The 55,498-nt window shown below is 69.2% G+C and carries 56 protein-coding genes (1 of these 56 only partly in view); 30 read left to right on the top strand and 26 right to left on the bottom strand.

Going from position 1 to position 55,498, the window contains the following annotated elements; genetic code table 11:
* On the top strand, positions 1-552 hold the 3' portion of the coding sequence (locus PKE84_RS10090; RefSeq protein WP_271177092.1) for a copper homeostasis protein CutC. The gene continues 255 nt to the left of window position 1, outside the view; 552 of the gene's 807 nt are visible here — the last part of the coding sequence; its start codon lies beyond the left edge, outside the window; it ends in the stop codon at positions 550-552.
* Entirely contained in the window at positions 549-1,541 is a 993-nt protein-coding gene (locus PKE84_RS10085; RefSeq protein WP_271177091.1) for an ROK family protein, read from the top strand. Before PKE84_RS10090 ends, PKE84_RS10085 begins: the two co-directional genes overlap by 4 nt.
* On the opposite strand, the gene PKE84_RS10080 is transcribed toward PKE84_RS10085, so the two are convergent.
* On the bottom strand, positions 1,525-1,932 hold the full coding sequence (locus PKE84_RS10080; RefSeq protein WP_271177090.1) for a YciI family protein: 408 nt from the start codon (positions 1,930-1,932) through the stop codon (positions 1,525-1,527). The genes PKE84_RS10085 and PKE84_RS10080 overlap by 17 nt on opposite strands.
* Positions 1,933-2,070: 138 nt before the next feature.
* On the opposite strand from PKE84_RS10080, the gene PKE84_RS10075 reads away from it, so the two are divergent.
* On the top strand, positions 2,071-3,003 hold the full coding sequence (locus PKE84_RS10075) for an NAD-dependent epimerase/dehydratase family protein (RefSeq protein ID WP_271177148.1): 933 nt from the start codon (positions 2,071-2,073) through the stop codon (positions 3,001-3,003).
* Positions 3,000-3,923 (top strand): RNA polymerase sigma-70 factor, encoded by a 924-nt coding sequence (locus PKE84_RS10070; RefSeq protein WP_271177089.1) that lies wholly within the window; start codon positions 3,000-3,002, stop codon positions 3,921-3,923. The genes PKE84_RS10075 and PKE84_RS10070 overlap by 4 nt, the downstream gene beginning before the upstream one ends.
* Before the next feature lie 23 nt (positions 3,924-3,946).
* On the opposite strand, the gene PKE84_RS10065 is transcribed toward PKE84_RS10070, so the two are convergent.
* From PKE84_RS10065 to PKE84_RS10055, 3 genes are all read right to left on the bottom strand, one after another.
* Positions 3,947-4,282, bottom strand: coding sequence for a DUF2200 domain-containing protein (locus tag PKE84_RS10065; protein WP_271177147.1), 336 nt, complete (start codon positions 4,280-4,282; stop codon positions 3,947-3,949).
* Between the two features lie 72 nt (positions 4,283-4,354).
* Positions 4,355-5,713, bottom strand: coding sequence for a 6-phospho-beta-glucosidase (locus PKE84_RS10060; RefSeq protein ID WP_271177088.1), 1,359 nt, complete (start codon positions 5,711-5,713; stop codon positions 4,355-4,357).
* Positions 5,710-6,486: a DeoR/GlpR family DNA-binding transcription regulator gene (locus tag PKE84_RS10055; RefSeq protein WP_271177087.1), complete on the bottom strand. Its 777-nt coding sequence runs from the start codon at positions 6,484-6,486 to the stop codon at positions 5,710-5,712. The genes PKE84_RS10060 and PKE84_RS10055 overlap by 4 nt, the downstream gene beginning before the upstream one ends.
* A 206-nt stretch (positions 6,487-6,692) precedes the next feature.
* Here PKE84_RS10055 and PKE84_RS10050 point away from each other — a divergent pair, with 206 nt between their 5' ends.
* The 4 genes from PKE84_RS10050 to PKE84_RS10035 are packed head-to-tail and all read left to right on the top strand — an operon-like array spanning position 6,693 to position 10,826.
* Positions 6,693-7,703, top strand: coding sequence for a carbohydrate kinase family protein (locus tag PKE84_RS10050; protein WP_271177086.1), 1,011 nt, complete (start codon positions 6,693-6,695; stop codon positions 7,701-7,703).
* Positions 7,700-9,064 (top strand): extracellular solute-binding protein, encoded by a 1,365-nt coding sequence (locus tag PKE84_RS10045; protein WP_271177085.1) that lies wholly within the window; start codon positions 7,700-7,702, stop codon positions 9,062-9,064. Before PKE84_RS10050 ends, PKE84_RS10045 begins: the two co-directional genes overlap by 4 nt.
* 2 nt (positions 9,065-9,066) lie before the next feature.
* Positions 9,067-10,005 carry a carbohydrate ABC transporter permease gene (locus tag PKE84_RS10040; RefSeq protein ID WP_271177084.1) on the top strand — a complete coding sequence of 313 codons (939 nt, stop codon included), beginning with the start codon at positions 9,067-9,069 and terminating at the stop codon, positions 10,003-10,005.
* Positions 10,002-10,826, top strand: coding sequence for a carbohydrate ABC transporter permease (locus PKE84_RS10035; protein WP_271177083.1), 825 nt, complete (start codon positions 10,002-10,004; stop codon positions 10,824-10,826). The genes PKE84_RS10040 and PKE84_RS10035 overlap by 4 nt, the downstream gene beginning before the upstream one ends.
* Positions 10,827-10,856: 30 nt before the next feature.
* Here PKE84_RS10035 and PKE84_RS10030 read toward each other — a convergent pair whose 3' ends face one another.
* A complete protein-coding gene (locus PKE84_RS10030; RefSeq protein WP_271177082.1) occupies positions 10,857-11,267 on the bottom strand; it encodes a PLD nuclease N-terminal domain-containing protein in 411 nt (136 codons plus the stop codon).
* Positions 11,268-11,445: 178 nt separating this feature from the next.
* Here PKE84_RS10030 and PKE84_RS10025 point away from each other — a divergent pair, with 178 nt between their 5' ends.
* Both PKE84_RS10025 and PKE84_RS10020 read left to right on the top strand, forming a co-directional pair.
* Complete coding sequence (locus PKE84_RS10025) at positions 11,446-11,895, top strand: Fur family transcriptional regulator (RefSeq protein ID WP_271177081.1); 450 nt, start codon at positions 11,446-11,448, stop codon at positions 11,893-11,895.
* 8 nt (positions 11,896-11,903) lie between these two features.
* Entirely contained in the window at positions 11,904-13,397 is a 1,494-nt protein-coding gene (locus tag PKE84_RS10020) for a catalase (RefSeq protein ID WP_271177080.1), read from the top strand.
* A 124-nt stretch (positions 13,398-13,521) separates the two neighbouring features.
* Here PKE84_RS10020 and PKE84_RS10015 read toward each other — a convergent pair whose 3' ends face one another.
* Both PKE84_RS10015 and PKE84_RS10010 read right to left on the bottom strand, forming a co-directional pair.
* Positions 13,522-14,436 carry a Vgb family protein gene (locus tag PKE84_RS10015; RefSeq protein ID WP_271177079.1) on the bottom strand — a complete coding sequence of 305 codons (915 nt, stop codon included), beginning with the start codon at positions 14,434-14,436 and terminating at the stop codon, positions 13,522-13,524.
* Entirely contained in the window at positions 14,433-15,134 is a 702-nt protein-coding gene (locus PKE84_RS10010; protein ID WP_271177078.1) for a PhzF family phenazine biosynthesis protein, read from the bottom strand. Before PKE84_RS10010 ends, PKE84_RS10015 begins: the two co-directional genes overlap by 4 nt.
* A 241-nt stretch (positions 15,135-15,375) precedes the next feature.
* Between PKE84_RS10010 and PKE84_RS10005 the strand changes: the two genes are divergently transcribed.
* The 8 genes from PKE84_RS10005 to PKE84_RS09970 all read left to right on the top strand — a co-directional run bounded on the left by PKE84_RS10005 (position 15,376) and on the right by PKE84_RS09970 (position 24,704).
* Positions 15,376-16,509 (top strand): LacI family DNA-binding transcriptional regulator, encoded by a 1,134-nt coding sequence (locus tag PKE84_RS10005; protein WP_271177077.1) that lies wholly within the window; start codon positions 15,376-15,378, stop codon positions 16,507-16,509.
* Between the two features lie 436 nt (positions 16,510-16,945).
* Complete coding sequence (locus PKE84_RS10000; RefSeq protein ID WP_271177076.1) at positions 16,946-18,574, top strand: ABC transporter substrate-binding protein; 1,629 nt, start codon at positions 16,946-16,948, stop codon at positions 18,572-18,574.
* A 4-nt stretch (positions 18,575-18,578) separates the two neighbouring features.
* Complete coding sequence (locus tag PKE84_RS09995; RefSeq protein ID WP_271177075.1) at positions 18,579-19,559, top strand: ABC transporter permease; 981 nt, start codon at positions 18,579-18,581, stop codon at positions 19,557-19,559.
* The gene (locus PKE84_RS09990; protein ID WP_271177074.1) at positions 19,556-20,506 is read left to right on the top strand and encodes an ABC transporter permease; all 951 of its coding nucleotides are present in this window, start codon (positions 19,556-19,558) and stop codon (positions 20,504-20,506) included. Before PKE84_RS09995 ends, PKE84_RS09990 begins: the two co-directional genes overlap by 4 nt.
* Complete coding sequence (locus PKE84_RS09985; RefSeq protein ID WP_271177073.1) at positions 20,503-22,248, top strand: ABC transporter ATP-binding protein; 1,746 nt, start codon at positions 20,503-20,505, stop codon at positions 22,246-22,248. The genes PKE84_RS09990 and PKE84_RS09985 overlap by 4 nt, the downstream gene beginning before the upstream one ends.
* On the top strand, positions 22,245-23,126 hold the full coding sequence (locus PKE84_RS09980; RefSeq protein ID WP_271177072.1) for an alpha/beta fold hydrolase: 882 nt from the start codon (positions 22,245-22,247) through the stop codon (positions 23,124-23,126). The genes PKE84_RS09985 and PKE84_RS09980 overlap by 4 nt, the downstream gene beginning before the upstream one ends.
* 28 nt (positions 23,127-23,154) lie before the next feature.
* A complete protein-coding gene (locus tag PKE84_RS09975; RefSeq protein ID WP_271177071.1) occupies positions 23,155-24,348 on the top strand; it encodes a glycoside hydrolase family 1 protein in 1,194 nt (397 codons plus the stop codon).
* A gap of 119 nt (positions 24,349-24,467) precedes the next feature.
* A complete protein-coding gene (locus tag PKE84_RS09970) occupies positions 24,468-24,704 on the top strand; it encodes a three-helix bundle dimerization domain-containing protein (protein WP_271177070.1) in 237 nt (78 codons plus the stop codon).
* Between the two features lie 77 nt (positions 24,705-24,781).
* Here the strand turns inward: PKE84_RS09970 and PKE84_RS09965 are convergent, their stop codons facing one another.
* Together PKE84_RS09965 and gabT are read right to left on the bottom strand one after the other, a co-directional pair.
* Positions 24,782-26,242, bottom strand: coding sequence for an NAD-dependent succinate-semialdehyde dehydrogenase (locus PKE84_RS09965; RefSeq protein ID WP_271177146.1), 1,461 nt, complete (start codon positions 26,240-26,242; stop codon positions 24,782-24,784).
* Positions 26,243-26,307: 65 nt separating this feature from the next.
* The gene (gene gabT / locus PKE84_RS09960) at positions 26,308-27,666 is read right to left on the bottom strand and encodes a 4-aminobutyrate--2-oxoglutarate transaminase (protein ID WP_271177069.1); all 1,359 of its coding nucleotides are present in this window, start codon (positions 27,664-27,666) and stop codon (positions 26,308-26,310) included.
* A gap of 93 nt (positions 27,667-27,759) precedes the next feature.
* Between gabT and PKE84_RS09955 the strand changes: the two genes are divergently transcribed.
* Positions 27,760-29,253, top strand: coding sequence for a PucR family transcriptional regulator (locus tag PKE84_RS09955; RefSeq protein WP_271177068.1), 1,494 nt, complete (start codon positions 27,760-27,762; stop codon positions 29,251-29,253).
* Positions 29,254-29,434: 181 nt separating this feature from the next.
* Here PKE84_RS09955 and PKE84_RS09950 read toward each other — a convergent pair whose 3' ends face one another.
* The 4 genes from PKE84_RS09950 to PKE84_RS09935 form a co-directional block, all read right to left on the bottom strand.
* Positions 29,435-30,283, bottom strand: coding sequence for a transglutaminase family protein (locus PKE84_RS09950; protein ID WP_271177067.1), 849 nt, complete (start codon positions 30,281-30,283; stop codon positions 29,435-29,437).
* Positions 30,280-31,206, bottom strand: coding sequence for an alpha-E domain-containing protein (locus PKE84_RS09945; RefSeq protein WP_271177066.1), 927 nt, complete (start codon positions 31,204-31,206; stop codon positions 30,280-30,282). The genes PKE84_RS09950 and PKE84_RS09945 overlap by 4 nt, the downstream gene beginning before the upstream one ends.
* Positions 31,200-32,918 carry a circularly permuted type 2 ATP-grasp protein gene (locus PKE84_RS09940; RefSeq protein WP_271177065.1) on the bottom strand — a complete coding sequence of 573 codons (1,719 nt, stop codon included), beginning with the start codon at positions 32,916-32,918 and terminating at the stop codon, positions 31,200-31,202. Before PKE84_RS09940 ends, PKE84_RS09945 begins: the two co-directional genes overlap by 7 nt.
* Before the next feature lie 257 nt (positions 32,919-33,175).
* Positions 33,176-33,859 (bottom strand): pyridoxal 5'-phosphate synthase, encoded by a 684-nt coding sequence (locus PKE84_RS09935; RefSeq protein WP_271177064.1) that lies wholly within the window; start codon positions 33,857-33,859, stop codon positions 33,176-33,178.
* Between the two features lie 166 nt (positions 33,860-34,025).
* On the opposite strand from PKE84_RS09935, the gene PKE84_RS09930 reads away from it, so the two are divergent.
* Positions 34,026-34,949: an aldose 1-epimerase family protein gene (locus tag PKE84_RS09930; protein WP_271177063.1), complete on the top strand. Its 924-nt coding sequence runs from the start codon at positions 34,026-34,028 to the stop codon at positions 34,947-34,949.
* Between the two features lie 147 nt (positions 34,950-35,096).
* On the opposite strand, the gene PKE84_RS09925 is transcribed toward PKE84_RS09930, so the two are convergent.
* The gene (locus PKE84_RS09925) at positions 35,097-35,702 is read right to left on the bottom strand and encodes a TetR/AcrR family transcriptional regulator (RefSeq protein ID WP_271177062.1); all 606 of its coding nucleotides are present in this window, start codon (positions 35,700-35,702) and stop codon (positions 35,097-35,099) included.
* Positions 35,703-35,778: 76 nt separating this feature from the next.
* Here PKE84_RS09925 and PKE84_RS09920 point away from each other — a divergent pair, with 76 nt between their 5' ends.
* Together PKE84_RS09920 and PKE84_RS09915 are read left to right on the top strand one after the other, a co-directional pair.
* Complete coding sequence (locus PKE84_RS09920) at positions 35,779-36,759, top strand: nitrilase-related carbon-nitrogen hydrolase (RefSeq protein ID WP_271177061.1); 981 nt, start codon at positions 35,779-35,781, stop codon at positions 36,757-36,759.
* Positions 36,756-37,775, top strand: a complete 1,020-nt coding sequence (locus PKE84_RS09915) for an agmatine deiminase family protein (protein WP_271177060.1) — start codon at positions 36,756-36,758, stop codon at positions 37,773-37,775. The genes PKE84_RS09920 and PKE84_RS09915 overlap by 4 nt, the downstream gene beginning before the upstream one ends.
* A gap of 170 nt (positions 37,776-37,945) precedes the next feature.
* Here PKE84_RS09915 and PKE84_RS09910 read toward each other — a convergent pair whose 3' ends face one another.
* Positions 37,946-39,298 (bottom strand): flavin monoamine oxidase family protein, encoded by a 1,353-nt coding sequence (locus PKE84_RS09910; protein ID WP_271177059.1) that lies wholly within the window; start codon positions 39,296-39,298, stop codon positions 37,946-37,948.
* A 226-nt stretch (positions 39,299-39,524) separates the two neighbouring features.
* On the opposite strand from PKE84_RS09910, the gene PKE84_RS09905 reads away from it, so the two are divergent.
* Positions 39,525-40,436, top strand: coding sequence for a glycerophosphodiester phosphodiesterase (locus PKE84_RS09905; protein WP_271177058.1), 912 nt, complete (start codon positions 39,525-39,527; stop codon positions 40,434-40,436).
* A gap of 41 nt (positions 40,437-40,477) precedes the next feature.
* Here the strand turns inward: PKE84_RS09905 and PKE84_RS09900 are convergent, their stop codons facing one another.
* From PKE84_RS09900 to PKE84_RS09890, 3 genes are all read right to left on the bottom strand, one after another.
* Positions 40,478-41,359, bottom strand: coding sequence for an NAD(P)H-binding protein (locus PKE84_RS09900; protein ID WP_271177057.1), 882 nt, complete (start codon positions 41,357-41,359; stop codon positions 40,478-40,480).
* Between the two features lie 64 nt (positions 41,360-41,423).
* Positions 41,424-41,969 (bottom strand): GNAT family N-acetyltransferase, encoded by a 546-nt coding sequence (locus PKE84_RS09895; protein WP_271177056.1) that lies wholly within the window; start codon positions 41,967-41,969, stop codon positions 41,424-41,426.
* A 38-nt stretch (positions 41,970-42,007) separates the two neighbouring features.
* A complete protein-coding gene (locus PKE84_RS09890; RefSeq protein ID WP_271177055.1) occupies positions 42,008-42,601 on the bottom strand; it encodes a GNAT family N-acetyltransferase in 594 nt (197 codons plus the stop codon).
* Positions 42,602-42,838: 237 nt separating this feature from the next.
* On the opposite strand from PKE84_RS09890, the gene PKE84_RS09885 reads away from it, so the two are divergent.
* From PKE84_RS09885 to PKE84_RS09855, 7 genes are all read left to right on the top strand, one after another.
* Positions 42,839-43,792, top strand: a complete 954-nt coding sequence (locus PKE84_RS09885) for a DUF389 domain-containing protein (RefSeq protein ID WP_271177054.1) — start codon at positions 42,839-42,841, stop codon at positions 43,790-43,792.
* A gap of 63 nt (positions 43,793-43,855) precedes the next feature.
* Positions 43,856-44,428, top strand: a complete 573-nt coding sequence (locus PKE84_RS09880) for a hypothetical protein (protein ID WP_271177053.1) — start codon at positions 43,856-43,858, stop codon at positions 44,426-44,428.
* A gap of 346 nt (positions 44,429-44,774) precedes the next feature.
* Positions 44,775-45,119, top strand: a complete 345-nt coding sequence (locus tag PKE84_RS09875) for an ArsR/SmtB family transcription factor (protein WP_271177052.1) — start codon at positions 44,775-44,777, stop codon at positions 45,117-45,119.
* Positions 45,116-45,802: a cation efflux transmembrane domain-containing protein gene (locus PKE84_RS09870; protein ID WP_271177051.1), complete on the top strand. Its 687-nt coding sequence runs from the start codon at positions 45,116-45,118 to the stop codon at positions 45,800-45,802. The genes PKE84_RS09875 and PKE84_RS09870 overlap by 4 nt, the downstream gene beginning before the upstream one ends.
* 75 nt (positions 45,803-45,877) lie before the next feature.
* Positions 45,878-46,768: a class I SAM-dependent methyltransferase gene (locus tag PKE84_RS09865; protein ID WP_271177050.1), complete on the top strand. Its 891-nt coding sequence runs from the start codon at positions 45,878-45,880 to the stop codon at positions 46,766-46,768.
* A 287-nt stretch (positions 46,769-47,055) separates the two neighbouring features.
* The gene (locus PKE84_RS09860; protein ID WP_271177049.1) at positions 47,056-47,301 is read left to right on the top strand and encodes a hypothetical protein; all 246 of its coding nucleotides are present in this window, start codon (positions 47,056-47,058) and stop codon (positions 47,299-47,301) included.
* Positions 47,302-47,322: 21 nt separating this feature from the next.
* Positions 47,323-47,613, top strand: a complete 291-nt coding sequence (locus PKE84_RS09855; protein WP_271177048.1) for a hypothetical protein — start codon at positions 47,323-47,325, stop codon at positions 47,611-47,613.
* Positions 47,614-47,903: 290 nt separating this feature from the next.
* On the opposite strand, the gene PKE84_RS09850 is transcribed toward PKE84_RS09855, so the two are convergent.
* The 8 genes from PKE84_RS09850 to PKE84_RS09815 all read right to left on the bottom strand — a co-directional run bounded on the left by PKE84_RS09850 (position 47,904) and on the right by PKE84_RS09815 (position 55,446).
* Entirely contained in the window at positions 47,904-48,206 is a 303-nt protein-coding gene (locus PKE84_RS09850; protein WP_271177047.1) for a hypothetical protein, read from the bottom strand.
* Positions 48,207-48,546: 340 nt separating this feature from the next.
* Entirely contained in the window at positions 48,547-49,182 is a 636-nt protein-coding gene (locus PKE84_RS09845; RefSeq protein WP_271177046.1) for a MurR/RpiR family transcriptional regulator, read from the bottom strand.
* 42 nt (positions 49,183-49,224) lie between these two features.
* Positions 49,225-50,040 (bottom strand): serine hydrolase, encoded by an 816-nt coding sequence (locus tag PKE84_RS09840; RefSeq protein WP_271177045.1) that lies wholly within the window; start codon positions 50,038-50,040, stop codon positions 49,225-49,227.
* Positions 50,037-50,876: a serine hydrolase gene (locus PKE84_RS09835; protein ID WP_271177044.1), complete on the bottom strand. Its 840-nt coding sequence runs from the start codon at positions 50,874-50,876 to the stop codon at positions 50,037-50,039. The genes PKE84_RS09840 and PKE84_RS09835 overlap by 4 nt, the downstream gene beginning before the upstream one ends.
* Complete coding sequence (locus tag PKE84_RS09830) at positions 50,876-51,847, bottom strand: S66 peptidase family protein (RefSeq protein WP_271177043.1); 972 nt, start codon at positions 51,845-51,847, stop codon at positions 50,876-50,878. The genes PKE84_RS09835 and PKE84_RS09830 overlap by 1 nt, the downstream gene beginning before the upstream one ends.
* A complete protein-coding gene (locus PKE84_RS09825; RefSeq protein ID WP_271177042.1) occupies positions 51,844-53,490 on the bottom strand; it encodes an ATP-binding cassette domain-containing protein in 1,647 nt (548 codons plus the stop codon). Before PKE84_RS09825 ends, PKE84_RS09830 begins: the two co-directional genes overlap by 4 nt.
* Position 53,491: 1 nt before the next feature.
* A complete protein-coding gene (locus PKE84_RS09820; protein ID WP_271177041.1) occupies positions 53,492-54,409 on the bottom strand; it encodes an ABC transporter permease in 918 nt (305 codons plus the stop codon).
* On the bottom strand, positions 54,406-55,446 hold the full coding sequence (locus PKE84_RS09815) for an ABC transporter permease (protein WP_271177040.1): 1,041 nt from the start codon (positions 55,444-55,446) through the stop codon (positions 54,406-54,408). Before PKE84_RS09815 ends, PKE84_RS09820 begins: the two co-directional genes overlap by 4 nt.
* Positions 55,447-55,498 lie beyond the last annotated feature (52 nt).

The raw sequence follows: 55,498 nt of genomic DNA, 5'->3' as shown, positions 1-55,498 counted from the left end.
CTGCCGAACCCCTCGCACGTACCCCTCGCCTTCGTGGTCGGCGCGCTGCGCCCCGACGGCACGATCGACACGGATGCCACGCGCCGGATGCTCGACGCGGCCGGCGACTCGTCCGTCACCTTCCACAAGGCGTTCGACCAGACGCCGGACCTCGACGCCTCCCTCGACGAGCTGATCGCGCTCGGCGTCGCGCGCGTGCTGACCTCGGGCGGAGCGGCCTCGGCGCTGGAGGGCGCAGAGACGCTGGCCGCACTCGTCGCGCGTGCGGACGGCCGCATCGCGATCCTCGCCGGCGGCGGGGTGCGCGCGGCGAATGCGGCCGAGGTCGTGCGCCGTACGGGCGTCGCCGAGGTGCACCTGCGTGCGGCGACGGCGATCCCGAGCGCGTCGCGTGCTGTGGGCACGGCGGCCTCGGTCTACGACTCGGGCGTGCGCATCGCGACGTCGGAGGCGATCGTGCGCGAGCTGCTGGATGCTCTCGGGCGCGGCGACGGACGCGAACTCGGCGACGGACGCGAACTCGGCGACGGCGGAGAAGGAGCGGCTGCATGAGCGGGGCGGAGGGCGCGCGGAGCCTGCTGCTGACGCACGAGCGGGGAGCCGGCACCGCGGTGCTCGCGGTCGACCTTGGCGGCACGGCGATGAAGGGCGCTGTCGTGTCGGACCGCGGGGAGACGCTGGTCGAGCTCACCAGACCGACCCCGGCATCCGAGGTCGTCGGGGCCCTGATCTCGCTGTTCCGCGACCTGGGCGAGAGCGCATCCGGCCTGGGCTGCCGCGTCGTCGGCGCCGGCGTCGCGACCCCGGGGATGATCGACGAGGAGCGCGGGATCGTGCGCTACGCGTCGAACCTGGACTGGCGGGATGTGCCGCTGCGGGATGCCCTGCGCGACGCGCTCGACGTGCCGGTCGCGCTCGGCCACGACGTGCGCGCGGCAGGCGTTGCCGAGCGGCTGATCGGCGCGGCCCGCGGAACCGGCGACTTCGTCCTCGTGCCGATCGGCACCGGCGTGGCCGCCGCCCTCGTGACCGCGGGCGGCACCGTCACGGGCGCCACCGGCGCGGCCGGAGAATTCGGGCACATCCCTGTCGTCATCGACGGCGAGCAGTGCACCTGCGGTCAACGCGGATGCCTCGAGGTCTACGTCTCCGGCGCCGGCCTCGCCCGACGCTACGCCGCAGCGGGCGGGCCCGCCCTGAGTTCGCGCGAGATCGTCGCGCGTCTCGGCTCCGACGCCGTCGCCGACCGCGTCTGGACGCGGGCGGTCGACGTGCTCGCTCAGGGCCTCAACATCCTGACCCTGCTGCTCGACCCCGAGGTGATCGTGCTCGGCGGAGGATTCTCCCGCGCCGGCGATGCGCTGATGATCCCGCTCACGGCCCGGATGTCCGCGGGGCTGGCCTGGCGCGAGCGGCCCCGCGTGGTCCGCAGCGAACTCGGCGGGGATGCCGGACGCACGGGCGCGGCGATCCTCGCCTTCCGCGCGGCCGGGCTCGAGGCGGTCGCCGACGAGTGGCGAGCCGTCATTCCCACACCATGAACGGCCGCAGTTCGAGCTGACCGTTGCGCGCCATCGGGTGCCGCGACGCGATCTCGATCGCCTCGTCCATGCTGTCGCACTCGAGGATGTCGAACCCGCAGATCCACTCCTTGGTCTCGGTGAACGGGCCGTCGGTGACGTAGCGCTTGCCGTCGCGCACGCGCACGACCTTCGAGTTGGCCGGCTTCTCGAGCACCTCGCCGATCACGCGTTTGCCGCTGGCGTCGAGCTCGTCGACCCACAGGTCGACATCCGACTCGTCGCTGGGGCTGTCGGGCGTGGGGTCGGTGACGACGAACATCATGTACTTCATGGGTGGTCCCTTCGGATCGGCCCTGTCGGGCGCGTCGGTGGTGCCGTACGTCTGCACGTCGAACGGCGGCCGTGCCATTCGACATCTCTCGACATTCTCGTCATTCTCGTCCTGCCGCCGCGCCCGCCGCCGGCGAGTGGGCGGGGGTGTCACAGGCGGGCGGGCTGTGTCGTCTAGGGGAATGGAGGATTCGACGAGAACGGAGAGGTGGAGCAGATGCGCGTGTTCGTGGCAGGAGGCGCAGGAGTGGTGGGGCGACGGCTGGTGCCGCAGCTGGTGGCCCGCGGCCATCAGGTGACGGCGACCACGACCAGCCCGGCGAAGCTGGAGCTGCTGCGGCGCCTCGGCGCGGAGGCGGTCGTCATGGACGGGCTGGATGGCGCCTCGGTCGGCGAGGCGGTCGCCGCCGCGCATCCGGATGTCATCGTGCACCAGATGACGGCGATCGGCGTCGATCACGCCGGAAAGCCCGACCTCAAACACATCGACCGCTGGTTCGCGCTCACCAACCGGCTGCGCACCGAGGGGACGGACCACCTGCTCGCCGCGGCAGAGGCAACCGGCGTGGACCACGTCGTCGCGCAGAGCTACGGTAGCTGGAACGGGATGCGGTCGGGGGGCTGGGTGAAGACCGAGGACGAGCCCCTCGACCCGGGAGAGGGGACGATCATGCACGCGCAGTCGGCGGCCATCCGGCACCTGGAGGACGCGGTGCTCAGAGCGGGCGGCGCGGCACTCCGGTACGGGTCACTTTACGGCCCCGGCGCGACCGACGATCAGGTCGAAATGGTTCGCAAGCGGCAGTACCCGCTCGTCGGCAACGGCGAGGGGCACAGCTCCTGGCTTCATCTGGATGACGCGGCCGGGGCTACGGTGCTGGCCGTCGAGCAGCGTGCAACGGGCGTCTTCAACATCGTCGACGACGAACCGGCCGCCGCCAACGACTGGCTGCCGTTCCTCGCGGCGAGTGCCGGGGGGAAGCCGCCCATGCGGGTGCCCGTCTGGCTGGCCGGGATGCTCGCCGGCGAGGCCGCGGTCATCATGATGACCGAGGGTCGCGCGTTCTCCAACACGAAGGCGAAACGCGACCTCGGCTGGCGACTGCACTACCCGTCGTGGCGCGATGGCTTCGCGAAGGGCCTCGCATGACGCGGCTCGAGGAGTTCGAGGACCTGCGACCGCTGCTCTTCTCGATCGCCTACCGGCTCCTCGGGACGGTGAGCGAGGCCGAGGACGCCGTGCAGGAGACCTGGCTGCGCTACTCGGGCGCGGCGACCACACCCACCTCGGCCAAGGCGTATCTGTCGGCGATCGTGACCCGCGTCTCGATCGACGTGCTCCGGTCGGCCAGGGTACGGCGCGAGGAGTACGTCGGCACCTGGTTCCCCGAGCCGCTGGCGTCCGATCCGTACGAGGATCCCGAGCGTGCAGCCGAACTTGCCGACTCGGTATCGATGGCGGCGTTGCTGCTGCTCGAGCAGCTCACCCCACTGGAGCGGGCCGTCTTCGTGCTGCGCGAGGTGTTCGCGTTCGACTTCCCCGAGATCGCGTCGGCCGTCGGACGTTCGGAGGCCGCGTGCCGCCAGCTCGCGGTGCGCGCACGACGCCACATGGATGAGGGACGCCCCCGGTTCGAGGCGGACCGGCGTGCGCGGGACGAGCTCGCGTCGCGGTTCCTGGAGGCCATCCGCGACGGCCAGGTCGAGGGGCTCACCGACCTGCTGGCCGCCGACGTGCAGATGCTCGGCGACGGCGGAGGCAAGGCACCTCAGTGGGCGAGGGCCGTGTCCGGCGCGGACAAGGTCTCGCGTGTGCTGGCCTCGATGATGCCGCTGTTCTTCCAGATCGGCGGAACACTCGAACCGCACAGCCTGAACGGCCAGCCGGGCGCGATCTTCCGCGACCGCAACAACGAGGTCGTGAACACCTGGACCCTCGATGTCGTCGACGGCCGCATCCAGACCATCCGGACCGTGATCAACCCGGACAAGCTCGGCCACCTGGGACCGGTCGCCGATGCGTGGGCCGTGGTGCGCGAGGCGAACGAGGCGCGGCGCCCGTCGCACTGAGTCTCAGGCGGTCGCACTGAGTCTCAGGCGGTCGAGCCTCGCAGGATGGACTCCATCTTCTTGCCACGCGCCAGCTCGTCGACCAGCTTGTCCATGTAGCGGATCTTCTGCATCAGCGGATCCTCGATCTCCTCCACGCGGACGCCGCAGATCACTCCCGTGATGAGCGACACGTGGGGGTTCATCGCCGGGGCCTCCGCGAAGAACGTCGCGAGGTCGGAGCCGTCGGCGATGACGTCGTCCAGACCCTGCTTCGTGTAGCCGGTGAGCCAGGTGACGACCCGGTCGAGGTCGTCCTGGCTCTTGCCCTTGCGCTCCACTTTTGTGACGTAGAGCGGGTAGATCCGCGCGAAGGGCATTGCGGAGAGTCGCGATTCGGTCACGCACACCAGGGTACCGCCGGTGGGCGCGCTGCGCTCGGCGCTCGGCGCTCAGCGCGTGAGCACCGCCGCGACCTCGGGGATGCGCTCGATGTACCCGGCCAGCAACCCGCGGGCGACCGTCACGCTGTCGACCAGCGGGTGCAGGGCGAACGCCTTGAGCGCCTCGTCCTTCGAGCCGGTGAGCGCCGCCGCGATGGTGTGCCGCTCGACGTCCTTCACCTGCGACATCAGACCGAGCTGGTGGAGGTCTGGCTGCGACGTCGAGAGGGGGTGGACACCGTTCGCGTCGACCATCGTCGGAACCTCGACGACGGCGTCGTCGGGCAGCCCCTTGATCGTGCCCTGGTTGCGCACGTTGAGGATCATCGTCTGGGGCTCGTTGCGGCTGATCGCGGCCATCACACCGAGCGCGACGCCGGCGTAGCCCTGGTGGGCCGGGTCCGCCTCGCGTTCGCGGGTGTGGGTCGGCTCGTCCTGCGTGCCGCCCTTCGCCTCGGCCATGTAGCTGGCGCTGCGGCGCTCGACCGTCTGGCGCCAGAGCTCGGCCACGCCGTCGCCGGCGGCCGCGGCGCGCGCGTAGAAGTCCGTCTGCGAACGTGCGAGGAAGTCGCCGCGGGTCGCGCCCGAGTCGATGATGGTGCGCACCGCATCCCGGTTGAAGTAGTAGTAGTACAGGTACTCGTTGGGGATGCTGCCGAGCGAGCGGATCCAGTCGAGGCCGAAGACGTGCCCCTCCTCCATCAGGCCCAGCTTCTCGTCGTCCGCGAGCAGTTCCGGCAGCAGGTCGCGGCCGTCGTACATGACGCGGCGCATCCAGCCCAGGTGGTTGAGCCCCACGTAGTCCATCTGCACGCGGGTGTGGTCGAGCCCCATCAGGCCCGCGACGCGACGGCCGAGGCCGGACGGGGTGTCGCAGATGCCGAGCACGCGGTCGCCGAGCACCGACTGCATGGCCTCGGTGATGATGCCGGCCGGGTTCGTGAAGTTCATCACGTACGCGTTCGGTGCGAGATCCCGGATGGCGCGAGCCGCCTCCACCATGACCGGCACGGTGCGGATGGCGTACGCGAGGCCGCCGGGACCGGTGGTCTCCTGGCCCAGCACGTTCAGGTCGAGGGCGACGTGCTCGTCGCAACGGCGACCCTCGAGCCCGCCGACCCGGAGCGCGGCGAACACGTAGTCGCTGCCCTCGACCGCCTCGTGGAGGCTGGTCGTCGGCTTCAGCACTGGAGCATCCGGGAAGTCGGCGGCGAGTTCGCGCAGGATCGCGACCATCGCGTGGAGCCTCACCTCGTCCACGTCGTAGAGCGCCACCTCCTCGACACGCGGCGAACCGGTGTCGCGCAGCAGGGCCTGGTACACGTACGGGGTGCGGAATCCGCCGCCTCCGAGAATGCAGAGCTTCATACGACTGTGACCTCTCCGCCGGCATTGCGGCATAGTGCGATCGTCTCTTCCGGCGCGCCGGAGGTGGTGACCAGCACGTCGACATCGGTGAGGGAGCACAGGCGCAGGGCGCCGGTGCCGGGGAACTTGGCTTCGCTGGCGAGCAGCACGACCTTGTCGGACGCCGCGATCATCGACTGCTTGATGGGGGCCTCGACGGCCATGTTGTCGACGACGTGCCCGTTGGCGCGCACGCCCGTGCAGCTCAGGAAGACCACGTCGGCGCTGATCTGGCTGAGCGCGAGTTCGGCGAGCGATCCGACGAGGCTGCGGTAGTTGCGGCGCACCACGCCGCCGAGCAGCACGACGCGCACCGCCTCGTCGTCGCGCAGTTCGTCGAATACGGCGAGGTTGGAGGTGATGACGGTGATGTCGCGACCACGCAGCCGGCGGGCGAGCAGGGGCGTCGTCGTGCCGATGTCGAGGATGATCACGCTGCCGTCCACGACCATCTCGGCCGCGGCGTCGGCGATCGCGGTCTTCAGGTGGACATCGGCGGTGCCGTCGAACTCGCCCTCCCAGGCCTGGCCGCCGTGCTCCTCGACGGTCGTGCCCGGTTTGAGCATCGCGCCGCCGTAGGTGCGGGTGAGCTCGCCGTTGCGGTCGAGGATCTCGAGATCGCGCCGGATGGTCGACTCGCTCACGTCGAGAGCGACAGCGAGTTCCCTGACCGAGGCAGCACCGTCGGCGCGGAGCGCGCTGATGATGCGGTTCTGCCGGTCTCTCAGGATCATGCTCGTCAGCCTAGCGGGAAATGAGCAGAGTTGAGCAAACTCCGTCAGAGAATTCTCACAGTCGCGCAGACTTAACAAAACTGCGTCATATGGGTAACGTGGACGAAACATCGGCTACCCAGGCTGGGCTACGACATCACGCTGACCCGCGGAAGATGAGCAAACCTGAGCAGCCGCCCGCGGATCCGCAACGACGAGGAGTCCCTGTGCCGACAGAACAGCACGCCGTGAGCACCACCGACGGCGCCGACCTGCTTTTCGCGGGTGAGGTGTTCTGCGACCTCGTGTTCTCCGGGGTGCCGATGCCCGAGGTCGGAGCCGAGGTCTACGCCGACGGCTTCGCAGTGACTCCGGGCGGCGTCGCCAACCGGGCCGTCGCCGCCGCCAGGGTCGGAGCGCGCACCATGCTCCTCTCGCGCCTCGGCGACGACCCGATCGGCTCGCACATCCACGCCATGCTCGACGCGGAGCCCGACCTCGACACGCGACTGCTGGAGAGCGTCCCCGGTCACCAGAGCCCCGTCAGCGTTTCGCTCACCGGCGCGCACGACCGCAGCTTCATCACGTACCAGGAAGACCTCGGCCACCTGCAGCTGCCGGAGGGCGTCGGCCCCATCGGCGCCACCCACGTCGGCATCGCCCACGAGCTGCCCGCCTGGGTCGGCCGGCTGCGCGCCGCCGGAACGACGGTCGTGGGTGGCGTCGGCTGGGACTCGACGGGCGAATGGTCGGCGGATCTGCTCACGCGGCTGGCCGAGGTCGACGTCTTCGTGCCGAACGACGTGGAGGCGATGCGCTACACCCGCACCGACGACGCGGTGACCGCCGCCAAGGTGCTCGCCGAGCGCGTCCCGCTCGCCGTCGTCACCCGCGGACCGCACGGGGTCGTCGCCGTCGACTCCGCCGCGGGCTGCGTCGTCGAGGTGCCGACCGTCTCCGTCACGGCCGTCGACCCGACAGGGGCCGGCGACGTGTTCGTCGCCACCTTCATGGCGTCCGCCGGCCACGGCTGGACGCTCGAGTCGCGCCTCCGCTTCGCCGGACTCGCCGCGTCCATCTCGGTCACGGGGTTCGGCGGTGCAGCCAGCGCGCCTACGATGGCCGGTCTGCGCTCGTACGTCGCCGACAGGCATCCGGACGGCGACTGGTCGTTCCTCCTCGACTCCCCCGACCACCGACCGCACAGCACGACCGCACACGAAAAGGAACAACGATGAAGAACACCAGGAAGATCCCGCTTCTCGTGGGAGTCGCCGCCGCGCTCGCGCTCGGCCTCGCCGCCTGTGCACCGGGCTCCGGCAGCGGCTCGTCGGCCAGCCAGAGCCTCGGGCCGGTGTCGAAGAACGTGGGCTCCGACAAGATCACGCTCACCGTCTGGGACCAGAACACCGACGGCGGCATCGACACCGCGCAGCAGCAGCTGAACACGGCGTTCGAGAAGAAGTACCCCAACGTCACCATCAAGCGCGTCTCGCGGTCGTTCACCGACCTCAAGACCACGCTCAAGCTCGCCCTCTCCGGTTCGAACCCGCCCGACGTCGTGCAGGCGAACCAGGGCTACCCCGACATGGGCGCCTTCGTGAAGGCGGGCCTGCTGCGGCCGATCAACGACTACGCCGGCCTCTACGGCTGGAACGACTACTACCCGTCGAGCCTGCTGAAGCTCAACTCGTTCTCCTCCGACGGCAAGACCTGGCAGGGCGACAAGCTCTACGGCGTCTCGCAGACCGGTGAGCTGGTCGGCGTCTACTACAACCGCGAGATCCTCTCGAAGCTGGGCGTGGAAGCGCCCACCAGCCTCACCGAGCTCTCGGACGACATGGCCAAGGCGAAGGCGAAGGGCATCCTGCCGCTCAGCTACGGCGACGTGGAGAAGAGCCCCGGCATCCACCTGTACGGCGTGGTGCAGGGAGCGCTCGCCGGCCAGAAGACGGTGAACGATCTGGTCACCTCGACCAGCGGCGCGTGGACCGACCCGGTCAACGTGCAGGCCGCCAAGACGATCCAGGACTGGCAGACCAAGGGCTACCTGACGCCCGGTGCCAACGGCGTCTCGCGGGATGCCGCGGTCGCCACTTTCGGCAAGGGAGGCTCCGCCTTCCTCATCACCGGCACCTGGTACCAGGCGTCGCTCGAGGAGTCGTCGCTCGGCAAGACGGGAGTCGGCTTCACCGCTCTGAAGCCCGAAGGCGCGAGCACGCCGGTCACCACCGGCGGTGAAGGACTCGCCTGGGCGCTCACGTCGAAGACCAAGCACCCGGATGCCGCTGCCGCCTACGTGAACTTCATCACCGACCGCAGCGCATCCGAGACCCTGGTGAAGACGGGCAACCTGCCCACCGTGGTGCCGGACGACGACAAGCCGGCCGACGGCACCCTGGCCGGCGACATCACCAGCCACTACAAGACGATCTCGTCGGGCAACGGCATCGTGCCCTACCTCGACTACACGACGTCGACGTTCTACGACACCCTGACCGCCGCGATGCAGGACCTCGTGGCCGGCAAGGCGACGCCCGAGCAGTTCACGAAGACACTGCAGGACGACTACACGAAGTTCCAGTCGAGCCGCGGCTGACCGTGACCGAGACCACCACCGCGCAGACCCCGAGGGGCACGGCCACCCGCCGCGCCCCTCGGGCGACGCGCCGCCGACGCCGCAGCAAGGTCGCGTACCTGTACGTGCTCCCCGCCTTCGTGGTGTTCGCGATCTTCCTGGGCGTGCCGTTCGTCCAGACCTTCCAGTACTCCTTCTACGACTGGGACGGCCTGTCGGCCGCGACCTGGGCGGGTTTCGCCAACTACCTGTCGGTCGTGCAGGACGAGGAGCTGCGTAACGCGTTCGCCCACGCCCTCGTGCTGATGATCTTCTACTCGGTCATCCCGGTGGCCATCGCACTGTTCCTCACGGCACTGATCTCGCGGGCCAACACGATGCGCGGAATGTCGTTCTTCCGTACGGCACTGTTCCTGCCCCAGGTGATCGCCTCCGTGGTCGTCGCCACGATCTGGGTCTCCATCTACTCCACCGACGGACTGATCAACCAGGTGCTGCGGGCGATCGGCCTGGGCGACCTCGCCCGCGTGTGGCTGGGCGACTACTCGACGGCGCTGGTCGCCATCGGGTTCGTCGGCACCTGGCTCAATATCGGGCTCTGCCTCGTGCTGTTCCTCTCGGGTGTCGGCAACATCGAGCCGGTGCTGTTCGAGGCGGCCAGGATCGACGGGGCCTCGGCGCGCCGCGAATTCTTCGCGATCACGCTGCCATCGCTGCGCGGCCAGATCGCCGTGGCACTGACGCTCACGATCGTCTCCGCGCTCAAGACCTTCGACCTCGTCTACATCACCACGAAAGGCGGACCGGGAACGTCGACCACGGTGCCCGCCTTCGAGGCGTACAACCGGGCGTTCAACACGGGCCAGGTCGGCTCGGCCGCCGCGGTGGCCATCGCCCTCACCGTGGTGATCATGATCGTCACCGCCCTGATCAGCCGTCTGCAGCCGAAGGACGCCGAATGAGAATCTCCCGGCTCGAGAAGAGCGTCAACTACGTCATCCTGTCGCTGTTCGCGCTGTTCGCGATCATCCCCCTGATCGGTGTGCTGTTCTCCGCGGTGACCCCGCCGTCGCAGAACAGCGGCGCGTTCACGGTGCCGACGACAATCGACCTCGGCAACTTCGGGGCCGCCTGGAACCAGGGGCACTTCGCGTCGTACATGGGCTCGAGCATCCTGGTCACGGTGTCGGTGGTCGTGCTGACCGCCGTGCTCTCCGTGCTCGCGGGATTCGCGTTCGCACGCCTCGACTTCTTCGGGTCGAACGTGATCTTCTTCCTGATGCTGGCCGGGCTGATGCTGCCGGCCGAGGCGTTCATCATCCCGCTCTACTTCAACCTGCGCAGCGTCGGGCTCTCCGACACCTATGCGGCGCTGATCCTGCCGCAGACCGCGCAATCGCTGGCGTTCGGCATCTTCTGGATGCGCAACCAGTTCCGCACCTTCCCCGGCCAGATCATCGAGGCGGCCCGGCTCGACGGCGCCCGCGACTTCCGGATGCTCTGGCAGGTCATCGTCCCCCCGTCGCTCGCACCGATCATGACGATGTGCGTGCTCGTGGCGATGTGGACCTGGAACGAGTTCCTCATCCCCCTGGTGCTCATCACCTCGGAGGACAAACGCACGGCGCCGCTGGGACTCGCGTTCTTCCAGGGCGAGCACCTCACCGACTACTCGCTGCTCGCCGCGGCGGGGATCATCGTGGCGCTGCCGATCGTGATCCTGTACTTCATCCTGCAGAAGCGGTTCATCTCGGGGATGCTCGGCGGCATCGCGACGAAGTAGGCGGCTCGGCGGCTCTTCGGCCGCAGCCGCTTACGACGGATCGCGCGTCGTGTCGGCGGACCCTTCCGGAAGCGCGCGCGAATCGTCCTCGCCGAGTTGCTGCTGGATCTTCTGCAGCCGCGCCTTCTTCTCGTAGAACTCGATCTCTCGGTCGAGTTCGGCCAGCTGCTCCTCCGTCGTCAGCGCGCGCTGATGGTGCTGCTGCGGCGCAGGAGCTGCCGCGGCGCGACGCGGAGCGAACGAGACGCCGCCGCCGTTCTGGGTGCCGTACTCGCGGCCGACCGCGAACCAGATGATGCTGCCGACGAGGGGCAGCAGGATCACGATGATGATCCACACCATCTTCGGGAGGTGCCGCACCTGCCACTCGTCGCGCGTGATGATGTCGATGAGGGCGATGATGAACGCGAGGAACGTCACGGCCGAGATGAGAACGAACATGGCCAGGATTCTATGGGTCGGCTGTGCCTCCGCAATCCGGCCGGACGGTTTAATCCGGTCATGCGGGCACCCCAGTTCGGGTGCGGCTCGCACTGGGCGAGGGTGGGCGACGCGCGTATGCCACGCCCGGCATGCACCTTCTTTTGAGTCGTTCAAAATAAGTCGCTAGGCTCGAGGAATGGACACGGCACAGCTCGAGAGCGGCCTCCGCTCGGCGGGGCTGCGCGTCACCTCCGGTCGTCTCGCGGTGCTTGCAGCCCTCGACGACCGGCCGCACACGGATGCCGACACGGTCTTCCGGGCGGTCATCGCCGAGTTGCCGGGCACGTCGCTGCAGAGCGTCTACAACGTCCTCGGCGACCTGACGACGGCCGGCCTCGTGCGGCGCATCGAGCCGGCCGGCTCGGCTGCGCTCTACGAGCGGCGCATCGGCGACAACCACCACCACATCGTCTGCAGTTCCTGCGGTGCGGTGGCCGACGTCGACTGCGTCGTGGGGCACGCTCCGTGCCTCACGCCGTCCGACGCATCCGGATTCGCGGTGACCACCGCAGAGGTGACCTTCTGGGGACTGTGCCCGTCCTGCCAACAGCGCGCTGCGGGGGAATCGCAGCACGCCGAGCTATAAGGAGATCAATGTCGGAGAACTACACGACCACCCAGACCGGTACCCCGGTCGCCAGCGACGCGCACTCGCTGAGCGCAGGAGCGGACGGCGCGGTCGCGCTGCACGACCGGTACCTCGTGGAGAAGCTCGCCCAGTTCAACCGTGAGCGCATCCCGGAGCGGATCGTCCACGCGAAGGGCGGCGGTGCTTTCGGCGAGTTCACGGTGACGGGTGACGTGTCGCGGTTCACGCGGGCCGCGGTGTTCCAGCCGGGCACCGTGACCGAGACGGTGCAGCGGTTCTCGTCGGTCGCCGGCGAGCAGGGCTCGCCCGACACCTGGCGCGATGTGCGCGGCTTCTCGGTGAAGTTCTACACCAGCGAGGGCAACTACGACATCGTCGGCAACAACACCCCGGTGTTCTTCATCCGTGACGGCATCAAGTTCCCCGACTTCATCCACTCGCAGAAGCGCCTGCCGGGCTCCGGACTGCGCGACGCGGACATGCAGTGGGACTTCTGGACGCTGTCGCCGGAGTCGGCGCACCAGGTGACGTACCTGATGGGCGACCGCGGCATCCCGCGTTCGTGGCGTCACATGCCGGGCTACGGCTCGCACACCTACCAGTGGATCAATGCCGAGGGCGCCCGCTTCTGGGTGAAGTACCACTTCCACGCGCTGCAGGGCAACGAGCAGATGGAGGGTGCCGAGGCGGAGGCCATCGCCGGCGCGGATGCGGACTACTACCGCCGCGACCTGTACGAGGCCATCGAACGCGGCGACTTCCCCTCGTGGAAGGTGTCGGTGCAGGTCATGCCGTACGACGAGGCAGCGACCTACCGCTTCAACCCGTTCGACCTCACGAAGGTCTGGCCGCACGAGGACTACCCGCTGATCGAGCTCGGCGTGCACACGCTCAACCGCAACCCGGAGAACTTCTTCGCGCAGATCGAGCAGGCGGCGTTCTCGCCGGCCAACACTGTGCCGGGCATCGACATCAGCCCCGACAAGATGCTGATGGCGCGTGTGTTCTCGTATCCGGATGCTCAGCGCTACCGCGTCGGCACCAACTACAACGAGCTGCCGGTGAACGCTCCGGTCGCCCCGGTGCACAACTACTCGCAGGACGGCTCGACCCGCCACGGCTTCTCCCCGGCGAGCACGCCGGTGTACGCGCCCAACTCGACCGGCGGTCCCGTCGCCGACGAGGCCCGCGCCGGAGCCGGGAGCTGGGAGTCGGACGGCGAGCTGCTGCGCTCGGCCGCGACCCTGCACCCGGCGGACGACGACTTCGGTCAGGCCGGCACGCTCTACCGCGAGGTGTTCGACGACGCCGCCAAGGAGCGCTTCCTCGAGACGATCACCGGCGCGGTCGGCGGCGTGAAGAGCGACGAGATCCGCGAGCGCGCGATCGGCTACTGGACCAAGGTCGACGCCACGCTCGGCGCCGCTCTGCGCGCGAACCTCGCCTCGGGCGAGCAGACCGCGGACGAGGCCGCCGAGTACGTCGGCGTAGCCGACTAGCCGTCTAGCCGTCCCCATCCGTTGAGGGGTGGCAAATCAGCCTAAACACGCCGGTGGAAGGCGGATTTGCTGCCCCTCAACGAAGCGGGATCGCGTCAGCGGGCCCGAACGGCGCGGGTTCGCGTCAGCGGGCGGAGACCGGGGCGAGCTCGGCGAGCGCGCCGGACTCGAGGGCGACCCACACGGTGCCGTCCTCCGCGACCGCGATGCCGTGCGGCTCGCTCTCGGGGTCGGGCAGGTCGTGCGTGACGACCGTGCCGTCGTCGGCGACCGACGCGACCTGGCCGGTGCCCCACAGCGTCACCCACACGCCATCCGCCGGATCCGCCGCCACCGCGTGCGGCTTCGACCCGGTCTCGAGGGGGAACTCGGTGAGCGTTCCGTTGCGCTGAACCCGGGCCAGAGCATCCGCCAGGATCTCGGCCACCCAGACCGCGCCGTCCCCGGCCACCGCGATGCCCACCGGGCCCGCCGGATCACGCGGAAGCTCCGTGAAGGCGATCGCGGCGTCGCCACCGCGCACATGCCCGATCGTGCCGGCCGCGTTGAGGGTGAACCAGAGGCTGTCACCCGTGGTGGCGATCATCGAGACGAACGACCCCGCGCGCCCCACCGGGAACTCGTCGACGCGCCCCAGGATGTCGATCCGTCCGAGGGCATCCGCCCCCAGCTCGGTGAACCAGGTCGTGCCGTCGTCCAGCGCGACGACACCGAACGGCTGGGCATCCGGCGTGGGGACCGCGACGCTCGTGACCGTGACGATCGCGCCGTCGGCGACATCGAGCAGCACCAGTCGGTTGCCGGTCGTGTCCGTGACCCACACGCTCGTGTCGTTCGCGGCGGCGAGCTGCGACGGCTGCGCCGGCCGCCCCTCCGCGCCGAGCGCGAGGTAGGCGACGGTGCCGTCGGCGTCACGACGCCCGACCCGTCCGCCGTGCACGAGCGTGAACCAGACGGCGCCGTCGCGCGTCACGGCAACGCCGTACGGGCCCTCCCCCGGCTCACCGACCGGATGCTCGACGACGGTTCTGCCGATCACAGGCTCACCGCGATGGTGCGGTCGTAGATGGTGCGGCCTCCGACGCGCACCAGGCCGTCGTCGCCCCGCTCGGTGAAGAGCTCGGAGCCCTCGCCCTGGCTGATGCTCAGGTCGCGTCCGAGCCGCGTCGTGACGGCGATCGCGGCGGCGCCGGTCGCCTCGTCTTCGATGATCCCCATCGCCGGCGCGAACATCCGGGCGCGCAGCAGGCCCTTCTCCTCGTCGAGCCAGGCGTAGGCGTAGTGCTGGCCGCTGGTGAAGGCGAGCGGATCGAGTGCGTCGACGTCCTCCGGCGACCGCAGGGGCAGCCATTCGAAGGTCGGCGTCCACGCGGGATCGGCGGTGATCCAGGTCAGGTTGCCGTCGTCGCGCACGGTGACATCGCCGGCCTTCTCGTGCAGCACGGCGACGGACATGTGCTCGTGGGCGAGCCACCAGGCGGTGCCGACACTCGGATGCCCGGCGAAGGGCAGTTCGCTGGCCGGCGTGAAGATCCGGATGGTCGCGCCGCGCCCCTCGGGAGCATCCGGCCCGACCTCGTCGACGAAGACGGTCTCGCTGAAGCCGAGTCCCGTCGCGATCTCCTGCTCCCTGTTGTGCGTCGCGGGGCTGCTTCGCAGGATGCCCAGCTCGTTGCCGTTGGCGCCCCGGTCGTCGGTGAAGACCCGCACCACTACTACGTCGATCGTCTCAGCCATGAAGCCAGCCTCCCACGGACGGGCCTGCGGCGCCTCCCCCACTCGTGCGGCCGCATCCGCGCCGCCCCCGCGCCCCGCCGCGCCCGCACCCACAATCGAGTCCGAACTTGTTGCTGCGAAGCGCGGCGTGTCGCGGAAACAAGTTCGGACTCGATTGCGGGGGCGGGGGCGGACGGAGCGGAGGCGCGAGCGGGGCGGGGAGCCGGCGGGACGGGAGCCGTCGGCGGGCTGCGTATCATTGGTGTGCTCGAAGCCCGGAGGGAGCGCGCTCATCGGCAAGATACCCACCGTCTACGACGTCGCCACCCATGCCGGCGTCTCCATCGCGACCGTTTCGCGGGTCTTCAGCAGACCCGACACGGTCAAGCCGGCGACGCGGGAGCGCGTGCTCGCCTCGGTGGATGCGCTGGGCTACGTCCCGAGCGGATCCGCCCGCAACCTCGCAGCGCGCCGCACCGGCGTGATCGGGCTCTTCTTCCCCGGACTCGACGCGATGGACGACATCGCCGACATCCCGTTCGACGCCGACAGGCCGTCCACGGGCTCCGCCACGATCGTGCGCGACGTCTCCGGCGCGGTCGACACCCGGCCGCTGAATCTGTACTTCGACGAGGTGCTGCGGGGCAGCGAGGTCGAGGCCTGGCGCAGCGGCTTCGTCCTGCTCGTCGGCGTCGGCCGCGGCGAGACCGCCCACGACACCGTGCGCGACATGGCCGGCCGCGTCGACGGACTCATCGTGCTCGCCGGGAGTGCGAGCGAAGAGGAGCTCGGCCAGCTGGCGCGCCGCATCCCGGTGGTGGTCATGGCCGGCCCGCGCCGCGGCGACGCACTCGACCACGTCTCGGTCAGCAACACCGAGGGAATGCACGCGCTGGTCACGCACCTGCTCGACGACCTCGACGTCACCGATCTGGTCTACGTGGCCGGCAGCGCGGACTCCCCCGACGACCTCGAGCGGTGGGACGGTTTCCGCAGCGCGCTGCTCGAGCACGGGATCACACCCCCGGACGAACCGCAGCTGAGAGGCGACTTCACCCGCGACGGCGGGCGGCGTGCCGGGCGTGAGCTCCTCGCCCGTCCGACGCTGCCGCGCGCGGTGGTATGCGCGAACGACCAGATGGCGCTCGGCGTGATCGATGCAGCGCGCATCGCCGAGATCGCGGTCCCGGATGCACTGATCGTGACCGGGTTCGACGGAATCGATGCCGGACGCCTCTCGACGCCGCGACTCACGACCGTGCGGCAGCCGATGGAGCTGCTCGGGCGGGCCGCGGTGCAGGCGTTGGTGCGCCGGCTCGCCGACCCGGATCGGCCGGCGACCTCCGTGAGGCTGCCCGTCGAGGTCATCCTGCGCGAGAGTTCCGAGCGCTGCTGAGGGCGTTCGAGGAGTTCGCTCGGGGCCCGTGTTCACGCGATTCGTTCGAGCGTATCTGCGGATCCTCGGATACGTTCCGCCCAACGCCGATGGCCGGGCGGTTCCGCAATTCCGGAAGTCCGAAGCGACGCGCCGCGCGGTTCCGCACAACACCGGAAGATCGGCGCCAACCTCGACCGGACTTCCGGAATTGTGCCCCGGTTCGCGACCGACCGGCCCTGCGACTCGGCTTGCAATTCAAAATGTATGCGCTTACACTCGTGGCGAACCCCACCACGGCGATCGGTCACCTGCGGTGGCGCCACGCGGGAACGAGCCCGCCGGCGCCGCCCGGACCGGTCGCCGCGGACGAGCAAGGACGGTGGCGATGACGCACACGAAACACGACACTCCCGGAAGGTCCCGGCCCACGGCCGGTCGATCTCGGCGCGCCCGGATGGCGATCCTCGCGACCGTCGCCGCCGCCGGGCTGCTCCTCTCCGGCTGCAGCATCCAGATCAAGAGCGAGCAGGACCCGTCGATCCCCGCCGACACCATGCTGCTGGCGGCCGACAAGGGCACGCCGATGATGGAGCGCAACTTCAACCCGTTCGCGGTGAACAAGCGCGCAGCGTCCACCTACATGTACGAGCCGCTGACGGTCATCAACGTGCTCGACGGCACCCAGACGATGTGGCTGGCGAGCGCCGTCGACCTGCCCGACGCCAAGACCATCGACTACACGATCCGCAGCGGCGTCACCTGGTCGGACGGCAAGCCGTTCACCCCCGCCGACGTCGTCTTCACGTTCGACCTCATCAAGAAGTTCCCGGCGCTCGACCTGAAGGGTGCGTGGCAGCACATCGCCAGCATCGAGGTGAAGGGCGAGCACGTGATCTTCCACCTCAAGGAGGCGGATGCACCGGCGGCCGACGTCATCTCCCAGACGCTGATGGTCCCCGAGCACATCTGGAAGAACCAGGAGCACCCGGACACCTGGCGCAACCCCGACCCGGTCGGCACCGGTCCGTACACGCTCGGCAACTTCTCGTCGCAGCAGTACACGATGGACAAGAACGAGTCGTACTGGCAGGCCGACAAGGTGCAGGTGAAGCACCTCGTGCTCCCCTCGGCCACCAGCGAGCTCGACATCGCCACCAAGGGCTTCGATTGGGCGTACGCCTTCATGAGCGATGTGAAGGGCACCTGGCTCTCGGCGAACCCGAACAACAAGTACTGGTTCCCGCCGGGCGGCGTGATCAGCCTCATGCCGAACCTCACGATGAAGCCGTTCAACGACATCAACGTGCGCCGCGGCATCGCGCTCGCGCTCGACAAGGACAAGATCGCCGACTCGGCGACCGAGGGCTACCTTACGGCCGCGGGTCAGACGGGCCTCATGCTGCCGAACCAGGAGGCCGAGCTCGACACCTCGATCCCGGACAAAGGCATCATCGCCCAGAACACCAAGGCGGCCCTCGCGGCGTTCGCGGCGTCGGGCTACACGCAGCAGGGTGACAAGTTGGTCGGCCGCGACGGCAAGCAGCTCGCCTTCTCGATCACCACGGCGAACGGGTACTCGGACTGGCTGCGCGCCGTGCAGGAGGTGCGCAAGGAACTCGGCGCACTCGGCATCGACGTGAGCATCAAGCAGCCGCAGCCGCCGGGCTACCAGCAGGCCATCCAGAACGGCGACTTCCAGGTCGCGATGGGCGGCATGGGCGGCGGCATCATCTTCCAGAACTACAACGGCCTGCTCAACAGCGCGTTCGCCACCCCGATCGGCAAGCCGACGGCCAGCAACTTCCAGCGCTACAAGAGCCCGAGCACGGATGCCCTGCTGCAGGAGTACAAGTCGAGCACCGACGACGCCGAGCGGCTGGCCATCAGCCACCGCCTGCAGAACGTCGTCTACGACGAGCTGCCCGTCATCGGCCTCTACTACGGCGGACTCTGGGGTCTCTACAACGACGCCAAGTTCACCGGATGGCCGGACGCGAAGAACCCGTACGCGCCTCCGCAGACCTACGACCAGACCCCGCTCCTGGTGTTCACGCACCTCAAGCTCCGGAAGGAGGGCGAGTAACACCATGACGTACGCACTGCGCAAACTCGGCCTCTTCGTGCTCACCCTGTGGGCCGCCGTCACGTTGAACTTCATCCTGCCGCGCCTGATGCCCGGCTCACCCACCGACGCCGCGATCGCAAAACTCTCGCAGAACGGCCCGGTGACCCAGGCGACCCGTGACGCCATCGCGGCCCAGCTCGGCGTCCCGGGCGGCAACCTCTGGGATCAGTACGTGCACTACCTGCACCAGGTCGTCACCTTCGACTTCGGCGTCTCGTACACCTTCTATCCGCAGTCGGTGTCGGAGCTCGTCGGGCAGGCGTTCCCCTACACGATCGTGCTGCTCGGCATCGTGACCATCGTCGCGTTCGCCGTCGGAACACTGCTCGGGGTGCTCGCCGCCTGGAAGCGCAACACCTGGCTCGACTCCCTGCCGACCCTCACCGGCACCTTCGCGAGCACGTTCCCCTACTTCTGGACCGCGCTGCTGCTGTTGTTCTTCCTCGGCTACGTGCTGCACTGGTTCCCGACATCCGGAGCGTACGGGCCCACCGCGACACCCGGCTTCACCTGGGACTTCATGACGGACGTGGCGTACCACGCGGTGCTCCCGGCGGTCACCATCCTGATCACCTCGATCGGCGGCTGGATCCTCGGGATGCGCAACGCGATGATCAACACGCTGGGAGACGACTACGTGACCTTCGCCGAGGCCAACGGCCTCAAGGGCCGCACCGTCGCGATGAAGTACGCGGCCCGCAACGCGATCCTGCCGAACCTCACCGGCTTCGGCCTGGCGCTCGGCGGCGTGGTGGGCGGCTCGATCCTCGTCGAGCAGGTGTTCGGCTACCCCGGCATCGGCTTCCTGCTGTTCAACGCCGTGATCGGGCAGGACTACCCGCTCATGCAGGCGCTCTTCCTGCTCATCACGGTGAGCGTTCTCGTCGCCAACTTCCTCGTCGACATTCTGTACGGCGTACTCGACCCTAGGACCCGCCGATGACTACGACACAGAACATCAAGTCCATCTCCGTCGAGACGACGCACCCGCCACGGCGGTTCGCGTTCATCGGCCGCGTCACCGGCACCCTCTGGGCCAACTGGAAGTCGCGGCTCGGCCTGATCATCCTGGCGTTCTTCGTGCTCGTCGCGATCTTCGCCCCGCTGCTGGCCCCGTACGGCGCAACGCAGGACGGCTTCCCGCGCAACGCCGATCCCAGCCCCGAGCACTGGCTCGGCACGACGGCCGCAGGCGAGGATGTGCTCAGCCAGCTCATCTTCGGCGCCCGCGTCAGCGTGACGGTCGGCTTCATCGCCGGCCTGCTGTCGACGATCGTCGCCGTGCTGATCGGCCTCAGCTGGGGCTACATCCGGGGGTTCGGCGCCGAGGTCGTGAACTTCTTCGTGAACCTGTTCCTCGTCATCCCTGGCCTGCCGCTGATGATCGTGATCGCCGCGTATCTGCAGAACGGCGGCCTGTTCATGATCGTGACGGTCATCGTGATCACCGGCTGGGCGTGGGGTGCGCGCGTGCTGCGCAGCCAGACGCAGTCGCTGCGATCGCGCGACTTCGTGACCGCGGCGCGGTTCTCCGGCGACCGGCCGTTCCGCATCGTGTTCAGCGAGATCCTCCCGAACATGACCTCGCTGATCACCGGCAGCTTCTTCGGGGCGGCGACCGCCGCCATCCTGGCCGAGGCCGGCCTCGAGTTCCTGGGGCTCGGCGACTCGTCGATCGTCAGCTGGGGCACCATCCTCTACTGGGCGCAGAACTCGAACGCCCTGCTCACCGGCCAGTGGGCGCTGCTGTTCGCGCCCGGCCTCTGCATCGCACTGCTCGCCATGAGCCTCACGCTGATCAACTTCGGCGTCGACGCGATCAGCAACCCGCGCCTCCGTGAAGGTCGCCGCCGGCGCGAGAGCGCCGCCACTGAAAGGAAGACCCGATGAGTCAGCTGCTCGAGGTCCGCGACCTGTCCGTCGTCTACGAGTCGGCCGGCCAGACGCCGGTGCAAGCCGTCGACCACGTCTCCTTCACCGTCGGCGCCGGCGAGTTCGTCGGCCTGGTGGGCGAGTCCGGCTCTGGAAAATCGACGCTCGGCTTCGCGGTCACCCGACTGCAGAAGCCTCCGGCCCGCACGAACGGGGGAGAGATCCGGTTCGGCGGTCACGACATCCGCGAACTCGACGCCGAAGCGCTGCGACGCCAGCGTCAGGGCGGCTTCGCCATGGTGCTGCAGTCGGGCATGAATGCCCTGAACCCCGTCCGCACGGTGCGCAAGCACTTCGTCGACATCTTCCGCGCGCACGGCCACGTCGCCCGCGAACGCTGGGACGACCGGATGGCCGAGCTGGTCGAGAAGGTCGGCCTGACGCCGCAGGTGCTCGCGCGCTTCCCCGGTGAGCTCTCCGGAGGCATGCGCCAGCGCGTATCCATTGCCCTCGCACTCTCCCTCGAGCCGCAGCTCATGGTGTTCGACGAACCGACCACGGCACTCGACGTTCTGGTGCAGCACGCGATCATGGACACGATCACCGAGCTGCAGCGCTCGGAAGGCTTCACCGCCATCCTGATCAGCCACGACCTGGGCGTGGTGCTCGAGGCGACGCAGCGCGTGCTCGTCATGCACGACGGCCGGATCGTCGAGGATGCGCCGAGCCGCGACATCCTGGAGCGCCCGGAGCACGACTACACGCGGATGCTGCTGAGCCACTACGCCGACCCGCGCGGCGAGGTCGTCGAGCTGCCGGGCTTCCCGGCGCGGCGGTCGCCGAAGCGGGAGTCGTCGGTGCCGTCGCAGTCGTCAAGGCCGTCGGAGCCGTCGGGGCCGTCGCAGTCGTCGGGGCCGTCGCGCGACACCGGCGCGTCCGCACGCCAGGGCCGGTCGGCCGAGTCGGCGATCGTCGTCGACGGCGTCTCGAAGATCTACCCGCCGCCCCGCCGCGGCGAGAACCCCGTCACGGCCGTCGACAACGTGTCGTTCACGCTCGAGCCCGGTCAGTCGCTGGCGCTCGTCGGGGCGTCCGGCAGCGGCAAGTCGACCATCGCGAAGCTGGTGACCGGCGTCGAAAAGCCGACCTCCGGCACGGTGCGGTTCGGCGACCTCGACGTGCCGGGCCTGAACCGCAAGGGCATCCGGAACCTGCACAAGAACGTGCAGATGGTGTTCCAGGATCCGTATGCGGCGCTCAACCCGCTGCACTCGGTGGAGTACACGCTGACGCGGCCGATCGTGAACTTCACGGGTCTCAGCGGGCGGGATGCCCGGCGGCGCGTGCTCGAACTGCTGGAGACGGTCGGTCTCACCCCGGTCGAGCAGTTCGCAGCGAAGCTCCCTCACCAGCTCTCGGGCGGTCAGCGGCAGCGCGTCGTGATCGCACGGGCGCTCGCCAGCGACCCGCAGGTGCTCATCGCCGACGAGCCCGTCTCGATGCTCGACGTCTCCCTGCGCGCCGGCGTGCTCGCTCTGCTCGAAGACCTGCGCGAGCGATGGGGCGTCTCGATGCTCTACATCACGCACGACCTGCTGTCGGCGCGGCTCATCACCGACGACATCCTGGTGCTGAACGCGGGCCGCGTGGTCGAGCGCGGGGCGACAGCCGAGGTGCTCCAGCATCCGAGCGACCCCTACACGATCCAATTGCTCGACGCCGTGCCGAACCCGGCGCGCACTCGGGAGGCGCTCGCGTGACCGCGCCGGCATCCGGACCGTCGTTCGCTCGGATCGAGCCCTTCGGTGCGCAGCCCGTGCCCGACGGGGTCGAGGTGCTGGGCCTCCCGTCGACGGCCGGGACGCTGACCGCGTACCGGGCGAGACCGTCTGCTGCGCCCACACGCGGAGTCGTACTGATCGTGCCCGGTTTCACCGGGTCGAAGGAAGACTTCCGCACGTTCCTCCCGCTGCTCGCCGCGCAGGGGTGGGAGGCGTGGTCGTACAGTCAGCGCGGGCAGGCCGACTCGGCCGCGCCGGCCGGCATCGGTTCGTACGCATTGGACGCCTTCGCCTCCGACGCCGTCGCTGCCGCCGAACTCCTCGGAGAGGGACGACCCGTGCACCTGGTGGGCCACAGCTTCGGCGGCATCGTCGCCCAGGCGGCCGCGATCGCATCACCCGCGTCGTTCGCCTCGGTCACGATGCTCTGCTCAGGTCCGCACGGCTGGCCCGGCCGTCATCAGGAGACCTCCGACACGGTCGCCGCGCACGGATCGATCGGGCTCTGGGATCGCGACAACCCCCACACCATCGGGCTCCCGGATGACCGGCTGACGCCCGACGAGGCCTTTCTGCGCCTCCGTGCCGCGCGCACCTCGAGCGACAACCTCCTCGCCGCGGCCGAGATCCTGCGCACCCACTCCGACACCACCGACGAGCTGCGCGCAGCCGGTCTGCCTGCGCTCGTCGCCCACGGCGAGTTCGACGAAGCGTGGCCGATCGCCGATCAGCGCGACATGGCCGAGCGCCTGGGCGCCCGCTACACGGTGATCCCGGGCGGCGCCCACTCACCGCAGCTCGAGGCGCCGGCGGCGACCGCCGCGGCGCTCGACGACTTCTTCACCTCCGTCTCCTGAGCCGACCCGGGCCGAGACGAAACCACCGATGAACAGGAGAACTGTGCTCACCTTCCCCGACGGCTTCCTGTGGGGTGCGGCTACTGCCGCCCACCAGATCGAAGGCAACAACATCAACAGCAACTGGTGGGTGCACGAGCACACCCTGGGCACCTCGATCGTCGAGCCGTCCGGTGACGGCATGGACAGCTATCACCGCTACCGCGAAGACATGCGGCTCCTCGCCGACGCCGGGCTGAACACCTACCGGTTCAGTGTGGAGTGGGCCCGCATCGAGCCCGAGCGCGGCTTCGTGTCCCGCGCCGAGATCGACCACTACCGCCGCATGGTCGATGCCGCCCACGAGTTCGGGCTCAACCCGGTCGTGACGTTGATGCACTTCACGGTGCCGCGCTGGTTCGAGCGCGACGGTTTCTGGCGCGCTCCGGATGCGGCGGACCTGTTCGCCCGCTACACCGAGCTCGCGCTTCCGATCGTCTCCGACGGCGTCGACTACGTCTGCACGATCAACGAGCCCAACATCGCGGCCATGCTCGCGGGAGGAGAGGACGCGGCGAACCTGGTCGCCTACGGGCTCCCCAACCCGGATCTCGGGGTCGCGGATGCTCTGCTCGCCTCGCACCGGCGTTCGCGTGAGGTGCTGTCGCAGGTCTCCGGGCTGAAGAGCGGATGGACCATCGCGACCCAGGCGTTCCGCTCGAACGGCGAGCCCGGCTCGGACGAGAAGCTGCGCGAGTACGGCTACCCGCGCGACGACTGGTACCTCGAGCAGTCCGCCGGCGACGACTTCGTCGGCGTGCAGGCGTACACGCGCACCTTCATCGGCCCGAACGGACCGCTTCCGGTGGCCGATGATGTGGAGACCACGCTCACGGGCTGGGAGTTCTACCCGCCCGCGGCGGCCGAGGGCGTGCGCAGCGCGTGGGAGCTGTCCGGCGGCGTCCCCGTTATGATCACCGAGAACGGCATCGCGACCTCCGACGACGAGCGACGTATCGCCTACACGGATGCCGCGCTGCGCGAGCTGCACGCGGTGATCGAGGACGGCATTCGGCTCGAGGGCTACCTGCACTGGAGCGCACTCGACAACTACGAGTGGGCGAGCGGGTACCGTCCGACCTTCGGGCTCATCGCCGTCGATCGCGAGACCTTCGTGCGCACGCCGAAGCCCTCGCTCGCCTGGCTGGGCTCCGTCGCCCAGGCCAACGCCCTCCCCGCCTAGTCCCCCTGCAATCGAGTCCGGGAGAAATCGCGTCTCCGCCCGCGCGGCGAGCGACTTCTCCCGGACTCGATCGCGTCGGCAGAGGTTGACCGTTCACCTCAGACGGGGATAATCGCGCAATGAGCGATCAGCAGCCCGGCGACCACGTCGCCGACGAAGAGAACATCGCGGTCGAGCATGCGGCCGACCGACTGGCGGAACGGTTCCCTCAGGTCGACCGCGACCACATCGAGGAGCTCGTCGATGAGGAGCACGACACGTTCGAGGGCGCGCCGGTGCGCGACTTCGTTCCCGTGCTCGTCGAGCACGACGTCAAACAGAAGCTCGCCGAAGAACTCTCCGACGACCGCACCTGACCCGCACGCAATCGAGTCCGGGCAAAATCAGCTGGCGCGCGGCGCGCAGCGTGATTAAGCCCGGACTCGATTGAAGGTCAGGAGGCGGGGATCAGCGTGTACTTGGGGCTCAGGTACTCGTGGATGCCCTCGAGTCCGCCCTCGCGACCGAGGCCCGACTGCTTCACGCCGCCGAAGGGAGCAGCCGCGTTCGACACCAGGCCCGTGTTGAGGCCCATCATGCCGGTGTCGATGCGGTCGATCATCCGCTGCCCGCGGGCGAGATCTCGCGTGAACACGTAGCCGACGAGACCGTATTCGGTCGAATTGGCCGTGGCCACCGCCTCGTCCTCCGTCGCGAACGTCGAGATCGCCAGCACCGGGCCGAAGATCTCCTCGTTCAGGATGTCGCTGCCGGGCTTCACATCGGTGATGACCGTCGGCTCGAAGAAGTAGCCGTCGCCCTCCGGCGCCGAGCCCCCGGTGAGCACGCGGGCGCCTCGCGATGACGCGTCCGCAATGAGCTCGCCCATCGACGCAACCGCGCGCTCGTCGATCAGCGGGCCGATCGTCACACCGTCGTCGGTTCCGCGCCCGACCTGCAGCGCCTGAACCCGCTCGGTGACGCGCGCGGCGAACTCCTCGGCGATCGACTCGTGCACGATGAACCGGTTCGCCGCCGTGCAGGCCTGGCCGATGTTGCGGAACTTCGCGAGCATCGCGCCCTCCGCCGCCTTCTCCAGGTCGGCGTCCTCGAACACGACGAATGGCGCGTTCCCGCCCAGTTCCATCGAGGTGCGCAGTACGTTCTGCCCGGCCTGCGCGAGGAGGCGGCGCCCGACCGGCGTCGAGCCCGTGAACGACAGCTTGCGCAGCCGCGGGTCGGCGATGATCGGCTCGGAGAGCGCACCGGCCGTGCTGGTCTGCACCACGTTGACGACACCGGCGGGCACGCCGGCATCCGTCAGCAGCTGCGCGAAGAACAGCGTCGTGAGGGGCGTGAGCTCGGCGGGCTTGACGACCACCGTGCAGCCGGCAGCGAGCGCCGGGGCGATCTTGCGGGTGGCCATCGCCAGCGGGAAGTTCCACGGCGTGATCAGGAAGCACGGCCCCACGGGTCGCTGCGAGACGACCATGGTTCCCGTGCCCTCGGGGTTCTGCCCGTAGCGGCCCGAGATGCGCACGGCCTCCTCGCTGAACCAGCGGAGGAATTCGCCGCCGTAGGTCACCTCGCCGTTGGCCTCCGCGAGCGGCTTGCCCATCTCCAGCGTCATCAGCAACGCGAAGTCGTCACGCCGCTCCTGCAGCAGGTCGAACGCGCGCCGCAGGATCTCGGCGCGGGTGCGGGGCGGGGTCGCCGCCCACGCCTCCGCCGCCTCGACGGCCGCGTCCAGAGCACGGATGCCGTCTTCCGGTGCCGCATTGGCGATGCGCTTGATGACGCGACCCGTCGCCGGATCGCTGACCTCGATGGGGTCGCGCGTTCCGGCCTCCCAGCGGCCGCCGATGTACAGGCCGTCCGGGACGCGGGAGAGCAGCTCGCGTTCGCGCTCGGTCAGCTCGGGAGCCGGCACGGCGCTCGCGGCGCTTGCGGCGCTTGCAGCGGCTGCAGTGTCCACGGCGCTCATGCGTTCGCCAGCGCTTCCGCGACGACGTCGAGACCCTCGACGAGCAGGTGATCCGGGATGCTCAGGGGCGGCAGGAACCGGATGACGTTGCCATACGTCCCACAGGTCAGCAGCACGACGCCGGCGGCGTGGACCGCAGCCGCCACGGCCGAGGTGAGTGCGGCATCCGGCTCGCCCGTCTCGGGGTCGACGAGTTCGATCGCGACCATCGCGCCACGGCCGCGCACCTCGGCGACGCGCGGGTCGGCGTCGCGCAGGGCGCCGAGCTTCTCGAACAGGATCTCGCCGATCTCGCGGGCCCGCTCGGCCAGGTTCTCGGTCTCGTAGGTCTCGATCGTGGCGAGCGCGGCCACGCAGGCGAGCGGGTTGCCGCCGTACGTGCCGCCGAGGCCGCCCAGCTGCGGGGCGTCCATGATCTCGGCCCGGCCGGTGACCGCGGAGAGCGGCAGCCCGCCCGCGATCCCCTTCGCGGTGACGATCAGGTCGGGCACGATGCCGAACTGCTCGGAGGCGAACATGGTGCCGGTGCGGGCGAAGCCGGTCTGGACTTCGTCGACGATGAAGACGACGCCGTTCGCGGCGGCCCAGTCGGCCAGGGCGGGCAGGAAGCCGTCGGCGGGGACGATGAATCCGCCCTCGCCCTGGATCGGCTCGATGATGAGGGCGGCGAGGTTGGAGGCGCCGATCTGCTTCTCGATCATGCTGATCGCACGCTTCGCCGCCTCGGCACCAGACAGGCCGCCATCCCGCAGCGGGTACGACAGCGGCGCGCGGTAGATCTCGGGAGCGAACGGACCGAAGCCGTTCTTGTACGGCTGGTTCTTGGCGGTCAGGCCCATCGTGAGGTTGGTGCGGCCGTGATAGGCGTGGTCGAAGGCGACGACGGCCTGCTTGCCGGTGTAATGCCGGGCGATCTTGACGGCGTTCTCGACGGCCTCAGCGCCCGAGTTGAACAGGGCGCTGCGCTTGGCGTGGTCGCCCGGGGTGAGCCTGTTGAGCGCCTCCGCCACGTCGACGTAGGAGTCGTACGGGGCGACGGTGAAGCAGGTGTGTGTGAACTTCGCGAGCTGAGCCGTCACGGCCTCGACCACGCGCGGGGCCGAGTTGCCGACACCCGTCACGGCGATGCCCGATCCGAAGTCGATGAGTGAGTTGCCGTCGACGTCGACGAGAACACCGCCGCCCGCCGCAGCAGCGAACACCGGGACGGTGGCTCCGACGCCCGCGGCGACGGCCTGCGACTTGCGCTCCATGCGCTTGCGCGACTCCGGTCCGGGGATGGGCGTGACGAGCCGGCGCTCCTGTGGGAGGGCGGGCCCGCCGATGACGGTGGCGGGGGTGTCGACGATGGTCATGGGGGCATCGTAAGGAGACGCGAGCACGCACGGCATCGACACCTCGTACAATTGCGTTGCCCGCGTTCGACATGCTGGCAGATCGGAGAGGCCGTGCCCGCGTCACTCGCCCAGCTTCTCGCGCGACCCGAGCTCGCCCTCCGGCTCCTCACGCCGAGCAGCCCGGAGGCGCTGGAGCGCCCGGTCCCCTGGGTGCACAGCTCCGAGCTGACCGACCCGACGCCGTTCCTCAGCGACGGTCAGGTGCTGCTCGTGACGGGGGTGCCGGATGACGTCGAACCGTACGTCGCCCGCCTCGTCGGCCACGGCATCGCCGGGCTCGGCTTCGGAACCGAGGTCGTGCGCGACGGCACCCCGGATGCGCTGGTCGACGCCTGCGTCCGTCACGGCCTCCCGCTGTTCGAGGTGCCGTACCGCACGCCGTTCATCGCGATCGCCCGGTTCGTCGCCGACCGGGTCGCCGCCGATGCCTACGCGCGGAACACCTGGGCGCTGCGCGCGTCCCGTGCGATCTCGCTGGCCGCACTCCGGTCGGACGCCCTGGGCGCGACTCTCGCAGAGCTCGCCCGGCAGATCGAGCGGCCGGTCGCCCTCGTCGGTGCGGCGGGCGCCGTCGAGCGGGTGTTCCCGGCGAACGCACTCCGAGCATCCGACCGCCTCGCGCTCGCCGACGGCGCCGAACCGTTGCTGCGGGGACGCCGCCGTGCCGCAGCCACCGCCCCGGTCGGCGCCGACATGTTCGCGCTGCAGACCCTCGGCGCGGCCGGCCGCCTGCGCGGGGTGCTCGCGATCGGCGGCAGCGAGTCACTCGACCAGGCGGCCCAGCAGGTGGTCACCGGCGTCGTCGCGCTGGCCGGCCTCGCCCTGGAGCAGAGCCGGGCGACGGACGCGGCGCGCGGGCGCCTGCGCACGGCGGTGTGGCGCGCGCTGCTGGCCGGAGATCACGACCTCGCCGCCTCGATCGCCGAGCCGGTGCTCGGGGCCTTGCCGACGGGTCCGGTGCGGGTCGGGCTGCTCACGGGCGCGGCCGTCGACGCCGCGGCGGAGTGGCTCGAGCTGCACCCGGAGGAGAGCGACCTGTTCGCGCGCGACGGGGACGGGCTCGTGCTGCTGCTCGCGAACGCGGCCGAGTCGGCGGTGTCGGCGGAGTCGGTGCGGACGGTCGAACGCGTCGCTTCGCGCTTCGAACTGCGCGGCGGCGTCTCAGCCCCCGGTTCGATCGCGGGGGTCGCGCGGGCGCTGCAGCAGGCGACCGCCGCCCTGGACCGTGCGAGCGCCGACACCCCCGTTCGCGCCTTCGACGACCTGGCCGAGGGCGGGATGCTCGCCCTGCTGCAGACCGACGACGCCCGGGCCGTCGCCACCGCCGCTCTGGCACCGCTCGTCGCGGCCGACCCGTCGCTGCCGGCGGTGCTGCGCACCTGGCTCGACCACAACGGCGTGTACGACGTGGCCGCTCGCGAACTGGGCATCCACCGCCACACCCTGCGTGCGCGCGTCGCGGACGCCGAACGCCTGCTCGGCCGGGACCTCGGCGACTTCGCGGCCCGCGCCGACCTCTACGCGGCGCTCACGGCCGCCGGCTGACCGCCGCGCGCGGGCCGGAGGCGGCCTGCCCGCAGCCTGTCGGTCGCCCGCCCGCGTAACTCCGGAACTTCCCCACCGAAACCCCCAATCTTCCGGATTCACCCAGAGACACGCCGTCCCGACCCCCGACCTTCCGGAATTACGCGGAGACCACAGCCCCGCCCGCGTCACGCCGCCAGCCTCACGACTCCCGCGTGATCGACACCGAGACGAACAACTCCGACCCCGCCGAGCCCGCGTACACCCCGCGCAGCGGCGCCACATCCGTGTAGTCGCGCCCGTGCCCCACGCGCACGTGCCGGTCGCCGATGTCGAGCTGGTTCGTCGGGTCGTACCCGTGCCACGTGCCGCAGAACCATTCCACCCAGGCGTGCGACTCCCCCACCACCGTCTCACCGATGGCGGCGTCCGGGCGTGGATGCAGGTACCCCGACACGTACCTGGCCGGGATGCCCACCGATCGCAGCGCGCCGACCGCCACGTGCGCGATGTCCTGGCACACGCCCTTCTTCGACTCCCAGGCCTCCGCCGCCGTCGAGCTGACCCCCGTCACCCCGCTGACGTACTCCATCGCCTCGCCGACCGCCTCGCAGATCGCGTGCGCCGCACCGCACGGATCGTCGCCGGCCGCCTCCCGCACCGACGCCGCCAGCGCGACCACGGACTCCGGAGGCTCGGTCAGCTCCGTCTGCCGCAGCTGCTGCACCTGCTCGCCCGACCGCCGCACCTGCTCGTCCAGCTGCTCCCAGCCGAGCACCGGCACCGGATGCGGCGCCTCGAGCACTTCGACCAGGCTGCTGGCCGTGATCGTCAGCTCCCGGTGCGGAGCGAGCACGTCGAAGGCCAGAACCCGCGTGCCCCAGTAGTCGGTGTACTGGTGATGCGACGAGACCGGATGCACGTCCAGGTTCGCGTGCAGCACCAGCTGCCGCTCGCCGGAGACGGGGAGCATCCTGGCCTCGTTGTACGACGCCGTCACCTCGGCGTCGTAGCGGAAACCTGTCGAGTGCGTGACCCTCAGCCGTTTCATCCTTTGTCTCCGATCCAGCTGGGCGCGACGTTCTCGGGGAAGTACCGGCGCCGGATCGCCTCGGTGGCCGCGCTCGTCGCATCCTGGATGTCGGACATGTACGCGGGCAGGTCGTCGAGCACCTCGGCCACGGGACGGAATTCGAGCTCGCTCTGGATCTGCCCGAGCATCCGCTGCGCGCGATCGGAGACGCCGGCCCGTTCGAGTCGCGGCTCGATGTCGCGCAGGCTCTCCACGGCGCGGGTCACCGAGTACAGGATGCTGCGCGGGAACAGCCGGTCGTGCAGCAGGAACTCCGCCGCGTTCCTGGCCGACGGCACCCCGCGGTACGTGCGCAGGTACGGCTCGTACGCGCCGCACGAGCGCAGGATGGTCGTCCAGCTCGGTCCGCTCGCCTCGGTCAGCGAGCGGGTGGCCAGCAGGCGGGCAGTCATGTCCGCCCGTTCCAGGCTGCGCCCGAGCGTGAAGAAGTGCCATGCCTCGTCGCGGCTCGCACTCGAGTCCATGATGCCGACGGCGAGCGCCGTGCGGTCGCGCACCCAGGTGAAGAACTCGTGCACCTTGTCGCTCGTGACGCGGCGGGGCATCCGGGCGCTGGTGGTGTTGAGGCACTCCCACAGCTCGGTCGAGACGATCTCGCGGGCGCGGCGGGCGTTCTCCCTGGCCGCGCCGAGCGAGTACACGATGGATGCCGGCGCGCTGCGATCGACGGCCAGGATGCGCAGGACGTCCTCCCGCGCCAGCTCGCCGTCGGGCGCCTCGCTGCCCATCACGCCGAGCAGGGAGCGGCAGGCGGTGTCCTCGTCGATCCACGGATCCTCGAGCAGCAGCTGCAGGTGCACGTCAAGGATGCGCGCGGTGCCGTCGCTGCGCTCGATGTAGCGTCCGATCCAGAACAGGCTCGACGCGATGCGGCTCAGCATGCGGACTCCTCGTCGCCCACGGGCTGGCGCGGCCGCCGCGGATACGGCACCGGGTCCTGCCTGCTCTGCTGCTGCCGACTCTGTTGCTGTTGCTGCTGCTGGTCGCTGCGCGGGGCGTCCTGGTCCGAATGGTCCGGCGGGTGCTGCGTTCCGTAGGTCGCGAGCGAGGTCGACGCCTGATCCGCGACGAGGTCGGAGACGCCGCGCCCCTCCTGGCCGGGCTCCGGCGCCGCTCCCGGCATCCCGACCACCCAGGTGTCCTTGGATCCGCCGCCCTGGCTGCTGTTGACGACGAGCTGGCCCTCGGCGAGCGCGACGCGCGTGAGACCGCCGGGCAGCACCCAGACGTCGCGGCCGTCGTTGACCGCGAACGGGCGGAGGTCGACGTGACGCGGGCGCATCCCGTCTTCGACGAGCGTCGGGATGGTCGACAGCTGCACCACCGGCTGAGCGATCCAGCCCCGGGGGTCGGCGAGCAGCCGGGACTTCAGCTCGGCGAGCTCCTTCTTGTTCGCATCCGGTCCGATCACCAGGCCCTTGCCGCCGCTGCCGTCCACCGGCTTGATCACGAGCTCGTCCAGCCGGTCGAGCACCTCGGCGAGCGCCTCCGGATCCTCCAGCCGCCAGGTGTCGACGTTGGGGATCACCGGTTCCTCGGCGAGGTAGTACCGGATGAGGTCGGGAAGGTAGGTGTAGACGAGCTTGTCGTCCGCGACGCCGTTGCCGACCGCGTTCGCGATCGTCACATTGCCGAGCCGGGCTGCCAGCATCAGGCCGGGCGTTCCGAGCACCGAGTCGACGCGGAACTGCAGCGGATCGATGAACTCGTCGTCGATCCGGCGGTAGATCACGTCGACCCGCTGCGGGCCGGAGGTGGTGCGCATCCACACCTTGCCGCCGGAGCAGAACAGATCGCGGCCCTCGACGAGCTCGACACCCATGAGCCGCGCGAGGAGGGTGTGCTCGAAATACGCCGAGTTGTAGACGCCCGGTGTGAGCACCACGACGTTCGGCGCCTCCATGCCGCCGGGCGCGCTCGCCCGCAGCGCCTGCAGCAGCCGGTACGGATAGTCGCCGACCGGGCGGACGCGCATCGAGGTGAACAGCTCCGGGAGGGTCTGCGCCATGACGCGCCGGTTCGAGATCACGTAGCTCACGCCGCTCGGCACGCGCACGTTGTCTTCGAGAACGCGCCACTCCCCGCGTTCATCCCTGATCAGGTCGATGCCCGACACCTGGATGCGCACGCCGTTCGCGCTCTCGATGCCGGCCGCGGCCCGATGGAAGTGCGCCGACGACGTGATGAGCCCCGCCGGGATGACGCCGTCGCGCACGGCGTTCTGCGCGCCGTAGACGTCGCTCAGAAAGGCCTCGAGCGCATGGACCCGCTGTTTGACGCCGGCTTCGACGCGCATCCACTCGCGCTGCTCGATCACGCGCGGAACCGCGTCCAGCGGGAACGGACGCTCCTCTCCGGCGAAGTCGAAGGTCACGCCCTGGGCGAGGTACGAACTGGCGAGGGCATCGGTGCGGCCGCGCAGCTCGTCCTGGGTGAGGGCGGCGAGGGCGGTGTAGAGCTCGCGGTAGGCGGGGCGGGCGTTGGCCGCCTCGGCGGAGCGGCCGTAGTCGCCGAACATCTCGTCCCAGGCGGCGCTTCTCCCCCGCCGCCTGCGCACGGCCAGACTGCCGTAGCTGTCGAAGAGATCTCCCATGTCCGGACACTACCCAGCGCGCGTTTCCCCCACGTTTCCCCACGTTTCGTTCTCGCTACGCTCCGCCGCGCCCCGCCGCGCCCGCCCAGCCTCCCCCTCCTACGGATCGACGCGATCGACTCAAACGACTGAATCGAGTCGGGCCTTAATCACGCCCAGCGCCCCTCAGGCGTGATTAATCCCCGACTCGATGAAATGGCTCGGCCGAACGACTCGACCGAGCGATCTGATCGAACCGGGGTGGCGGGCGCAGGGGCTCAGGGCTGCAGGCGGGCGTGCGTCCAGGGCGCGGCAACCGAGATACGGCGGTACGCGAGGCGGCGGTGCAGGCGGGACGTACGCCCCTGCCAGAACTCGATCGACGTCGGCACCAGGCGGTAGGCGGCCCAATCGCCGGGCATCCGGATGGCGTCCGAACCCTCATCGAGCGCAGCCGCCCGCGCCGCGAGCCCGCCCTCGTCGTCGAGCGGCGCACCCTGTCGTGAGGCGGCCGTCGTCGCCTGCGCCGCCCGCGGTCGATCGGCGAAGAGCGCCGCAGACTCGGCGTCGGAGAGCCGCTCCACCGGTCCTTCCACCCGCAACTGCTGCATCGTCTCCCGCCAGTAGAACCCGAGCGCCGCGTAGGGCGTCGCCGCGAGGTCGCGACCCTTGCGGCTCGACGTGTAGGTGCCGAACAGGAAGCCCTGCGCATCGAGGTCCTTGACCAGGATGATCCGCGTCGACGGAAGCACGGTGCCGCCATCGACCGCGCCCGCCGTCGCGAGGGAGGCCGCCCACGGCTCCCGCACGGCCGCCGCCTCCGCACCGTCGAGCCACGCCCGCAGCAGCGGCACGGGATCGTTCGGCGGCGCGTCGAACTCGGCCAGCACGAGGCTTTCGTCGCCGCTCAGCGCCGCCCGCTCCGGGATGCCCGCACCGGTCTCTTCTCGCGTCTCCGACATGACATCGACTGTACTCACGGCCGGGATGACGGCGATCGCCCCGCCACGACGGCGACCGGCCCCACGGCGGCGATCGGCCCCACCATGACGGCGATCGGACCCGGGATGACGCGGATCGAAACCGGGATGCGCTGTGCTCGGCCCCGGGATTCGGCAGAATGGCCAGATGACCACTCCGATCTCCGGGACCCACTACGGCCTCAGCGCTGGCGACTACCACGCGACCATCGCCTCCGTGGGCGCCACCCTCCGCACGCTCGAATTCAAGGGGCGCCCGCTCGTCGTCCCGTTCGACGCCGATGAGGTGCGACCTGCATTCCGCGGCGCGACGCTCGCGCCCTGGCCGAACCGCGTCGCCGACGGCCGCTACACCTTCAACGGCGTGGAGCAGCAGCTGCCGCTCACCGAGCCCGCCCGCGGCAACGCCCTGCACGGCCTGGCCGCCTGGCTGGACTTCGAGGTCGTCGACCGCTCCGCGAGCAGCGTCACTCTCGAGGCGACCATCGAAGCGCAGGCCGGCTACCCGCACCGCGTCGACGTCGACGTCACCTTCACCCTCGACGAGGAGGGCCTGCACACCGCCGTCACCGCCACCAACTCCGGCACCGACGCCGCGCCCTGGGGCACCGCCCCGCATCCCTACCTCGTCGCCGGCCCCGGACGCGTCGACGACTGGGCGCTCCACCTCCCGGCGTCGACGGTGCTCACCGTCACCGAGGACCGCCTCCTCCCCGTTGGAAACGCCGACGTGCAGACGGAGAACGGCGGAGCCTTCGACTTCCGCACCCCGCACCTCATCGGCGACCTCTTCATCGACCACGCCTTCACCGACCTCGAGCGCGACGATGCCGGCATCACGACCGTCACCGTCCGCGCCGCCGACGGCAGCGGAACCGCGATGACCTGGGACACCGCGTGCCCGTGGGTGCAGATCCACACCGCCGACAACCCGGCATCGGATGCCCACCGGGCCGGTCTCGCGGTCGAGCCGATGACCTGCCCGCCCGACGCGTTCAACTCGGGCATCGACCTGATCGTGCTCGAGCCCGGCGCGACGTCGACGGCGAGCTGGGTCATCCGCGCCGCCTAGGGCCAGCCACGCGAGGCGCGCCACGCTCGGACCGCCCGTAACTCCGGAAGTCCGAGGCGACACGCGGCCCACTGCGGCATGACTCCGAATGCTCGACGCCGATCAGGCCCGATCATCCGGAGTTGTGCAGGGCCCGATCATGCGGAGTCATGCGCCGGCCAGCCTCGCGCGCAGCGACGCCAGCAGCAGATCGACCCCGAGGTCGAACGCGCGGTCCGCCCGAACCTGCCCGGGTTCGCCGCCCGCCACCAGCCGGCCGAGTGCGCTCCCCGGTTCCGCCTGCCACACCTCGGGCGGCGCCGACAGGTCGAGCCCGGAGCCCAACGCGAAGGCATCGAGCACGGCCACGATCACGAGCACCTCGTCGTCGGGGAACCCGGCAGACAGCAGGGCCTCGGCGAGCGCTTCGTAGTAGCCGAGCACGGTCACATCCGTCACCGGCTTGCCGACCAGCAGCGGCAGCACGAGCGGATGCTCGGCGAACATCGCGCGCTGCGAGCGCACCACGTACGCGACGACGGCGTCCCAGGCGAGCCCGTCGGGAACCGAGATCGCCGCCCGCACCGCGAGGCGCCCGCGCATCAGCTCGACGATCGCATCCCTGCCCTCGACGTGGTTGTAGAGCGACGACGGCGTAACACCGAGTTCGCGGGCGAGCGCGTTGACGCCGAACGCCTTGCCGGCGTCGACCAGGGCGATCGCCGCGTCGGCGATCCTGTCGGCGCTCAGGATGGGCGATGACGGTCTCGGCACGGCCTCCCCTTCCGCTCGCGGCTCACGGTGTGCATAATAAACGAACACTATTCGTTTTAGCATCCGGATGGAACCCATGACCTTCACGCTCGTCCGCGCCACTACTCCCCCGACCTCGCTCGCCCGCGTGCCCGGCAGCCGCGACGACAGCGCGCCGCTGCGCATCGGTGTCGTGCAGCACGCCTGGCAGCCCGATGCCGAGGCCCTCGCCGCGGAGCTCAGCTCCGCCGTCGCGATCGCGGCCGCCGACGGGGCGCAGATCGTGTTCCTGCCCGAGCTGACCCTCTCCCGCTACCCGGCCGACACGCTGCCGACCGGCCGCGCCGACGAACTGGCCGAAGACCTGGAGACCGGGCCGACCCGTCGCTGGGCGGCCGAAGCCGCCGCGGCGAACGACGTCTACGTGCACGCCTCGCTCTACCAGCGCACCGGCGACAGCGACGGACGCGGCCTGAACACGGCCATCGTCGTCGCTCCGTCTGGCGAGATCGTGGCGAAGACGCACAAGCTGCACATCCCGGTGACGGCCGGCTACTACGAAGACAAGTACTTCCGCGCCGGTCCGGCCGAGCAGCCGTACCCGGTGCACGAGGTCGCGGCCCTGCCCGGCGTGCGACTCGGCATGCCGACGTGCTGGGACGAGTGGTTCCCCGAGGTCGCGCGCGCCTACAGCCTGCAGGGCGCCAACGTGCTGGTCTACCCGACCGCGATCGGCTCCGAGCCCGACCATCCCGAGTTCGACACGCAGCCGCTGTGGCGCCAGGTCATCGTCGGCAACGGCATCGCGAACGGCACCTTCATGGTGGTGCCGAACCGTATCGGCTCCGAGACGCGACCGGATGGCACCCCGGGCAACACCTTCTACGGATCGTCGTTCGTCAGCGACCCCTACGGCCGCATCCTCGCCGAGGCGCCGCGCGACGAGCAGGCCGTGCTCGTGGTCGACCTCGACCTGCCGCAGCGTGACGACTGGCTGGAGCTGTTCCCGTTTCTGGCCACGCGCCGCCCCGACACGTACGAGGTGCTGGGCGCCTCCGGCTCGAGCGACGCCCGATGAGTTGGACGATGCCCCACGAGGGCGACCGGCACGAGCGCACCTGGCTGGCCTGGCCGACCGCCGGCTACACGCTCGGCGACACGGCCGAGGAGGCGGAAGAGGCGCGCACCACCTGGGCCGCTGTCGCCAATGCCACCGCGGAGTTCGAACCGGTGTCGGTCGTCGTCGATCCCCGCGACCGCGACATTGCGCCGCGCTACCTCTCCGGTTCGATCGAGCTGCACGAGGCGCCGCTCAACGACGCCTGGATGCGCGACATGGGTCCGACCTTCGTGCGATCGGAGACCGGCGAGCTCGGCGCGGTCGACTGGGTGTTCAACGGCTGGGGCGCGCAGGACTGGGCGCAGTGGGACAAGGACAGCCTGGTCGGCGCGCAGGTCGCGTCGTGGTCGGGCGCCGAGCTGATCTCGAGCGGTCTCGTGAACGAGGGCGGCGGTATCCACGTCGATGGCGAGGGAACGGTTCTCGCGACGGACACGGTGCAGCTCGATCCCGGACGCAACCCCGGGATCACGAAGCCGGAGATCGAGGCGGAGTTCGCACGGACCATCGGCGCGACGACGACGATCTGGCTTCCGCGCGGGCTCACCCGGGACTCCGAGCGCTTCGGAACCCGCGGCCACGTCGACATCGTCGCGGCGTTCGCCCGGCCCGGCGTCGTGCTGCTGCACACCCAGCGCGACAAGTCGCATCCGGATGCCGCCGTCTCACGCGAGATCCGCGCCGCGCTCGAATCGGCGACGGATGCGGCGGGCCGCGCCCTCAAGATCATCGAGGTTCCGGCGCCGGCCACGCTGCGCGACGACGAGGGCTGGACCGACTACAGCTACATCAACCACCTGCTCGTCAACGACGGCGTGATCGCGTGCAGCTTCGGCGACGCGCACGACGCCGAAGCGGCCGCGCTCCTCGCCGACGCGTACCCGGGCCGTCGCGTCGTGACCGTCGATGCACGCCCGCTCTTCGCGCGCGGCGGCGGCATCCACTGCATCACGCAGCAGCAGCCCGCGCTCTGAACCCGCGCGCGCCGCGCACCCCGCCCCGCTCCGCGCGCCGCGCACACGCAATCGAGTCCGAACTTGTTGCCCCGACACGCCATGCGGCAGCGCAACAAGTTCGGACTCGATTGTGGTGGAGGGTGGGCGCGGCGCTCCACGACGGGCCGCGCCCAGCTTGAGGGGAGCGGTCAGGCCGCCCCGATGATCGCCGCGGCCGTCTCGCGCCCGACGCGGATCGCGCCGTCGACGTGCTGGTATCCCTTGCCGGCCATGTCGCTGCACGAGAAGTGGATCGGCCCGACGGGCGTGCGCAGGTCGGCGCCGTAGCGCGCCAGACCACCCATGTCGAAGCTGGCCGCGTAGGCGCCGCGCGTCCACTCCTCGCTGCCCCAGTCGCTCTCGTAGTAGACGACCGGGCTCAGCGCCTTCTCGCCGTAGTAGTGCGAGAGCGACTCCAGGATGCGCGCCTTGCGCTCCTCGGCCGAAAGCCGGAAGACCGCGTCGGCCGCCTCATCCGAGACGAAGCCGACGAGCGTCCCGCGCGGGTCTCCGTCATAGCAGTTGTCGTACGCCTCGTGCACGAGCTCGTACGGGCTGAAGGCCGTTCCCGAGTAGCCGTCTTCGCGCCAGAACGGCGTCTCGTAGACCGCGTGCACCTTGATGACGAAGCCCATCGACAGGTGCTGGTGCAGCTGCTGCTGGCGGCGCGGCAGTGGAGGCTCGTACGAGATCCTGCTGATCAGCACGGGTGGCAGGGCCAGGATGGCGAACCGCGCCTTCACCTCGACACCGTCTGCGATCGCCGTGACTCCCGCCTCGTCCCAGCGCAGGGTCCGCACCGGCGCGTTGAGGTGCACGTCGTCGCCGAGTCGGTCGGCGAGCAGCAGCGGCACCTGCTGCAGTCCGCCCTTGACCCGCTTGTCGAGGATGAAGTCGGCGTCGACCAGGTTCGAGAAGCTGCCCGCCGAGGCGGCCATCAGCAGCGCCTGCAGCGCCGAGAACGCGTGGGCCGGCTTGGTGAGCATCGCCCCGGCGATGAACATGCCGATGTTGAGCCGCGCCTCCTCATCGTCGGTCTGCGTCTCGAGCCAGCGCCGGAACGAGATCTCGTCGAGCTCCTCGGCGAGCGGGTGCTCCCACGGGCGATCCGGGTCGATCTCGGCCACCAGCGCGTCGAGCTTGTCGATCAGGCTGACGATCTCGTGCTCGGTCTTGGGCGGCACAGGGAAGATCTCGCCCTCGAAGGTGCGGCGCTCTCCGCTCGGACTGATGTAGATGTTGCGGCCCTCGCGATAGCGCTCGTAGGTCTCGAGGCCGAGGTCGGCGAGGGTGTCGATGAGCGCATCCTGATCGGGAGAGACCCACTGGCCGCCGATCTCGAGCGTGGCGCCGTCGACGTCGTCGGTCCAGAGCCGCCCGCCGACGCGGTCGCGGGCTTCGAGCACGGCCACGGTGAGCCCGGCCTTCTTCAGTTCGGTGGCCGCGGTGAGACCGGAGGCGCCTGCGCCCACGATCACCACATCACGTTCGATGCTGCTCATTGCCTGTCTTCCGTTCGATGGTTCGTGTTCGATCTTCGAGCTTCACGACTCACCGCGATCGTAGGTCGGGGCGTCGCCTGCTGGACTATACGCGGTGTACAGCAGGTGCGCATCCGATCGACAGCATGGCAGATGCGCGACGCGCCGCCATCGACGCGCGCCGGACTGTGCGGCGATGCTCAGCGAGAACGCTCCCGTTTCCCGGTGCGGCGGGTTAGAGTGCCGCATGCCCGAGCCGACAGCGCCGCCCTCCGCGGATGCGTCGCGCCCGTCGGTGACGCGGCGCGCGTTCCTGATCGGAGCCGTCGGCGCGGCAGCCGCGGTGACGACGGCCGCCGTGCTCGCCGAGCCGCTGGTGCTGCAGAACACAATCTTCTCCGGCGTCCCCCGCGGCAAGCGCGTCAGCGAGCTCTTCGCCTCCGACCCGTTCACGGTCGCGCATCGCGGCGGTTCCGCCGACTGGCCCGAGATGTCGCTGTTCGCGTACCAGCAGTCGGCCGCCCATCACGTGGATGCCCTCGAGATCTCCCTGGCGCGCACCGCCGATGGCGTGTGGTTCGGACTCCACGATGCGACCCTCGACCGCACATCCGGCACCTCGGGATTCGTCGCCGCCGACCACACCTGGAGCGAGGTCTCGAAGCACACGATCACCGCCGCCGAGACCAACGACCCCGCACAGCCCCGGAGGCCGTACCTGCGCTTCGAGGACCTGCTGCGCGAGTTCGGCGAGACCCACACGATCTTCATCGACCCGAAGGTGGTTCCGGCGGAGCATTTCCCTGAACTGCTGAAGCTCACGAAGCGGGTGTCGAGACCGCGCGAGACGTTCGTGGCGAAGGGCTACTGCACTAGCGGCGCATGGCCGGCGTTCGCGGCCGAGCAGAAGTGGCGTTCCTGGGGGTACTACTACGGAGCGGAGATCGAGGTGTCGCCCGAGCTGCTGAGCTCGACCCAGGCGCGCTGGTCCTCGCTCGGGCTCGACTACCAGGCGTCGAGCGGCAGCTGGTCGCAGGTGACGGCACTGGGCAAGCCGGTCATCGCCCACATCATCCCGACGCGCACGGACGCGGACCGGGTCAGGACACTCGGCGCCCAGGGGTTGATGATCTCGGGCGTGACCGAGGTGCTGGGCTGACGCCGTCGCGGGACGTCGGCCGCTCGACAGTGGTTGCCCGCTCATAGTGCCGGGCGCAGGTGCTCGATCGCCCAGCCGGCAAGAGTGCCGGGGGTCGTCGTCAGCGGTGAGCGAGGCTGCTCGGGAGTAAAGCCCTCGCGCTTGCTGACTGACATGCCGAGGATCCCGTCCACCGCCACCTCGCTCATCCCCGCGGCCCGCAGCGCGGCGCGCTCGTCGTCGTCCGGGATCTGCTGCGCCTCGATGGTCGTGCCGGTCGCCGCCGACAGTTCCGCGGCCGCCTGGGACCAGGTCAGGTCGGTCGGCCCGTGCACCGCCTGCACCTGCGGGCCGCTCCAGTCCCGCGCGAGCAGTCGCAGTGCGGCGACGGTCGCGATGTCGCGCGGATCCACCCACGGCATCGCGTCGTCGAGTAGCCGCGTCGTCGTGAGGCGTCCCGCTCGCAGTCCGTCGACGTCCGCCAGCAGATTGGTCATGAAATACCCGCAGCGCAGGTGGATCAAAGCGGTGCCGGTCTCCTCCCGCGCCGCATCCAGTCGTTCCTCGACGGCCGCCAGCCCGTCGATGAAGCCCGCACCGTCGCGCAGTTCGGCGCCGATGCTGCTCTGGAAGACAACGCGCGGCATGCGGTTGCGGCGCATCGCTTCGGCGAGGCCCTCCCCCGTGCGCTCGGCGTCGGCGTTCGGGTCGGGCAGCGACCAATCATCCGGATGCACCCAGTAGACCGCTTCGACGTCGCGCGTCGCCTCCATCACGTAGTCGGGGTCGCGCAGGTCGCCGACCGCCAGGTCGACGCGCTCGCGCACCTCCGGGTCGAGGCGATCGGGGTCGCGCAGCAGAAGCCGCGGGCGCTCGCCCACCTGGAGCAGCAGCCGCACGATATGGGACCCGACATTGCCGGTCGGGGTGGTGACAGCGATCACGAGGATCTCCTCTCGTCGATGTGCACGCACGATACCTCCGACCACCGTCGGTGCCGGGGGTGCTTCAGTCCGCGACCGCCGCCGATGGCGTGCGCTCGAGCACGAAGAGGTGACAGCGCACGTCGTAGTAGCTGTCCGTCACCCCGGCGTCGTCCATGCCGAGCCGCTGACAGACCCGGATCGACGCCTCGTTCCCCGGGCGCACCACCGCGATCAGCCGCTCGGCGCCGGATGCGAAAGCGTGCTGCGCCAGCAGCTCTGCGGCGCTGGTCGCATAGCCGCGTCCCCACGCATCCGGATGCAAGTGCCAGCCGATCTCGAGTTCAGTAGAGCGTTCACTCTCGCCCGACCGCCGGATGCCCTGGATCATCACCGTGCCCAGCAGTTCACCGGAGTCAGCGACCTCGACTGCCCAATAGCCCCGCACGGGGTCGTCCACCGCCGCCAGCCGCTCGATCAGCGCATCCGCGGCGGCGCGGTCCTTCATCAGCGTGGGCCGACGTCCGAGGAACCGCTGAACATCCTCGTTCGAATACAGGTCGAAGACGAACGGAGCGTCTGCTGCGCGCCATGGCCGGAGTGTGACGCGATTCCCCCTGATCACTTTCACGCCGCCGACCATATACCGACAGTGCGGATCCCAGTGCATCAACCGAAGACGAGGTACGTCCCCGGCTTGCCGGGCTCGACGAGTTCGAACTTCAGGCGCAGTCCCGCGCGACGCAGGAGTTCCACCTGCTGGGTGAATTGCTCATTCGTGACGAAGACGGCTCTCTCCACCTTCCACTCGTCCGCGAACCAGGTGCGAAGGGCGGCCAGAAGCCGCTCATCCATTCCCTTCTCCATCTGACTTCGACGAGCCCAGAAGTACACGACGGCCTCCACGTCGGCCCACTCGTCGTCACCGACGGGAGTGACCGTGGACTTCGCGAGGAAGGATGCCCCGATGGGGAAGACGTAGACGCAGCCGAGGGATTCGCCGCCATCCGGAGCGAGCACCGTGTAGGTGAATGCACGACGTTGGGCATGACGTTCTTGCAGGCCGACGAGGTCCTCACGGTTCGCCTCCACCGTGAAATCGTCCGCGGGCCATTCCGATTGCTCCCAGAGCCGCAGGTCCTCCCGCGTCTCCATCACGGCGGCATGATCCTTCTCCGCGTCGTCGGCCACGATCGGACGCAGCACGAACTCCGCGGTCGTCAGCCCAGCGGGAACGGGTCCGCTCCACGGGGTGTTCGCCACGCCGGCCTCCTTCGACAAGGGAGTCAGGCTATTCCCTTCGCGCGCCGAGGTAAAGCGACGCGGTCGCGGCACGGCGTGGAACGGGAGCGGGACTTGAACCCGCGACACCACGATCACAGTGATGACGCGGTCTGCGATTGAGTTGCGGGCACAATGTGGGCAAGTGGACCAGGGGCGCCTTCACCGACACGCCCCCGATCGCCAGACGCGCGGCTCGATTGCGGTGACACTGGCCACGTGCAGCATCTGCGAATCATCGCCCCCGCCAACCTCGTCGACCAGGTGCTCACGACCCTCCAGGACAACGTGGCGACGACCAACATCGTTCGCATCCCGAAGGCCGCTACCCGACCTGTCGGCGACCTGGTGCTCTGCGATGTCGCCCGCGAAGGGGTGAGCATCCTGCTCGACCAGCTTCAGCAACTCGGGGTGCAGCACGAGGGCTCGATCTCGGTCGACGACATCGGCATCGAGATCTCGGATGCGGCGAAGCGCGCAAGCCGCGCCGCCCCCGGGCACGCCGCCGACGCGGTGGTGTGGCAAGAGATCGAGCAGCGCACTCATGAAGAGACCAGCCTCTCCCCCACCTTCCTGACGTTCATGTCCGTCGCCACCATGATCGCCGCGATCGGTGTGGTCTTCGACGAACCCATCCTCATCGTCGGCGCGATGGTCGTCGGCCCAGACTTCGGCCCGCTTGCCGCGCTCTCAGTGGGCCTCGTACGGTGGCGACCTCGGATGATCGCTCAATCCGTCCTCGCACTCGCCATCGGGTTCGCCGTCGCTATCGCGATCACCATCCTGTTCACCTTGCTGCTCACCGCTCTCCACCTGATGTCACCCGCCGACCTGCTGCACTCCCGGCCTCTGACCGATTTCATCTGGAGGCCGAACGTGCTCAGCTGGGTGGTCGGTTTCCTCGCCGGCATCGCCGGCTTGCTGTCTCTGTCAACCGCGAAGTCGGGCGCACTCATCGGGGTTCTGATCTCGGTGACGACGATTCCGGCCGCCGCGAATGCCGCTGTCGCCCTCGCCTACGGGGCCACCGAGCAGGCCGTCGGCGCACTCATCCAGTTGGTCATCAACCTCGCCGCGATCACACTCGGCGGGGTGGCGACCCTGATTGTGCAGCGCGTGAACCAGCGACGGCACGCAGCACAGGCGATCACCGGACAGCACGGTACGGTCTGACCGTCTGGTCGGCGAGGCGGCGACCGAGCAGACGGTCAGTCGCCGCAGGACCCGGCCAAGCTGGTGACGGTCAAGGACGGCCCCATCGTCGACGCGATCAATGCCGCTTGGGCGCAGAGCCACCCGAGCAACGCGAAGCTGATCGTAGCCGGTACCGACGACGACCTGTGGCAGTCCTACCTGTCGGACAACTCCCAGACTGCCGACGACTTCGTTAAGGCTTACCTGTGGAATCACAGTGCTCAGGGCCTCGACGCCGGCGGCACGCCCGTCACAGTGCAGCACTCCGGACTGAGCCAGCTCTGGGCAGGCAAGGATGCCGCGAACTTCTTCGGCGTCGCCGTCGACAGTGGTCACTACCCCGACGTCTTCGGCGAGGTGCAGGAGGGCGTGATCTACTCGGGTCCGACCAAGCTCGCCGAGCACGGCGGCATGAACACCGGCGACCGGCACGTGCTGATGGTCATCGACGGTTCCGGCGTTCCGGCACAGGTGAACTCGGCGCCCGTCGAGACCACCCAGGTCGCCCCAACGATACTGGCGGCCCTCGGACTCGACCCGTCGTCGCTGACCGCCGTTCAGAAGGAAGGCACCCAGGTGCTACCCGGCATCATCGGATCGCGACGCGACAACTGACGCAGGCGCATTGGCGGGTGATCCGACCCAACGCGAAGGGCCGGGGGTCGGCACCCCGGCCCACTTCGCGCCCCGGCCCCGCTACGCGGTCACCCACGTCGCAACGGGTATCGCCGGCTTGGTCGCGTGTTGAATCTTCCTGGCGGCAGGTTGTTCGCACATCTCGCGGGGGCGGGATGTGCGACCCCACGCATTTCTGGGCAAGCAGACGGTTCGCAACCGGCGAGCCAGACCGGAGTGCCGTGTCGTGACCCATGCCGCCCGTGACGAGAATCGCTCGAGTGGAAAGGCCAGAGCCGACGGGCGCGCAGCGAGAACAGTACAGGTTTCGCTGTACTATTGGCGCATGACCACCACTGCCCCGGCCGCCACGGTGACCCATACTGCCGCCCTGGCGCGGTTCGGTCACGCCCTGTCCGACGCCACCCGTGTTGGGATACTGCTTTCCCTGCGTGAAGCTCCCGCGTTCCCCGCCGACCTGGCTGACGCGCTGGGCGTGTCTCGTCAGGTGATGTCGAACCAACTCGCCTGCCTGCGAGGATGCGGCCTCGTCGAAGCCATCCCTGAGGGCAGGCGCACCTGGTACCGGCTGGCCGATGGGCATATCGCGCCCGCGCTGGATGAGCTGCTGCGGGTGACCCTGTTCGTGGAGCCCGGCTGCTGCGCGGGAGAGGAATGCCACTGCGCATGAGCGCCACCATCATGGACCGCACATCCGTCCTTCAGCGACGCATCCGTTGGGTCGTCGCGGCGACGATCGGCTACAACCTCATAGAAGCAGTGGTCGCGATCACCGCCGGTACCGCAGCATCCTCCGGCGCACTCATCGGGTTCGGGTTGGACTCGACGATCGAGGTCCTCTCCGCGGCCGCTGTTGCATGGCAGTTCACCCGACGCGATCCCGAGCGGTGGGAGAAGCCCACCCTGCGGGTGATCTCGATCGCCTTCTTCGCACTGGCCGCCTATGTGAGCATCAGCTCGTTGCTGACCGTGTTCGGCCGCGTAGAGGTCCATCACTCACCCGTTGGGATCGTGCTGACCGCGTTGAGCGTGATCGTCATGCCGTTCCTGTCTCTCGCCGAGAGGCGCGCGGGACGCGAGCTCGGCTCCGCAACAGCGGTCGCGGACTCTAAACAGACACTGATCTGCACCTACCTCTCGGCCGCCGTTCTGGTCGGCCTGCTGCTCAACTCGCTCCTCGGATGGTGGTGGGCTGACCCGATCGCCGCACTCGTCATCGCGTTCTTCGCGATCCGCGAAGGGATCGAGGCGTGGAAGGGGGACGCATGCGCCACTTCCGTTGGAATGCTGCTCGAGGACGAGCACGACGATGAGGATCACCACCACCACGACTGCGTGCGCTGCGGCCGTTGATCTCCCTGAAGGGGTGCCCGAAGGAAGTAGCGGTGCCTTGATCTGCGCGCATGGCGCTGGCTACGCTCCTTGATCGTGATCTATCAGGACCCTCTTGCGTATCTGCTCGGCATCGAAGGGTCCGCTCTGCTCGACGCATGGGCCGGTGACCACGATCAAGCCTTCGTCGAAGACCGGGTCGCCGAGATCCGCCGATTGCTCGCCGACGGGAAACTCCAGAATCGTGGGGTGCTCGCGGAGCGCGTGGCCGCTGACGTCACCTATCAGCAGCAGGCGCCCGACTACGACGCGAATGCGGGCGGTGGCCTCTTCGCGATCGACGAGCCGGTCATCACCGAATGGCTGGCGCGCCGCGAGGTCGGCGTCGCCCTGGATGCCGCGTGCGGCACAGGGCGATTCGCGCGGATTCTCGCCGACCTCGGCCACACCGTGATCGGCGTCGACGGGTCACCGGACATGCTCGAGCTGGCCCGAGAGCGTGTCCCGGAGGGCGACTTCCAACTGGGATCAGTCGATCGACTGCCTCTCGCCGACCGATCAGTCGATGTGGTCGTGTGCGCGCTCGCGCTCGTCCACGTGAGCGACCTCGGCCCGGTGTTCGCCGAGTTCGCCCGCGTGCTGCGCCCGGGTGGCGCGCTCCTCATCTCAGACGTGCATCGCGAGCTCACCACGATCGGCTCGGGCATCAAGGGTCTAGGACCCGACGGCGAGCGCCGCCTCGCCCCGGCATTCCGGCATCCCCTCGGCGACTATCTTCGGGCCGCGCTCGCCGCGAGACTCGAGCTGCGTGGCTGCGAGGAGCCGGCCCTCCACTGGGACGACTCGCCGCTGCCGAGGCCGAGCACCGAGATCGGCGACTGGCCGGCGTGGCCATGGTCTCTGATGGCATACGTGCCCGAGGCGACGCGCGCGGTCTCCGGCCGTCCGCAGCTGCTCCTCCTGCACTTCGCTCAGCCTGCGTCCTGAGCCTGCGCCCTGCCCCCGGTCCTGAGCCTGCGACCGCTCTGCAGAGCGGACCGCTACTCCAGGTCGTCCTCGTCGATGAGTTGAACGCTGTGCACCCCGGCGATTGCGCTCAGGGCGGCACCGGAGGCCGATGTACGCGAGGATTGCGACGATCGGCCCGTGCTCGCTGCAGGCTTCAAGGCGTTTCGCCACCTGGTCGTTGGTCAGGTATGGCGGCGTGCGAGGGTAAGGGACGGGACGACATCGTCTTCGGCGATGGCCAGCGCGGATACCAGAAGACTCCGACGATGACGGTCAACTCTGAGCTCGACAGAGGTGCTCCTGGGTTCCGGGTCGATGCCACCGGCCTGATCGTCCCGTACTGGGTGATTCCGATCAACCGCGATGCGATAACAGAGGTTCGAGTTGGTCCTGGACCCCACCAGGAGCGCAACGTCGCGGCGCTGCGCGACTACTTCGAGGGAACGTCCACGAAGTGGTTCGACCCGGCAGTGCAACCCCTTATCAGCAGGTCAGAAATCCCTTTTCGGTAACCAGGCGAGAGACTCGCATTCATGGGTACGATCCAGCGCGCGACAATCGAAGCCAAGTTCACTCGCGCATCGAGCCTCATCGCAGACCTGTCAACCCGGATCGAGAATCAGATCGGTGCTCTCTGGACCACCTACGAAGAGCCAGACCCCGCGAGCCATCAGATCGAGACCCGATTCCGCGCCTTAAGCGACCTTCCTCACGAGTGGTCGACAATAGATGGCGGCATCATTCATTCCGGACGACTGAACGTGCTGTCCGCTTCGGTGAGTCGCGCGGGACACCGCTCGGCCCACCCGTACCGGTCGCGGTGATCGAAAGCAGCTCCGACCCGCGGCACAGTGGGCCGGTATCGGGCAGTGTCGTTTCCCGCGCACCCTCCGGAGACGACACGCTCGCAACCATCAAACGTGTTGTGTCGCGAATGAGTTCGTGCCCGTTGATTAGACAGCCGCCGCCGCAGGTAATGATTGTCCGCGTCCACGCGTCGCTGGCGATGCCACGCGCAACGGCCAGCCGAGCTGAGCACGCCGCATAACCAAGGGCGGTCGCGGCCCGTCGCATTCCCGCGACCGTCACGCCAATTTCGGTTTGGCAGGTTTCCTTATTCGCTAGGGCGTCCGAATAGTCTTGAGACCAGCAGATGTATGAGAATCCCGACGCAGAATGCGCCGCCGATGAGAATCAGATATTGCAACCACATAGGTTGGATCACCGGCGCTCCTGCGAGGTATAGCGAGCACACCAGTGCGATCACTCCAGTGATGATGATGGCGCGAGCACCGTCTCGTCGGCTCGATTCGCTGGCGTTGTGGTCGAGCATCAGGAGTGCCACGAAGGCAATGCTGGCGGAGGCGAGCGGTAGGGCACCGATCGAGATCCAGTTCAGAAATCCTTGCATGTTCACCATTTGGTCGTAACGAGGGCGTAACACGAGCCCAACCCGATTATGTTCAGCAGGATTTTACCCGCCTCTACGAAGAGGCCCTCGAAGGCGTTTCGCCACCGGTCGTTGGTCAGGTATGGCGGCGTGCGAGGGTAAGAGACGGGACGACATCGTCTTCGACCATGGCCAGCAGAGCGTTCGCCTTCAGTGTTCACTAGACCAGTACGCACCGCCGACGAATCTCGCTGATTTGCTCATCCCTTTCACGCCGGCACTGACAACGAGCACGGCGAGGACCACTGCGAACCACGGGTACGCGATCACGTCCACCGCGCAAGCCTAGGCCGCGCCGCGGCGCGCGTCACTCGTCGACGTACAGACCGAGCTGATCGCCGAGCCTGTCGCGTTCGAGCAGACGGCGGCCGGCGCCTTTCGCGCTCGCCGTGGTGAGGGTGGTGAGGATGTGGATGACGAGCGCCACAGACGTCGGCGAGTTGGCGAAGGATGCGCTCGCGGTGTCGACGACGAGGCACTCGTCTGCGATGGCGACGAGGGGCGCATCCGGAGCGTCGGTGATCACCACGAGGGTGCCGCCGGCCTTCTTGAACAGCTCGGCCATGTCGATCGTGTATTTGCGGTACCGGGCGAGCGAGAAGGCCACCAGCACATCGCTGGCGCGAACGTCGCTGAGCACATCCAACGGCCGCACGATGGTGCCGTCGATGAGGGTGACGTTGGCCAGGCCGGCGCTCAGGTCCATCGCCAGCAGGGATGCGAACGTGAACGACTTCGCGGCTCCGAGCACGAAACGGCGACGGGCGGCGACGATGGATCCGGCGATGCGTTCGAATGCCGGGTCGTCGCGTGCCCAGTCGAGGGCGTGCGAGAGTTGTTCGCGCTCCTGCTCGATGACGCGACGCTTCAGCACCAGCGCCGACCGGCGCTGCACTCGGGCGTCGTATCGCTCGTGCGGGCTGTTGAGGTCGACGGGTTTCACATCTCGCCTTTCCGAAGACATAGACAGCAGTATCACAGGCCGTCAGGCTGCGAGCTGCCTGAGCAGCTCGTCACCGGCCGTTCGCATGAGCGCGAGGGCGCGGTCGCGCACGTCCATGCCGCTCTCCCAATTGGCGAGCACGGCATACGCGATGCGGCGGTCGGGGGACATCACCAGGCCGGTGTCGGCCCGCACGGTGGAGATCGTGCCGGTCTTGTTCCACAGCCAGACACCGTGATCGAAGAAGTAGTGGGCGAGCGGGTCGAGGCCGAATGCCGACGCCACCATGGAGAGGTCCATGCCCGCTCCGAGCCACCGCTGGAGGGTGTCGGCGGATGCGGGGCTGAGGTCGGCGGCCGTCGCAGTGCGCGTGACGAACCGGACGAGATCTTCAGCGCTTGCGTGCGAGAGCCTGCGCGGAGCGCCGGGAGGCAGCGGCCAGCGCACGATGTCGTCGAGACCGGAGTACAGGTATCCGAGGTCGCGCGTGTGCTCCTGCACGACGGGAAGCCCGATGACCCGGCACAGCGTGTTCGTCGCCGCGTTGTCGCTGACCGCACCGATCAACGCCGCAACGTCGTAGAGCGACAGCGTGTCAGCCTGCAGCAGATACCAGAGACCGGAGTTGTCCATCCACTCCGCCGGTCTGCGGGTGACGCGATCTTCGAGCGACCGAGCGCCGGCGTCTACCTCGGTGAGGAGGCGGTGCAGCAGAAAGATCTTCCCCACGCTCGCGGTGTTGAGAACGAGGTCCGGTTGGTGGCCGAACACCGTCGCCCCGGTGTCGACATCGACCGCCAGAGCGGAGAACCGGAGGCCCGGCAGCTCACTCTCGTGCTCCTCGAACGCGACTGTCACGACCGGGCGCTCCCGGTCACATACCTGCGCAGCTGTTCGCCGATCGCGTGCATGGCGTCGAGCGCGGGAGCCCGGAGATCGTCGTCGGAATCCTTCCAATTGGCCGCGACGGCGTAGGCGACGGATGCGGCCGGTCCGGTGAGGTGGCCGATGTCGATGCGCGCGAACGACGTGCTGCCGGTCTTGTGGCGGAGCACCATGCCCTGGTACTCCGGCTCGACGTGCGCGAGCGGGTCGAGCAGGAGGGAGTCGGCGACCATCGAGGTGTCCGTATCCGCTGCCAGCCAGTCGAGCACACGGTCGCTGACGGCACGGGAGATGACATCACCCACACCGAGACGGCGCATCAGCTCGGCGAGCTCTGCGCCCGTTCCATACGACGGGGTCCACGGCAGGTCAGGGGTGCGCTCGTTGCGGATGTAGTCGTGCAGTGACGTGTTCGCGAAGCCGAGCGCGGGGGCGACTGCTCGCACCTCGTCGAGGCCGCACAGCCACAGAAGCGCATTGGTGGCGAGGTTGTCGCTGACCGCGCCGACCAGCAGGGCGGCGTCGGCGACCGTCACGCGCTGATCGCGCATCCGGTATAGCAGTCCGGAATCGGCGACGCGGTGCTCATCGGGGATCTGGATGCGCTGGTCGGGGTCGAGCTCGCCCGACTCCAGCCGGCGAGCCACCTCGATCAGCAGGAACACCTTGCCGACGCTCGCCGTCTCGCAGACCACGTCGGGAGTGTGCGAGGCGAGCACACGCCCGTCGCCGGCGTCGAGGACGCTCAGCGACCACCGCATCCGAGGGTCGAGAGCCGGCAGGTCGATGGCGCGCGAATCGCCGGCCATCAGAGCGAGCCCCCGACGACCAGGCGCTCGGGCTCTCCCGCACGGGCGATCAGCGATCCGTCGACATTGAGCGGGACGCTGAGTGCGTTCGGATCGTGTCCGAAACCCTGCTCCCACAGCACGGGGACGCCCAGGTCCAGCAGCAGCTCGTCGACGAGCGCCCGGATCGCGCCGAGATCGCCGCACTCGTGCCAGGAGCCGAGCACCACCGCCGCTGCGTCACCCAGGCGGCCGGCGCGGCCGAGCTGGGTCAAGAATCCGTCGATCCGATACGGCTCCTCGTCGACGTCTTCGAGAAACAGGATGCCGCCGGGCCGGTCGAGCGATTCGGGCGCTCCCATGGCTCCCGCGAGCAGGCTGAGGTTTCCTCCGGTGAACCGGCCTTCGGCGACGCCGGGCACGAGAACTTCGGTGCGCGGGCCGACGATATCGCGTCCGCGCCACGCCTCGAGCAGCCAGCGGCGAACGTCCTCGCGCACGAACTCCGAATCGCGGAAGACGTCGTTGCCGGCCATCGGGCAGAACAGTGTCGGCACATCCAGGTTCACACGGAAGGCTTCGTGCAGCGCGGTGATGTCCGAGGAACCGGTGAGGAGTTTCGGCCGTCCGTCGCGGCGGAGAGCCGCTTGCCGCATCCGGTCCCAGTCGATGCCGTCGAGCAGCCGCATCGCACCGTAGCCGCCGCGGATGCACACGACCGCGTCCGCATCCGGGTCGAGCCAGGCGTCGACGAGGTCTTGGCGGCGCCCGTCATCGTCACCCGCGAGGTAGGAGGCGCGGGGATGCGGGTCGAGCACGTGATCGCCGACCACGACATCCAGCCCCCAGTCCCGGTAGTAGCCGACCGCACGCTCGAGGCTCTCGGCGCTGCCCGGCCCGGACGGCGACACGAAGCGCACCCGGTCGCCCGGCTGCAGCGGCGCGCTGTCCAGGTAGGCACAGCGGTCGGCCCCAAGGAGCGGCGCACTCATACGAGCTTCCGCTCGATGCTGGGCGCCGCGGCGAGAAGCCGGCGGGTGTAGAGGTGCTGCGGGTCGAGCAGCACCTGCTCGGTCGGTCCGTACTCCACGATCTCGCCCTCGTACATGACGGCGACCGTGTCGGCGATGTTCCACGCGAGACCGAGGTCGTGGGTGATCACCAACGCGCTCAGGTCGAGCCTGTCGCGCAGGGAGAGGATCAGCGCGAGGATTTCGCCGCGCACCGAGGCGTCGAGCGAGGCGACGGGCTCGTCGGCGACCAGCAGCTGCGGCCCCACGGCGAGGGCGCCGGCGATCACCGCGCGCTGCCGCTGACCGCCCGACAGCTCTTGGGGGATCGCCCGGAAGAAGCGCTCCGGCGGAACGAGCTCCGCGTCGGCGAGGCTCTGGGCCACGCGCTCCTGTTCGTCGCCGGTGTAGCGCTGCACCCGGAGGCCCTCGGCGACCGACTCGTAGACGCTGATCTTCGGGTTGAGCGCGGCCGACGGATCCTGAAGCACCATCTGCACCTCGCTGCGGAAGGCGCGCAGTGCGCGACCGCGATGAGGGATGTCCTTGCCGCGAAAGCGGATGACGGACCCTTCGTCGGCGCGCTGCAGCCCCACGACGGTGCGAGCGAGAGTCGTCTTTCCCGAGCCCGACTGACCGACCAGCGCGAGGATCTCTCCGCGTCGCAGACTCAGGTTCACATCCTTCACGGCTGCGAGGGGCTTGCCGCGACCGTGATAGGTGACCGTGACCCCGCGCGCCTCCAGAACGACCTCGTCGGAGAGCACGCGCGAGCCCGGCCCGGCAGCGTCGGTGCGGCGGCTCACCGGATTCAGTCGCGATGCTGGGTCGCCGATCGTGGGGAAGGCCTCAGCGAGCTGCCTCGTGTACGGATGCTGCGGATCGGTGCAGACCTCGTAGGCGTCGCCGACCTCGACCAGGTCGCCGTCGCGCATGATGGCGATGCGCTCGCACGCGGTCGCCAGCACCGACAGGTCGTGACTGATCATCAACATCGAGATGCCGCGCTCGGTGACGAGCGTGCTGATCATGTCGAGGATCTGCTTCTGCACGATCACGTCGAGAGCGGTGGTCGGCTCGTCGGCGATGATGATCTCGGGCTCACAGGCGAGGGCCATCGCGATCATGACGCGCTGCTTCTGACCGCCCGAAAGCTCGTGCGGGTAGGCGTCGGACTTCGCGGCGGCCAGGTCGACGGCGCGAAGCAGCTCGACCACCCGCGCCTTGCGCGCCTTGTCGGTGCGCCAGGCATCGGCGACGTGCAGCTCGAGCGCCTCGGTGATCTGCTGACCGACCGTGCGCACGGGGTTGAGCGAGTGCATGGCGCCCTGGAAGACGATGGATGCCTCCGCCCACCGCAGAGCGCGAAGCTCGCCGAAGCGCAGCTCGGCCACCTCCGTCTCGCCGATCAGCACCCGGCCGCTCAGTTTCGCGTTGGCGGGCAGCAGCCGCAGCACGCTCATCGCGAGCGTCGACTTGCCCGAACCCGACTCGCCGGCGATGCCGAGGGTTCCGCCGGCAGGCAGGGTGAGGGAGACGTTCTTGACGGCGGCGATCTCACCCTCGTCGTTGCGCCCGGCGGTGCGGTAGGTGATGCTGACGTCGTCGAAAATCAGGTCCGGCATGTCAGCGGCTCCTCAGCGTCGGGTTCACGATGGTCTCGACCGCGCGACCCACGAGCGTGAACGCCAGCACGACCAGCACGATCGCGATGCCGGGCACGAGCACGTACCACCAGTAGCCGGCCGTGGCGGCCGACACATCCATGGAGTTCTTCAGCACGGAACCCCACGACTGCAGCGTCGTGTCACCGAGCCCGAGGAACGACAGTGTCGACTCGGCGATGATCGCCGCGCCGACGGTGAGCGTGGTGTTGGCGAGCACGAGGGGCAGAACGGCGGGCAGCAGATGCTTCACGATGATGTGCCAGTGACCGGCGCCCAGCACGCGGGCTCGCTCGACGTAATCGCGCGACTCCACCGACAGGGTCTGGGCTCGCACCACGCGCGCGGTGCCGGCCCAGGAGGTGAGACCGATGGCGATCACGATCGTCCACACACCGCGAGAGAGAACCGAGGAGAGCACGATCGCGAGGATGAGCGACGGCAGCACCAGGAAGAAGTCGATGAGGCGCATCAGCAGACCGCCCGTCCACCCGGTGAAGTGCCCGGCGGCGATCCCGACGATCGTGCCGATGACCATCGACACGGCCGTCGCGGCGAAACCGACCAGCAGCGACACCCGGGCGCCCCAGATCATCCGCACCCAGAGCTCACGGCCCTGGTCGTCGGTGCCGAGCGGATGCGCGAACGATGGCGGCGCGAACCGCGGCTGGTCGAGCAGCTTGGTCACGTCGAGCATCCACGACGGTGCGAGCACCGGCGCCAGCAGAGACAGCACGATGACGACGACCAGGAAGATGATGCCGACCATGCCGGAGCGGCTGCGCGCGAACTCGCGGCAGAAGCCGCCGAACGCCTGACGCCGCCGGGCCCAGGCCATGCTGCGCGGCGAGCGGGCGACGGGTGCGATGGAGCCGCTCATCCGCGCCTCACTCTCGGGTCGAGCCGACGGTACACGAAGTCGGCGATGAGGTTCATGACGATGATGATCGCCGAGAAGACCACGAAGGTCCCCTGCAGCAGAGGAAGGTCGGGGCCCTGGATGGCCTCGTACGTGAGCTTGCCGAGCCCGGGCCACGAGAACACGGTCTCGACGGTCACAGCACCGGCGATCAGGCCGCCGATGTGCATGAAGACGAGCGTGACCGTCGGCAGCAGCGCGTTGGGAACGGCGTGACGCCGGCGCAAGTCGTCGTCTTTCAGCCCCTTCGCCCGCGCGGTGACCAGATAGTCTGCGCTCTTCTCCTCCATCACGGATGCGCGCATCACCATGACGTACTGCGCGTAGACGACGGCGACCATCGTGATCACCGGCAGCACCATGTGCGAGATGACGTCGAGGGTCTGGCCCAGGAAATCGTCGGGAGCGTTCGGCGAGGTCATGCCACCGGTCGGGAACCAGTGCAGCGTGCCGCCGAAGACCATGAGGAGGATGAGCGCGAGCCAGAAGGTGGGCACCGACCAGAGCACGAGGGAGTTGCTGGTCGTCACCTTGTCGAACACCGAGCCCGGGCGCCAGCCGGCCTTCTGGCCGAGCCAGAGCCCGAGGGCGATCGCGAGAATGGCCGACGTGCCGGTGAGCAGGATCGTGTTCCAGAAGTACTCGCCGATCAGCGAGGCGACGCTCTGCTTGTAGACGTAGCTCTGGCCGAAGTTGAGAGTGAAGACGTTGGCGATGTAATCGCCGAACTGCTGCCAGAGCGGCTTGTCGAGACCGAGTTGCGCCCGCAGTTGCGCCATCTGCTCCGAGGTCATCGGATGCTCGCGCGCGATCGCCGCGACCGGGTCGCCCGGCAAGATCTTGAACGCGAAGAATCCGAGCACGATCACCATGCCCAGGCTGATCGCGGCACCGCCGAGCTTGCTGAGCGCGAATCTCAGCGCGGGTGCGCTGCGCACCGTCGCTTCGCCCCGCTCTTCGAGGATCACCGCCTCGGTGACCGGTGTTGAGTTGCTCATCTGCCTTCTCTTCTGCGTGTCGGGGAAACAAAGGTGGCCGCGGCGGTACCCG

Source organism: Leifsonia poae (assembly GCF_027921845.1).
GTDB classification, from domain to species: domain Bacteria; phylum Actinomycetota; class Actinomycetes; order Actinomycetales; family Microbacteriaceae; genus Leifsonia; species Leifsonia poae.
The sequence above is the reverse complement of the archived record's forward strand: the minus strand, read 5'-3'. Positions and strand labels throughout refer to the sequence as shown.

What these genes read in the sequence shown, in the direction of transcription:
- PKE84_RS09825 (WP_271177042.1), bottom strand. Translation starts at nt 53,490, where the DNA reads ATGCCGGACCTGATTTTCGACGACGTCAGCATCACCTACCGCACCGCC.
- gabT (WP_271177069.1), bottom strand. Translation starts at nt 27,666, where the DNA reads ATGACCATCGTCGACACCCCCGCCACCGTCATCGGCGGGCCCGCCCTC.
- PKE84_RS10000 (WP_271177076.1), top strand. Translation starts at nt 16,946, where the DNA reads ATGGCGATCCTCGCGACCGTCGCCGCCGCCGGGCTGCTCCTCTCCGGC.
- PKE84_RS09835 (WP_271177044.1), bottom strand. Translation starts at nt 50,876, where the DNA reads ATGGCCGGCGATTCGCGCGCCATCGACCTGCCGGCTCTCGACCCTCGG.
- PKE84_RS09975 (WP_271177071.1), top strand. Translation starts at nt 23,155, where the DNA reads ATGAACAGGAGAACTGTGCTCACCTTCCCCGACGGCTTCCTGTGGGGT.
- PKE84_RS09920 (WP_271177061.1), top strand. Translation starts at nt 35,779, where the DNA reads ATGACCTTCACGCTCGTCCGCGCCACTACTCCCCCGACCTCGCTCGCC.
- PKE84_RS10025 (WP_271177081.1), top strand. Translation starts at nt 11,446, where the DNA reads ATGGACACGGCACAGCTCGAGAGCGGCCTCCGCTCGGCGGGGCTGCGC.
- PKE84_RS10020 (WP_271177080.1), top strand. Translation starts at nt 11,904, where the DNA reads ATGTCGGAGAACTACACGACCACCCAGACCGGTACCCCGGTCGCCAGC.
- PKE84_RS09905 (WP_271177058.1), top strand. Translation starts at nt 39,525, where the DNA reads ATGCCCGAGCCGACAGCGCCGCCCTCCGCGGATGCGTCGCGCCCGTCG.
- PKE84_RS10030 (WP_271177082.1), bottom strand. Translation starts at nt 11,267, where the DNA reads ATGTTCGTTCTCATCTCGGCCGTGACGTTCCTCGCGTTCATCATCGCC.
- PKE84_RS09985 (WP_271177073.1), top strand. Translation starts at nt 20,503, where the DNA reads ATGAGTCAGCTGCTCGAGGTCCGCGACCTGTCCGTCGTCTACGAGTCG.
- PKE84_RS09995 (WP_271177075.1), top strand. Translation starts at nt 18,579, where the DNA reads ATGACGTACGCACTGCGCAAACTCGGCCTCTTCGTGCTCACCCTGTGG.
- PKE84_RS10075 (WP_271177148.1), top strand. Translation starts at nt 2,071, where the DNA reads ATGCGCGTGTTCGTGGCAGGAGGCGCAGGAGTGGTGGGGCGACGGCTG.
- PKE84_RS10080 (WP_271177090.1), bottom strand. Translation starts at nt 1,932, where the DNA reads ATGGCACGGCCGCCGTTCGACGTGCAGACGTACGGCACCACCGACGCG.
- PKE84_RS09915 (WP_271177060.1), top strand. Translation starts at nt 36,756, where the DNA reads ATGAGTTGGACGATGCCCCACGAGGGCGACCGGCACGAGCGCACCTGG.
- PKE84_RS10055 (WP_271177087.1), bottom strand. Translation starts at nt 6,486, where the DNA reads ATGATCCTGAGAGACCGGCAGAACCGCATCATCAGCGCGCTCCGCGCC.
- PKE84_RS09875 (WP_271177052.1), top strand. Translation starts at nt 44,775, where the DNA reads ATGACCACCACTGCCCCGGCCGCCACGGTGACCCATACTGCCGCCCTG.
- PKE84_RS10045 (WP_271177085.1), top strand. Translation starts at nt 7,700, where the DNA reads ATGAAGAACACCAGGAAGATCCCGCTTCTCGTGGGAGTCGCCGCCGCG.
- PKE84_RS09815 (WP_271177040.1), bottom strand. Translation starts at nt 55,446, where the DNA reads ATGAGCAACTCAACACCGGTCACCGAGGCGGTGATCCTCGAAGAGCGG.
- PKE84_RS10065 (WP_271177147.1), bottom strand. Translation starts at nt 4,282, where the DNA reads ATGCCCTTCGCGCGGATCTACCCGCTCTACGTCACAAAAGTGGAGCGC.
- PKE84_RS10085 (WP_271177091.1), top strand. Translation starts at nt 549, where the DNA reads ATGAGCGGGGCGGAGGGCGCGCGGAGCCTGCTGCTGACGCACGAGCGG.
- PKE84_RS09940 (WP_271177065.1), bottom strand. Translation starts at nt 32,918, where the DNA reads ATGGGAGATCTCTTCGACAGCTACGGCAGTCTGGCCGTGCGCAGGCGG.
- PKE84_RS09990 (WP_271177074.1), top strand. Translation starts at nt 19,556, where the DNA reads ATGACTACGACACAGAACATCAAGTCCATCTCCGTCGAGACGACGCAC.
- PKE84_RS09860 (WP_271177049.1), top strand. Translation starts at nt 47,056, where the DNA reads ATGACGGTCAACTCTGAGCTCGACAGAGGTGCTCCTGGGTTCCGGGTC.
- PKE84_RS10070 (WP_271177089.1), top strand. Translation starts at nt 3,000, where the DNA reads ATGACGCGGCTCGAGGAGTTCGAGGACCTGCGACCGCTGCTCTTCTCG.
- PKE84_RS09935 (WP_271177064.1), bottom strand. Translation starts at nt 33,859, where the DNA reads ATGTCGGAGACGCGAGAAGAGACCGGTGCGGGCATCCCGGAGCGGGCG.
- PKE84_RS09910 (WP_271177059.1), bottom strand. Translation starts at nt 39,298, where the DNA reads ATGAGCAGCATCGAACGTGATGTGGTGATCGTGGGCGCAGGCGCCTCC.
- PKE84_RS10060 (WP_271177088.1), bottom strand. Translation starts at nt 5,713, where the DNA reads ATGAAGCTCTGCATTCTCGGAGGCGGCGGATTCCGCACCCCGTACGTG.
- PKE84_RS09930 (WP_271177063.1), top strand. Translation starts at nt 34,026, where the DNA reads ATGACCACTCCGATCTCCGGGACCCACTACGGCCTCAGCGCTGGCGAC.
- PKE84_RS09830 (WP_271177043.1), bottom strand. Translation starts at nt 51,847, where the DNA reads ATGAGTGCGCCGCTCCTTGGGGCCGACCGCTGTGCCTACCTGGACAGC.
- PKE84_RS09870 (WP_271177051.1), top strand. Translation starts at nt 45,116, where the DNA reads ATGAGCGCCACCATCATGGACCGCACATCCGTCCTTCAGCGACGCATC.
- PKE84_RS10035 (WP_271177083.1), top strand. Translation starts at nt 10,002, where the DNA reads ATGAGAATCTCCCGGCTCGAGAAGAGCGTCAACTACGTCATCCTGTCG.
- PKE84_RS09855 (WP_271177048.1), top strand. Translation starts at nt 47,323, where the DNA reads ATGGGTACGATCCAGCGCGCGACAATCGAAGCCAAGTTCACTCGCGCA.
- PKE84_RS09820 (WP_271177041.1), bottom strand. Translation starts at nt 54,409, where the DNA reads ATGAGCGGCTCCATCGCACCCGTCGCCCGCTCGCCGCGCAGCATGGCC.
- PKE84_RS09945 (WP_271177066.1), bottom strand. Translation starts at nt 31,206, where the DNA reads ATGCTGAGCCGCATCGCGTCGAGCCTGTTCTGGATCGGACGCTACATC.
- PKE84_RS09970 (WP_271177070.1), top strand. Translation starts at nt 24,468, where the DNA reads ATGAGCGATCAGCAGCCCGGCGACCACGTCGCCGACGAAGAGAACATC.
- PKE84_RS09950 (WP_271177067.1), bottom strand. Translation starts at nt 30,283, where the DNA reads ATGAAACGGCTGAGGGTCACGCACTCGACAGGTTTCCGCTACGACGCC.
- PKE84_RS10010 (WP_271177078.1), bottom strand. Translation starts at nt 15,134, where the DNA reads ATGGCTGAGACGATCGACGTAGTAGTGGTGCGGGTCTTCACCGACGAC.